Source organism: Kitasatospora sp. cg17-2 (assembly GCF_054031055.1).
In genome coordinates this window covers 1-55,098 of sequence record NZ_JBSSXW010000004.1, presented here as the reverse complement: position 1 = coordinate 55,098, position 55,098 = coordinate 1, and the positions used below count along the sequence as shown (strand labels likewise).

Genomic DNA, 55,098 nt, shown 5'->3' with positions numbered 1-55,098 from the left:
AGGTCTCCAGCATCTCGGCGGCCTCGCGCAGCGCGGCGGCCAGGCCCAGGCGGCCCAGGCGGCCGTAGACGCTGATCCGCAGGCCTCGGACACCGTCCAGGTCGGCGTCGCGGACCTCCGTGAGCGGGTACTCGTCGCTCTCGTGGACCCAGGTGTCCACGCAGTGGCGGGCCCGCACGCGCATGCTGCACCCGAGCCGCGGGTCCAGGAGCAGCTGGACGTCGCACTGCTCGTCGCGGTCCTCGCTGTGGGCGACGAGGACGTCGGCGATCGGGCCGGGCCGCAGGTCGGACATGGCGGCGAAGTGCCAGTCCGCGTCGGTGTAGTCGGGGGTGGCGAAGACCTCCGGGTCGGTCGGGCCGACCGGCAGGTAGCGGGTGCTCAACAGGGTCTCCTCGGGTGCCGAAGTGTCGTTCGGGGTACCGGGCCGCAGTGGCCCGCTGCCGGGGCGGCCCGGGGCCGTCGCCCCGGGCGGGCGGTCTACAGCTCGATGTCCATCCAGGCGATGTCGTTCAGCTCGACGTCCAGGCGCCGGGCGCGGCCGCCCTGACGGAAGTAATACTCACCGAGGGCGTCGGCCAGGATCTGCTCCTGCTCGGCCCGGCCGGCTCCGGCGTCCCGGGCGGCATACAGCTGCTGAGCGACGGAACCGGGCATCTTCTGGGTGATCGGGCGCTGGCGGGGGTCGTCGGTGGAGCCTGCCGCCGCGCTGAAACCGAAGGCCGCCTGCAGGTGGAGCACGAAGCCGTTCTTCTCGGCGTCGCGGCGCACCCGCGCCTTCACCCGCGGCTGCCAGGCGGCGCGCACCGCCTGCTCGACCTTCACCGCGTTCGCCCTGGCCATCGGGATGTCGCCCTTCAACCCGCCCTCGTCGGCGGCCCGCAGGGCATGCACCCAGCGCTGCGCGGTGCGCACCGAGACGCCGGCCGCCCGGGCGAGCTGGGCCGTGTCCTCCTTGGCGACCTTCTCCCACAGGAACTTCACCCTGGTGTTCAGGTGCACCGGGATGGGGCGGGTGCGCTCGGCGCGCTCCAGGCCCTCATCGATCTCCCCCACGGGGCATCAGGTCCTTCCTGCCGCCCCGGCCGGGGCGGCTCGTGTTCGTGTGGTGGTGGAGCGGGCGGCCCGCCGGTCGGGTGCCGGCGGGCCACCCGGGAGGCCAGCTACTCGTCGGTGGAGACGGCCCCGCCGGTCTTGATGTGCCGGGCCGGGTTGACGTCGTCGGCGAGCATCTCGGCGATCTCCGGCATCGGCCTGCTGCCCTCGAACTTCACCAGCCCGGGCGACACCCCGAGACGGAGCGAGGTGGTGAGGGTGCCGTCCGGCCGGGTGAGGATGTCCAGGGCCCCCGGCCCTGGGGCGGCGAAGACGGCACAGTCGGACAGGATGGCGAAGGCGTGCAGGCCGGTCTGGGCGGCCATGCGGCGCAACTTGCGATGGAGGTTGACGGTGGCGGTGTCGATGACCAGGGCCCGCATCAGCGGGTCCCAGGTCGGGCGGTCCAGGGCGGCCCAGCGCTCGCCGGGCTTGTAGCCGTACCCGCGCGGGCGCTCGCGCATCTTGCCGATGGCACCCTTCGCGCTCTGCTTGATCGCGGTGAGCACCGCCAGCTCCGCCGGGTCACCGGTCTTGAGGCCGGCCATCGCGTCGAGGAAGGCGACCGGGTCGGTGTCGGCCAGCTTCAGCGGCACGCCCAGGGCCGCCATCGTGTCCAGGTAGGCCTGGCGCAGGCGCTTGTGCCACGGGTCCAGGTACGGACCGTGCTCGTGGCGCAGCCAGCCCTCCAGCGGCTGCGGGCGGGCGCCGAGCTCGACGGCGTAGGCGACCTTCACCGTCGAGTACCAGGCCGGCCCGGTCGGACGCTCGCCGTCCGCGCTGAACGGGCTCGGGAGCAGCGGGTCGGTGTCGACGCCGGACAGGTCGACCAGCCACGATCCGGGGGTCTTCGGGTCGAAGAGCGGGTTCAGCTCGTGGACCGGGCCGGACAGCGGCAGTGTCAACCTGCCCGCCGCCGCGAGGAACGCCATGTTCACGTCGAGGCCGACCGCGAACGGCGCCGCCGCCTCCTCGTCGGTGAGGTCGCGGTGCCAGTCCCATGCTTCGGTCACCAGCTCGCCGAACGCGTCGCGGTCCTGGGCGAGCGGGTGCACGTCCGGGACCTCCGGCGGCGCCGCATCGAACGCCTCCTTCGGCCGGGAGCCCTCCACCGGACCCGACGTCCAGCCGGCGTCGGTGCGCACCGCGCGGGTCGGCGGGCGCAGCGCGGTGACGAGCTCGAGGCCGGAGACGGCGGTGGAGCCGCGGGGGGTGAGGACGCGGGTGGCGTAGGTGCCGAGGAGGCGGGCCAGGCCGGGGGCGTCGAGGCTGTCCGGGACGGCGGACCAGTCTCGGGTGGGCAGCGCTCCCCAGGCCGGGATGCACAGCTGCACGCACTGGCGGCGGCCGTCCTCGGGGGTTCGGTAGATCCGCGCCCACGGGCCCAGGCCGCGCTGGGTGAGCTGCCAGCCGGCCTTCTCCAGCGCCTTGACCGCCCTGTGGGTCTTCGGCAGCTGACCCAGGCGCTGGACGAAGTCCTTCTTCTCGTCCCGGCCCATGGCGGGCAGGCCCAGCTCGGCGAGCGCGGCGTCGGTAATAACGACCAGGGCGTCGCCGTCCTTGCCGTGCCGGTGCAGACGCGGCGAGCCCAGCCGGCTCTCCAGCGCCCAGTCCACGATGTCGGCGAGCGTACGGCCGACCGGCGCGGTCGGCGCCTGGGTGCCGTCGGCGAGGTAGGCCACCAGGGCCTTGCCGTCCGGGGCGACGTCCAGCACCGCGAGCGGGCCGGCCGGGAACCGGGCGGCCGCGGCCTGCTCCCAATCGGCCGGGCCCTCCGCCGCGGCGGCTTTCTTCGCCGGTGCCTTGCGCGCCCGCGACAAGCCGGCGGCCGGACGCGACGCCACGGAGCGGCTCGGCGCGGCCGCCGAACCTGACGCGGCGACGGCTGCGGCCGGGGCCCGGCGGGACGCGGCGACCGGGGCGTCCGAGGCAGCCGGTTCCGGCGACACCGCGGCGGGAGCGGGCTTCGGGGCAGCCGTGAGGGCTGTCGGCGAGGCGGTGGCGGCGGCGATGTTCGGGTGGTGGGCGAGCGCCTCCAGAGCGGCCCGCGAAGGCCCCGCCGCCGTCACCTCGGTGTGCCGCTCCACCACCAGGTCGGCAGCCGCGGCCTGCGGAACCGGAGCGGCATCGGCCGGCGCCCCGGCCGGAGCCGGCGCGCACCAGCCGCCGAGATGGAGCGGGCGCCCACCGACCCGGTACGCCACCGCACGCCCGCACCGCTCGCACGGCACCGGCGGATGGAGAACGGGGTCGCCACCCGGCCCGCGGTCGTAATCGGCCCCGGCAACGACCACAGCGCCGGACGGCGCCGCAGCAGCAGCCCGGGCGGGCTCGGGCGGGGTCAGCGGCACGGCGGGCGAAGCAGCGGGGACAACCGGAGCCGGGACCGGCTGCGGGACCACTGCGGGCGCGGGTACAACGGCGGCGGCCTCCGGAGCCGGGGCCGGGTCGAGGGGCCGCACGAGACCGGCGGCCTGCGCGCGGCGCAGCCACTCGGCCGGTTCGACCGTGCCGTGCTGCAGCGCCAGCGTCGCCAGGAACGCGATGTACACCTCGCGCTTGGGCGGGCGGGGCTCCGTCGTCCCGGCCTCCCACCGCACGATCGTCTCCCGCCGGGTCTTCAGCGCCGCCGCCAGCTCCTCCTGGGTGTAGTCACCGGCCTTGCGCAGCCGCTCCCGCTCCGCCGGCACGGGCAGGTCCTCCACCGGCTTCGGCCGCGCCAGCAGCGCGTCGATCGACGCGAACAGGTCCTCACTCATCGACACCTCACCTCCACCACACACTCTAGCGTGAAAGTAACTTGCGGATCGCACATTTCAAACGAACATCACCGGTTCGGGGCATGCCGAGGGCACGCTGCTGACAGCAGGGGTCTGTACATCAGGCGGACGGGGGGTCTACCCACCACGCGGACGGGGGTCTACCCACCAGCCGGACACCTTTAAGAGAAGTAGTTAGAGAAGTCGCGGCGAGCCCCTCCCGGACGCCGAAGGCCACCTACAGGTGGCTACGCGCGCGACGCGCGAGCCCGGCCGGCCTTCCGCCGAACCACGGCGCCCCGGGCCCCCTCTCGAACCGCTCCGGCAGGCCCGGGGGTGGCGTCGTGGGTGACGCCAGGGGTGGCGTCACCCACGACGCCCAATATCTAGAACCCGTACTCCAGAACCGTCGCTGCACTCGTCCTTCCGGACCGCCGCAGGCCCCTGACGGGTGGCTGCGCGCGGGCACGCGCAGCCACCCGGGGACGGTTGCCCTGCGGCGCCGGGTCACATCCAGATGTCGCTCTCGTCGTCGCCCGGGCCGCCGCCGTGGAAGCAGTGCGGGCAGTCGCAGTAGTGGTGGGCGTACTCGGCGGCGAGCTGGTCGTGCTCGGCGCCCGGGTGCCCCCGCAGTACGGGCCACCCGCCGCCGGCGCGCTCGGCCTGCACGGCGGCCTGGACCGCGGCGAACATCTCCAGCACCAGGCCGAGGCGGTGGTCGACCAGGTCCGGGTGCTCGGCGAGGCGGCCACTGGTAGCGATGTCCGAGTAGTCGGTGATCAGGGCGCTCGCAGCGACCTGCAGCGAGTCCATCTTCGAGTTGATGTCGGTGGCGTTGGTGCTGGTCATAGCAGTTTCCTTTCAACACGAGAGGAACGCCTCGAGCCCACGGGCGGGACTCCGAGGGATTGCACGCGCGCGCAAGACGCGCGCAGGCCACCTGCGGCAGCACTCGGGGGTGGCCTACGTCCGCGAGGCCGTCGGTTCGCCGTCGGCAAGGAAGGCAGCGACGAGCTCGGCCACCGCAGCCCGGTCCGCACCGGGCCGTCGGGAAGGCCGCTGCCGTCGGCCACGGCGATGCCGGCTTCGAGGTCGGCGGCGCCGTCGGCGGTCGCCGTGCCCCTTCCGGACGGCCGCAGGCCAACGCTGCCCGGACCGGCCGTTCTCGAACGCACGTCGCACCGGAAGCCCTAGATCGTCTTCTGGCGGCCGATCTCGACCTTGGGCGGACCAGCGGAGCCTGGAAGGGGGTTTGGGCCGCCAGAGGGGCCGCCAGGCCCCTTCCCGGGGCCGTCTGGTGCTCAGGTCATGTCGGGGGTCATGTCGACGAAGCGGCTGTAGTGGAGCTGCGCGGCCAGGGTGATTGTCGCGGTCGGGCCGTTGCGGTGCTTGCCGACGATCAGGTCGACCTCGCCCGCACGGGGGTGTTCCTTCTCGTAGGCGTCGGGGCGGTGGAGCAGGATGACGATGTCGGCGTCCTGCTCCAGCGAGCCGGATTCGCGCAGGTCGGCGACCATCGGGGTCTTGTCGGTACGCATCTCGGGGCCGCGGTTGAGCTGGGCCAGGATGATGATCGGGATGCCGAGCTCCTTGGCCAGCAGCTTGACGTTGCGGCTGATGTCGGAGACCTCCTGCTGGCGGTTGTCGTCGCCGCGCCGCTTGGTGCCGGCGGTGATGAGCTGGACGTAGTCGACGATGATCAGCCCCAGCTCCGGAACGCGGTGCTTTAGCCGGCGGCACTTGGCCTGGATCTCGGGCAGCGACCGGGCGGACTCGTTGATGTAGAGCGGGGCCTCGCTGTAGCGCGGGGCCGCGACGGCCAGGCGCTGCCAGGCGGCGTCGTCCAGGGTTCCGGCCCGCAGATGGTGCAGCCCGACCTTGCCCTCCGCCGACAGGGCCCGCATGTTCAGCTCGTCGACCGACATCTCCAGCGTGATGAACGCGGCCGGGCGCCCGGCGCCCTCGATCAGCTGGTCCGCGGCGTTGCGCGGCATGGTGCAGGCCCGCGCGAAGTCCATGGCCACCGTCGACTTCCCGTGGCCCGGCCGTCCCGCCACGATGATCACCTGGCCGGGCTGCCAGCCCTGGGTGAGCGCGTTCAGGTCGGCGAAGCCGGTCGGCACGCCGGTGATGCCCTCGCGGGTGCCGGCTGCCTCGATGTTGTCGAGGGTGGTGCCGACGGTGTCGCGCGGCATCACGAAGTCGTCCTCGCGGCCGCGCGTCTCCACCACGGCCGCGATCTCGGCGGCGGCGGCGGCGGCGATCTCGTCGATCTCGCCCTCACCGGCGTAGCCCATGCCGACGATCCGGGTGCCGGCCTCCACCAAGCGGCGCAGCACAGCCTGCTCGCGCACGCCCTCGGCGTAGTACTCGGCGTTCGCCGCGGTGGGCACCGAGTTGACCAGGGTGTGCAGGTAGCCGGCGCCACCCACGCGCTCCAGCTCACCGAGTTTGCCGAGCTCGCGGGCGACGGTGATCGGGTCGGCCGGCTCCTTGCGCTTGTGCAGGTCGAGAATCGCGCGGTGGATCGTCTGGTGCGCCGGGCGGTAGTAGTCGTCCGGGCTGAGCATGTTGGAGACGTCGATGATCGCCGACGCCGCCAGCAGCATGCCGCCGAGGACGGACTGCTCGGCCGCCAGGTCCTTCTCCCGGCCGCCGGGCGGCACCCGCTCGAAGCCGCTGTCGGCCTGCTCCGGCGTCGCCCTGCGCCGCCGGGCCTTCGGCGACGTCTCCTCGGTCGGCGGCTCGGTGTCGGCCCAGTCGATCTCGTCCGGGGTGTGCTGGGTGGGTACGCTCGCGGTGGATTCCACGGTTCACTCCTGGGGTCCGGACACGGCCGCCGGGGCCTGGCGAGGTTCTTCCGGTGGCCGTGTCGTGCTGTTGCGGGTCGGGCAGGGTCAGATGTTCGGCTTGCGCAGCCCGGCCAGCAGGTTGGCCACCTCGGCCGGAGCCGGGACCGGCTTGAAGCTCGGATCCTCCTGCGGCGGCTGCGGCGGCCGGGACTGCCCGTTCTGAGACGGGATGCTGCTCACACCGGCCACGGCCTCGAACAGCGGCAGGTCGGCAATGCGGTACTTCTCCAGCACCGAGGGGTAGTTGTTGACCTTCTCGGGGTTCTTGACCAGCTGGCCCACGAGCAGCCGTCGGGACCGGTCGTCCAGTTCGGTGATCCTCGGCCAGCCCTGGTCAGCCATCGCGTCCAGCAGGGCCCAGGCGAGGGCCTTCGCCTTCGCCCGTCCAACCGACCACGGCTGCGGAAGCAGCTGAAGCAACCGAACGGCGGCCGCAGTTTCCTTCGGGTCGAAGACCCTCCCCTCCTCCTCCCCCGGCGCAGCCGGCACTCCACCGGAGGTGTCCATGAGGGGGATGGGGGAGGAGGTAGTTACCTCCTCCTGGAGGTGTGGAACCAATTCGCCATTGCCGGAAGCAGATCTGACCTGCGGAAATGTCCGTCGGCGGCCTCTGCTTTCGGCGTTGCTGCTTCCGGCATCGCCGGAAGCAGACCTGACCTGCGGAGATTGCTTTTTTGTACCGGTTTGCTCTCTGCTTTCGGCGTTGCTGCTTCCGGCGATGCCGGAAGCAGACCTGACCTGCGAAGATGCGTCATCAGCCGGATCGGCATCGGGCCGGTAGTCCGGGTTGTACGCGGGCCACTCGTAGTACTCGTAGGCCACGCCTGCGGACCGCCGGCCGTCCTCAGACCGGAGGTTGATCCGGCGGATGTACCCCTTCTCGATGAGGCGCTTGAACGACTCGTACACCGAGTTCCGGGAGACCAAACCGGAGCCGTTGGCGCTGACGACGCCCTGGCCCTGGAGGCGCTCGACCAGTGTGGGAGGGGTGACGATCAGGGGGGCCGCGTCCTGCGGCTGGCGGGCCTGCTCCCCGAACATGAAGCCGAGCTCCACCAGGATCAGCAGGTCCAGCGGGTACACGACTCGCGTCGGGCCGATGCGCATGTGAGCGAATACCGATACGGAGGGGACCGGGCCGCGCTGGCTGATGGAGTTGCTCTCGAGCTGGCTCTGGGCGGTCTGAGAACTCACTTGGACACCTCCGATCCGGTGTTGGTGGTCAGCCCGGCCTGGGCGGCCGGGCAGGGGCGAGAGAGATTTCGGGTCACGCGCATAGAGGCCGAAGGATCGGACTCGGTGTGACGCAGGACCGAGTGGTCTGCATCACTCGACCGGGGGGACTGGGTGGACATGCAGCCAGTCATGACAGGGCGAGCCTGTGGACAGAGTCCGCCGACTGTGGGCGGCATCCAGTGGACGGCAGAGCGGCCGAGCGACTGGGAGGGGCGGGCGGGGGAGACACGGTTCCGCCGAAGGATGACGGGGTGGAGCAACGGGGGCGCTACCTCTCTGAGGGGCGCCGCCACCGATTGGACTACAGGGATAGCCCGAGCGGGCGAGAGACGGGTGTCTCTCGCCCGAACCCGGGTACACCTGGTACCGTCGGCGACGACTGAGTAGACAGCTGAGCAGCCCCGAAGACGCCAATCTTGGGCTGCTTTTGCTGTTTCTGGACCTTGGTGGTACCCGCAGCGCGGGCACCGGGCAGAGCCTAGTCCTGCAGAGCTGAGGTTCCCCCCTGTCAAGCGCTGCTGGGCGTGTCCGGCAGCGGAGGACGTTCTCAGCCGCGCTTGACCACTTCCGTGAGCTGTCTGGCTATCAGGCAGTGGCTGGTGTGCTTCGGCGCCTCAGCGCCTCAGCGTGCTTGCGGATGGCGCCCATTCGTGCTGCCCACTCAGGTCCGCCGGTGTGGTCGACGTGGGCGGTGGTTTGCCCCGGGTGCTTGCGGTAGTGCAGGCCGGTCTCCTCAATGAACCAACCGTCCGCGAGAACATCCAGCGCCATCAGGAGTGCCGTGTCCTCGGAGGCCGGTAGTGCCATCCACCCACCAGCCACTGCCAAAAGGTCCTGTCGAACGCACAGCGTGGCGGGATGCACCTGCGGGCGGTGAGAGGTGGACCAGTAGTCGAAGAGCGCTCCGCGGGGCATCCGGCCGGGCTCAGGGTCGCCGAGAGTGTAGTGAACTAGGGTGCCGTCCGGCATGAGGTCGAGCACGCGGGAGACTGTCCAGCCGACGTCGGCCTGTTGCTCGAGGGTTTGGATATCACGGGCGAGTGCTCCTGCGGGAAGGATGTCGTCGGCGTCGAGGACCTTCACGAGGCTGCCGCTACTGCGGCCCCAGGCCATGGTTCGGCTGACTCCAGGGCCGCCCTTCCTGTTACCGCCGGCCTTTACCCGGAGGTCGCTGACGATGCCAGCAGGGACCTCGGAGCCGTCTCCGCCATCAACCTGGATCAGCCACTCCCAATCCCAGCCGTCCGGAAGCCTTTGTGAGGCCAGTGACTCGTAGGCGGTCGAGAGGAACGGGATGGCGGCGTCGTGCACGGGGGTGACGATCGAGAGGAGCCCACTCACGCGGTGGCCCACCTTTCCAGAGGGACGGTGTACTGGAGTTCGGTGCGCTCCGCCGGCAAAACGACGTGGGAGTATTCCACGACGTTGCCGTCGGTGGAGGTGCTGGTCTTGTCAAGGAGCAGGACCGCTGTGCCGGACGGGATTCCCAGCTTTTTGGCTTCGGTCGCCGTGGCGGTTCGCGCGCGGACCGCGTCGTGGATGCGGTCGATTTCAATGCCCACAGTGCTGAGCTGGTGGTGGGTGCCGCCCGGCCACGGCTCGCGCGCGCTGTCCAGGAGCTCAGGATTCTGCGCGGCGACCGCGTGGACCATGTAAGAGTCGATCAACGATAGCGCCACGGAGTCGCCCGGAGTGCTGTGCCAGTAGCTTCGGTGCAGCATCAGGGTGCCCACCTCGATGCCGAAGCGTGCCGCCATCTCGGCGGTCGCGGGCTCGGCATTGAATACGGCGTGACACTCGACCTGGTCGTGATCGAGTCCAGTGTCACGCTCGATGACGCCGTTGTTGCTGCGCTCACTGATGGGCGACTGCGCGAGTTTCTTCTCCCAGTTGTAGCGCTCCTGGTGGCGCCGGATGTTCTGGGGCGGGCGGCATCGCACGGTCGTGCCGTGTCCGCGCGAGGTAGTGACCAGCCCCTCCGTCTCCAGCGCGGAGTACGCGGTATTGATCGTCGTTTTTGACCCGTACCCCTCGGCTACCAGGGTCCGGATGTGTGGCAGAGGGTCTCCAGGCTGATACACGCCCGACGCGATCTTGGCAGCGATGTCGTCTGCAATTTCGCGCCATTTCGGTGTCTTCGGTGACATGGGACCACCTCCTTTCGTGACGCCAGTGAATCACAGTCCCAGGACTGCGACAAGGGCGACAGTCCCAGGACTCGCAGCAGTCCCAGGACTCACTGTCCTAGGACTGTTGACAGTCCTGGGATTCGGGTGTCATTGTTTCATCACACACCGCAGTCCTAGGACTACGAGCCTGGGGGTGTGGCGAAACAGCGGGTGTCAGCCGTCTTCGGGCGGTGGCGGGTCCAGGGGTCGATGCTCTAGCTCCCCCAGCGCCGGACGGTCGTACCTCATATCGGGCAACACCAGAACCACTTTTGAGCAGCGTGCTGCGCTGCCTGTCCGCCAGGACACCGGCCCTCGGGTCGGGCCTGGCGGGCGGAGAGAGCAGCAGCCTCTCGCCCTCTCCCCCTCGACCCTCCCGGGAGGACCCGATGTCGACCCGTACCCGCTCCCGCCGCACCTACGGCCGCGAGCCCCTCCAGCTCAGCAAGCTCAACCCGAGCGACATCGACATGCTGCCCGGCATCCAGCTCTCCATCGTCTGCCGGGACTGCCACTGCTGGCACCGCGTCGTCGGTAGGACCGACCTGAGGGTGGTCCAGCACGGCCGCGACTCCGGGGAGCGCTGCCCCGGCGGCAACCAGCAGGTGACGGCCGACATCACCCCGGAGCGGTGGCTGGCCCGCCGCCGGCGCCAGCAGCTCGAGGCCCTGTCGGCCGAGACGCGTCGCGCGGCCACCCAGCACTACAAGCCGCTGCCGGCCGAGCCCGGCCCGGTGCACCTGATGGCCGCCCCCCGGCCGGTCGTCGAGCGCACCGCGGCCGAGCGCACCAAGGAATGGAGCGGCGTGATCGAGGCCGTCAGGGACGCGGACAGCCAGCGGGCGGAGCCGCTCGTCGGTGCCGTCGGCCCGCTTCGCGGCATCGAGGCTCCGAAGAAGACGCTGCACCCCGCCGCCTGATCCACCACCAGCACGAGCAGCCACAGCGGCCCCCGACCCGCGCACATGGGTCGGGGGCCACTGTGGCTGCTCGACGCGGCACTGAGCAGCAGGACGGCCCCGGGGATTGCAGCCCCGAGGCCGTGGTCGGTCGCACCACCCCAACCCGTAGAAGACCGAGAGGAACACGACCGTGGAGACCATGATGGCACCCGCCGCCCACTCGAGCGTCACCGATCTCGACGACCTCTACACCCGGTACGCCGGCCAGCTGCTCGCGGCGGCCGCCGAGGAGCTCGCCGACCTCGGCCCGGGCACGGCCGACCTGGACGAGGACCTGGCCGACGCCGTGTGGGACGACGTCGCCGCCGGCCGCTACCCCGAGGGCGCCCGCGGCCTGGACGGCCTGCTCGTCCTGCTGCGCGACAAGGTCGGCCGGGTCCGCGCCCGAGCGTTGGCCGCCAGCGAGGCGGTCCGCGAGGTCGTCATCGACCTGGACGACCTCGCCGACACCGAGCCCGCCCCCGCCGGCGTCGTGCGACCGCTCCCGGTCACCGTCTCCGCCGCCGTCGCCGCCCTCCGCTCCCTCCCCCTGGCCGGCTGACCGCGATGAGCAGCCAGCACCTGGGCGACGCCGAAGTCGCCCGCCGCATGGAGGCCGCCCGGCAGGCCGCCGAGGCCGCCGAGCGCGCCCGCCAGCAGGCCGACCAGCTCCGCCAGCAGCAGGCCGCCGGCCAGGGAGGCACCAAGTGACGACCACCGACCCCGCGCTGTGCCGCTCCTACGGCGGCGGCAATGGCAAGGGCAGCAAGCCGACCCCGACCCCGCCGATCACCTCGAAGAAGGGCGGCAGCCGGTGAGCAGCCAGCGAGTCCCCAGCTCCACCTACGACCTCGACCTGATGCTGCGGATCTCGGCACAGGCCACCGCCCGCACGGTGCACCGCCGGCCGGACCAGGCCGCCCCGGCCCGGCCCTCCCACACGGAGCAGCCGGCGGAGCCCGAGCCGTCGGCCTCGAAGTAGCCCCGCCCCCACCCGCACCATCGCGCCGCCGGCCGGTCCGGCGGCGCCGACCAGAAAGGACCACGTGATGACGTCCGAGGAGTACGACGCCCGGCAGGCCGAGCTGGCCGCGATGAACGCCGCGTACGAGGAGGCCGACCACGCCGAGTACGTCGCCTACATGGACGCGCTCGACGCCCGCGACGTCGCGCGCTGGGCCGACCCGCTCCTGGAGCAGCCGTCCACCAGCGGCGCGCTCCTGGAGCAGCGGCACGTCCTGCACGAGGCCGCCCACCCGGAGACCGTCGCCGGCCTCCGGCGCCTGGCCCTCCTGGCCCCGTCGGCCTGAGCGGTTGCCGTCGTTCGCCGCCGCGCCCCGCCCCCAGCAGTACGGGGTGCGGGGTGCGGCGGTGTTCGTCGGTGCCCGCCGGCGCCGTGCCACGGACACCGGGACCGTCCCGGTCACCACGAGGAGGCAGAACACCATGACCCGGCACGAGACCCGCAACACCGTCACCGAGGCCACCACGAACGGGCCGCTCGTGCAGATCGGTACCTCGTCCGGCCCGATCAACATCGGGCCCGGCCCGCAGTGCAACGACCTGCGCACCGGCAGGGGCGTGCACTTCCACGGCGACGGCGCCACGTACGTCGAGAGCGTCGCCGCCACGACTGCGGACGGGGTCACCAGCCTGCCCCTCGACCTGATCTGACCCAGCCCCGCACCCGGGCGCGCGGGCCGAGAAGGCCGGCGCCCGAAAACGGAGCCCGACTGCCGGCCCCTCCGGTCGGCGCCACCCCACCGGAAGGAACCCGCGTGCGCTGGACCCGCGAAGCCCGCACCACCCTGGTCACCGCCCTCGACCGCGACGCCGCCGCCGCGGACAACGGCGCCGCCGTCCGCGACGGCGTCGACCCCACCGAAATCGGCTACCTGCCCTGACCGCCCCGGTTGCCGCCGTTCGCCGCCGCGCCCGGCCCCCCGCACAGCAGGGGCTGCGCGGCGGCGTTCGACGGTGCCCGACGCACCCACCCCACCGGTCCCAGCATCTCGACGGAGGACACCATGTTCGTGATCGGCTTCGACGACTACACCAAGATCGCCCAGCAGCTCGAGGGCCGTCACCACCAGAACTACCGGGGCACCGAGAGGGCCGGGGGCAACGACCTCGTCTTCACCTTCAAGCCGTTCACGGGCGTCGAGAAGGAACCGGCCATGCCGGCCGAGGCGTGGCGCGACGAGTCCCTCGCCCGCGTCGCCCGCGAGGCCCTGGCCGCCGAGTACGAGGACGCCCGCAGGCTGTGGCTCGACGCCCGGTACGTCCGCGAGCTGAAGATCGTGAGCACCGGCGCCCCCGAGCTGTGGACCGCCCACACCCGGGCCGAGCAGGAGATGGACCTGATCTTCGCCTCCCTGCACTCCACCGCCGACACCCACTGGCGGTCGACCGTCTCCCGGCTGGTCGCCGCCCAGGAGGCGGCCCTGACGGCGTCCGCGGCCTGGGACCGCAAGGCCCGGACCGTCGTCGACGTCCACGCCGCCCACAACCACAGCAACCTGTCCCGGCGCGAGGCCTCCGAACTGGCCGGCCTCGACAGCGACTGGGAGTTCGGCGCCCACGGCGACTACGACGGCTGGGGCCGTACCCCGCTCAACCAGCAGGTCTTCAACGCGGTCGAGCGCCAGCGCGACCACCTGCGCCAGGTCGCGGACCTGACCGGCGACCACCAGGCCTGACCACCACGCCGGTCGGCTGTCGTTTCACCGCCGCCCCGCCCCGGACCACCGGGCGCGGGGCGGCGGCGCACGACGCTGCGCCTATAGAAGAGGAGGAGCCCGCTGTGGCTGCCCGCACCCGCACCCCCGCCCGCCGGACCACCCCCGCCAAGCCCGCCGCCCCGACGAAGACCACCGCCGCCCCGGCGACCGACACCGTTCCCGCCCCCCGCACCGACGCCGACCCGGCCCTCGACCAGGCCACGATCGACGCCCTGCTGGAGAGCGCCCGCACCGACGCCGACCAGCTGCGCACCGCAGCCCGCGCCGATGCCGACCAGCTGCTCGCCCAGGCCCGCCAGGCGGTGGCCGACGCCGAGGAGCACGCCGAGCAGATCCGGGCCGAGGCCGGCACCGTCCTGGCCCAGGCCGAGCAGCAGGCGAAGACGTCGGCCGCCGACCTGGACAGCCGGCTGACCGCCGCCCGCGACGAGCTGGCCGACGCGATCCGCCGGCGCACCGCCGCCGAGCAGCACGTCGCCCGCCTGGCGGCGCTGACCGAGCAGCAGATCGCGGCGGCCGAGGACACGGTGGCCCGGCTGCGCACCATCGCCGACGGCGACCTCGCCGCGGCCGAGCAGACGGTGGCCCGCCGACGCCGGGCCGCCGAGAAGCTGCAGTCCGAGGCGGAGGCCGAGGGCGAGCGGATCGTCGGTGCGGCCCGCGAGCGGGCGCAGCAGACCATCGCCGACGCCGAGCAGGTCACGGAGCAGGCCAGGGCGGAGGCCGAACAGGTCGCCGCGCACGCCGAGCACCTGGTCGCCGAGGCCAAGCGGCAGGCGGCCGACCTGGTGGCCGTTGCCGAGCAGGACGCCGAGGCCCGCCGGACATCGGCTGCCAAGGCGCGCGAGGAGTCCGAGACGGACGCGCAGCGGCTGCGGGTCCAGGCCCGGGCGGCGGTCGAGGCCGCCGAGGAGGAGGCGGCGCAGATGCTGGACCGGGCGAGGGAGCAGGCCGGCGAGCTGCTGACGAGCGCCGGGACGCAGGCCGAACAGTTGGAGCGGGAGGCGGCCGAGGTGCTGGCCGCCGCCGAGGGCCAGGCCGAGGAGGCGGTGGCCGAGGTGACGGCGCGGGCCGAGGCCATGGCGTCCGGGGTGGTCCGCAAGGCCGAGGCCGACGCGGCCCAGCTCCGGGCCGAGGCCGGGGAGCAGGCCGGGCGCCTGGTCGGCGACGCCGAGGACCGGGTGCGCGAGGTGCTCGGCGCCGGCGCCCGTCAGCAGATGGACGCGCAGGCCCGCCTCGCGGCGATCCGGGAGGAGGCCGAGCAGGCCGAGGCCCTGGTCGCCAGGACGAGGGTCCGCAAGAAGTTCGTCGACACCTGGGGGCCGCGGGTCGCGCTCGCCGCGACGATCGTCCTGACCGCGTCGGGTGAGTTCGCGCTGGCCCGCCTGTCCGGCTGGCCCTGGCAGGTCGCCTGGGCGCTGCCGCTGGCGATCGACGTCTACGTCGTCCAGTCCTTCCGGCGGCACCGGGACGTGCTCGGCGCGATCGTCCTGATGGTCCTCTCCAACGCCGGCTACCACCTCGCGGCCGCCGGACTGCTCGGCGTCCACACCGAGGGACCCGACAAGGGCAAGCCGCTGTGGTGGCTCATCGTGACGGTCGCGGCCATCGCGCCGTGGGTGATGTGGCGCCTGCACCACATCACCGCCGACGGTGAGAACGGCCACGGCGACAGCGGCACCGGGCCCGGTGAGACCGAGAGCGACCCGGACGACGGTGAGACCACTGACGGCATCTACGTCGATCTCACCGACGACCTCGCGGCACTCTCGCCCGAGACCGACCCCGACACCGGCGGTACGCGAGACCGCCGTGAGATCGGGACCGGACACGGTGAGACCGGCGCGCGTGAGACCGCACGGCCGATGCGACTGGTTGAGACCGGCACCGGCGAGCGTGAGACCGGCAGGTCGGAGCGCGAGAGCGAGCGTGAGACCGGACCGGGCAGCGCGCTCGCCAAGCGCGGCGGTGAGACCAGGAGGCGCTCTTCCGCCCAGGACGCCGAGATCGAGGGCGAAATCACCGGGCTGCTCAGTCTCATGCACCGCCGGGGCGGCGCGGACCAGGTCTCACTGGACGACGCGGAGGAGGTCACCGGCAAGTCCCGGGCGACGGCCGCCCGGCGTCTTGAGGCCGCACGGGGCCGCTTCCGCAAGACCAGCTGAGACCGGCCCGCCCGCCACGCCCCGACAGGGCGCCCGGCGGCGGCTCGGTCCCGCCGCAGAAGTCACAGAGAGCAACCAGATCGGCTGTCGGTCTCTCCGGTGGCCACCAGAGCACGCCTAATGCCCTGGTGACCGCCGAAGGCGCCGAAGCGCCGAGCACCACCGTACCGAGCGCAACCCCGGTTGAAGGAGCTCACCTGATGAACGCCCTGCTCTACCTGGCCGGCCTCGCGCTGGTCGCCCTGGTCGTCGTCCTGACCGTGGTCACCCCGCTGTTCCTGGTCCACGCCCGCGGGAGCGACCACGGCCCCGACTGTCGGTGGTGCCACCCCCGGCCGCGCCGCCTCTGACCGACCGTCCCACTCACCGAGATCCGGGCATCTCGGCTGGTCGCCGGGCCCTCGACAGGGCTTCCGGCGGCTGGCGAAGGCGCCCGGCACGGCGCCGAGCACCACCGCAGCGACCCGTGCATCCGGCCGGAGCCCGGGTCGACCCACTTCCCCACTGGAGGACCCGCATGTCCCAGATCAACAAGACCGGGTGGACGTCGGAGCACCTGCTCAAGCCGCAGGGCACCGGCCTGTACGCCGCCCAGCAGCGCGAGCGGCTGCGGCAGATGGCCAACGAGGTCCAGGGCCTGCTGAGCGAGTACCGCTCGGCCCTGGAGGGCATCCACATCGACGGCGACAAGCCGCTGGAGGCGAAGGTCCGCGCATTTCGCGCGACTCGGCCGATGGCCGCCCTGGAGAAGCACCTGCGGGCGGCCGTGAACGAGGCCGGAAAGATCGACACCAGCTTCAACCGGCTTTACGTAGAACTTCCCGTCAAGCGCGAGAAGCGCGCGACCGCCAAGGCGCTCCAGAAGGCACACAAGGCCGAAGTCAAGAACGGGCAGGGAATGCAGGAGGTGAACACGGCGGCGAGCCTGCACGGAATCGCCGCCGGATTCTCCGAGAACCAGAACGGCAGCGGTGAAGGGAATTCCCAGGAAAAGCCCGCGGCGACTTTCCTGGATTTCCTGAAGGAGGCGTGAATCCGTGCCGCTCACGCCCGGGCAGGCTGCCCATTGGAATCAGCGCATCGCGGCGACCGCGACGAATTCCGACCGCGCGCAGGCGCTGTGGGACCTGGCCCGCACGATGGCCGGCCGGGACGAGACGGCCTGGGCGGACCTGGTGCGGATGCTCACCGCGTGGACCCAGGCCCGGGCCGGCTCCTGACGGGCCGAGCGACGGGGTGACTCTTCGCGCTCACCGAATCCGCCGCGATGCCGTCGTCCGGGGTCTCCACGTGCGCGCACTGTGCGCGCACGCGAGAGGCCCCGGATCGGTAACGCACAGTGACGAACGATTGGAGGCGGCCGGATGGCCGACGACACCACGGGGACCGTGCTCGGCTTCCCCGGCCTGACCCTGCCCGGGGTCGTGGGCGAGGACGGCTCCGGCGACGGCCTGCCGACCCTCGCGCCACTGACCACCGAATTCGCCCCGCCCGCGTCCCTTTCCGTTCCCGAGGGACCCGAACTCGGCAGGAGTTCGGAAATCACCGCCCACGGAACGGGGGCCGCCCCGGCCGCCGGGTCCGGCTCCTTGGCCGGGGTCGCCTCGATGTCCGCCGTGATGATGGCCGGGATCACGGTCGCCGCCCTGCGCGGCGCCTATCACGCGGTCGGCTACCTGAAGGCCCGCGCGGAGCACCTCAAAGCCGTGAGGGACCAGCAGGGCGCGGTCACGGGAAAGGCCGCTTCCGAACTCGAAAAGGCCAGGTCGGCCGCCCTGGCGGCGCAGCAGCGCGGCCGCGTGCAGTCCGGTCCGGAATTCGGCCGGGCCTCCCGCGGCTCCGGCCCGAATTCCTCCCCGAATTCGGGCCGGCCGAATAGCCAGGTGCCCTCGACGTTCCGTTCCACCGGGCAGACGGGGCCTGGCGGCCCGCAGCCGAGGAAGCCCGAGACGGGCCGTGGCGGCGGGCAGGACGGCCGCTCGGGTGCGCCGGGCAGCGCCGGGCCCGGGCGGGTGCAGGAGGCGCGCAGGAAGGCCCTGGAGGACTCCGGCCGCAAGGGCCGCCAGGAGGGGAATTCCGGGGCCCGGAAAGGCTCTCGGAACGGACCTCCGAACGACGGTCAGCAGCGTCCGGGACGGACCCCGGCGGGGCCGGACACGATCCGCGGAGCGGCCCGCCAGCGCGCCGCCGACCGGATCCTGAACGGCCCGAAGGACAAGCAGCCGGGCGCCGACCGCAAGGGACCGGGCGGCCGGCCGGGCAAGCCCGAGCGGACCCCGGCCGGGCCGGACACGATCCGCGGAGCGGCCCGCCAGCGCGCCGCCGACCGGATCCTGAACGGTCCCAGGGACAAGCAGCCGGGCGCCGACCGCAAGGGACCGGGCGGCCGACCGGGCAAGCCCGAGCGGACCCCGGCCGGGCCGGACACCGTGCGCGGTGCGGCGCGGCGCCGGGTCGCCGACCGGATCACCACCGGCAACTGGAAGCCCACCGGCTCCCCCACCGGTGGCGGCGCCACCCCGACCACCGTCCGCGGCGCGGTCCGCAAGCGGGCGGTGGACCGGATCCTGAACGGCAAGAAGCCCAAGGACACGGCGAAGGACGGCACGACGGACACGCCGAAGCCGACGACGCCGAGCACCGCGCTCGCCGTGCGGCCCGGACCGACCGGTACCGCGCCCGGGACGGCGGGCACCGGACCGACGGCCGGCACCCGGTCCGGCCGCCGCACCCGGCGGACGTTCACCCCGGGCGGGGAGAGCGGGGCGCGGCCCTGGCGCCTGCGCAGGCCCGGCACCACTGCCCCCGGCAGCCCGCAGGACCTCCGGGCGCGAAAGCGCCGGGAACAGCAGGAACGCAAGGCCCGCAAGCGCCAGGAGCACCGCGAGCGCAAGGCACGGCAGGCCCGTGAGCGTGCGGAACGGGCGAACGCCCGCCGCTCGCGGCGGGCCGACCGAACCGGCAGCCGCGGCACCGGCCCCACGGGCCGCACCGCAGGGGCCGGCACGGACGGATTCGGTCCGCCGCCCGGCTGGGTCCACAGCCCGGACATCAAGGTGCGCCGCTACGACCGGCCCGACCCCGACAGGGCCGCTCCCGCGATCGGCCGGGGCCGGGCCGCGCTGCCGCGCGCCCCGCACCGGTCCCCGCACACGCGGCCCGGAACCACCCGCCCGAACCCGATGCCGCCGGCACCACCCGTTGGAGGACGACCCGTGACCATCCCCGTGCCCAGAACGGGCTCCGGCACGCAGTACGCCGGTGACTCGGACCTGACGATCCACGACGTCATCGAGGCGGACGCCGACATGGCGGAGGAGATCCTGCAGGGCGCCGACGACGCGCGCGAGGCGGCCGAGGGCTGCGAGAAGCTGCTCGGCCGCCTGGAGGCCCTGCACGCCAAGGTGCTGGACCTGAAGGTGCCCGGCGTCCTGGAAGCCATGGTCGCCTCCCTCGTCGAGAAGGCCGAGGAGGTCAAGGCGAAGGCCGACGCGGTCGCCGAGAAGATCCCGGCCGCCGCCGAGGCCATCGCGGTCGCCGGGACCAACGCGGCCCGCCGCGACCAGCAGGTCGCCGACACCACGCGCGACCTGGGCCACGCCGCGCCCGCCGAGCGCGACTACCACGACCAGTAAGGAGGACCCGCCCGATGTCCGACACCGACCTCGCGCCGGTCACCACCAGCGCGCCGGCCGCCGTCCACGACGCCCCCACCGACCGGCCCGCCCCCGGCGGCGAGGTCGCCTCCACCGGCGGGGCGCTCGCTGCGGCCGGCGAGATGGTCCACGACGCCGTCAGCTACGGCGTCGTCGTCACCCAGCTCGCCATCGCCGCGGTGCGCCTGGCCCACCTGTCCGAGAAGGTCACCGGCACCTACCAGTACGTCGAGGACTGCGCGAAGTCGGTGCAGCGCCTCGCGGACCAGGCCGCCGGGATGAACGTCGACCGGGACACCGTCGGCGAGCACCGCGACGCCGCCGCCGTGATGCTCTCCGTCCTGGAGGAGGCCGAGGCCATGGCCACCGCCACCGCCGAGCTCTCCACCCTGTTCCAGGCCACCGCGGACGCGCACGAGGCCGACTACGGGCCGGTCGACGACGCCATCGCCAACAAGGAGGGCGAGATGGCCGACCGCGAGTTCTACGCCAACCGCTGACCCACCCCGGGGGCGGCCGGTGCCGCCCCCTGACGGGCCCGCCCGGCCGCCCCTTCGCACCCCGAACCCCCGCCGCTTGTCCGGCGGCACCCGCGAAGGAGCCCCTCCGATGATGTCCCTCGGCCCGCTGCGCGGGCGCATCGCCGTCGCCCGCGGCTACGTCGGCCGCACCGCCACCCTCGCCACCGCGGCGGGACTTGGCGCCGGCGCGCTCACCACCGACCCCCTGCCCTTCGCCGTCACCCTCACCGGCGCCGGGGCCGCCACCGCCTGGGGCCTGGTCTGGTCGGGAACCCTCCCGAGCGGCCGCATCCGCGACGCCGCCACCGCCCTCTACCTCGCGGCGCCCGTCGGCGCGGCCGCACTGCTCGTCACCGAGCGCCTGGTCCACGGCCTGCACTGGTGGGAACTCGCACTCGACGCCGCGTGGGCACTCGCCACCTGGAAGCTCCGCCCGGCCCGCACGGCCCGCGTCCTGGCCGGCCGCGAGCGCTCCCTCACCCCCGACGCCGTCCAGCAGGTCCAGGAGCAGCAGGCCGCAGCCCTCGCCCCGGCCGGCTCCAACCACCCCATGTCGACCTGGTGGGCGCAGCGGGTCGCCGTCGAGGGCGGGGTCGCCCCGGGCACCGTGCTGACCGACGTCGAGCGCACCGGCGAGAAGGCGCTGACCGCGCTGATCCGCGCCGCCGTTCCCGGCACGCCGGTGCCCACCGTCTCCATCACCGCGCTCTCCGCGCTCCTGGACTGGGACGAGGAGGAGATCCGCGTCGAGAAGGTGCCGGGCCGCGGCGCCGGGGTGCGGCGCCTGACGGTGGGCACCACCGAGCAGGCCGTGCTCGACCCCTACCAGCGGTGGGTGAAGGACATCGCCCCCAAGGGCATGCCCGGCACGGTCATCACCGGCGTGCGCATCATCGACACCGACACGAAGGAACTGCACTGACATGGGGCTCATCTACGAGCTGACCGTCCAGGCCCCGCCCGGCGATGTCATCGGCTACGACATGGCCCGCCTCGCCGACGCGATGGACATCAAGGACCCCGCCCGCCTCGCCGTCGAGACCCACGGCAGTCGGGGCCTGGTCACCATCTACCCCGAGGACCCGCTCGCCGACGTGGTCCTGCCCGGCCCCGAGTACCTGGTCATGGACTCCACCGGCCGCATCTGGGTCGGCCTGCACCACAACGGGCGCCGCACCCGACTGCGCCTGTACGACCCGAAGGCCGGCTCGGCGCAGCGCATGCTGCTGTTCGGGACGACCGGCGCCGGCAAGTCCACCGGCGGCCAGATCATCCTCGCAGGGATGAAGCGCTCCGGGGTCGGCGTGTTCTACGCCGACCTCAAGGGCGGCCAGTCCGCCCCCGAGGCGCGCGGCAACTGCGACTGGTGCGTCTACACGCAGGAGGGCTCCATCGCCCAGCTGCGGACCTTCTGGAACGTCATGAGGGCCCGCGAGGTCCGCTACGCGGCGGCCGGGCGCTCGAAGTTCCTGATGAACCGCCCGGACCCGCTGATGTACATGGTGGTGGACGAGGCGAACCGGCTGCTGGAGAAGGGCGCCCCGTACCGGGACGAGGCGACGTTCTACATCAAGGACATCGGCCGCACCGGCCGCTCCCTGGGCATGGGCATCGCGCTGTTCGCGCAGGCCGGCCACCTCGAGGAGCTCGGCGGCTCCGACACCCTGCGCTCCATGCTCAAGGAGGGCGAGGTCATCCTGCTGCGCTGGACGTCGAACCTGATGCGCCAGCTGGTGTCCGACGGCCTGCTCCCGGCCGGGCAGAAGCTCGCCTCGATCCCGAAGTACGCGGGCGCCGTCGAACTCGTCTCGCAGTTCGACGACACCGAGGCGGACGAGGACCGGCCCGGCACCCAGGGCAGCGGCTACCACCTCTCCGGCCTGCACCCCACCGCCCGCATGCGGTTCTTCAAGGTCGGCTCCCAGATGCCGACCGAGGGCCTGGACCCCGAGATGCTCGCCCTGTACGGCGACGGTCCGCACGCCGTGCTGGAGAAGGACTCCTGGGAGGCCGCGGGCGAGGCCTACGTCGGGAAGCTCGACGGCATGGAGGCATACCGGGCCGCCTGCCCCGAGAAGTTCGAGGAACCCGAAGCCGGCGGCGGGGGCGGCCGGGGCCGCGGTGGCAGTGGCGGGAACCGGGGCGGCGCGCGCAGCGCGCCGGTGCCTGCCATCGCCGCCGCCCCCGAGCCGCGGACCGCCTCCCGCCTCAACCTCACCGACCGCGTGCTGGCCGTCCTGGAGAACACCGACGGCGAGGACCTGGACGACCTGGAGATCCTCGCCGCCGTCAACGCCGACGGCGGCCGCAAGGTCAGCCTCGGCGGCCTCCGCAACGCGCTCACCGGCCTGCGCGGCTGACCCCGCAAGGGCGCACCGGTCAGTCCTCGCAGAAGTTCTCCGCCTCGCAGTCCCAGCAGATCCACGACTCGGGGACCTCCACGACGTCGCAGCAGTCGCAGCCCTCGCCGTACACACGGTTGTTCGCACCGCAGTTCCAACAGCTGTAGTGCACGTGCGCCACCACGACCCCCCTCGCTTCCGGGCCCCGCACCGAGCAGTGCGGGGCGCAGTACGAACCTGACGTACCACCAGGCCAGGCCGACAAACACCCCGTCCGGCCCGCTCGTCCGCCCAACCACCAACGACCCGCCAGGAGCCCCCGTGGCCGTCACCGTCTCCCTCGCCGTCCTCTTCGGCGTCATCACCACCGTCCTCTACCGGGGCCGCGCCGTCGGCTTCTGGCCCGCCCTGGTCCTCGTGCTGTTCGGCTTCACCCTCGCCTCCACAGGCGCGGGCCCCGCCATCAACCAGCTCCTCACCAACCTGGTCACCGCGCTCAGCAACGCCGCCTCCTGACCCACCACCCGCGCCTGGCACTGCGCCACCGCGCCGCGACCACTACCTGGACCCCGGCACCGCCGAGCACCTGCCCCGCCGCCACCGCGGCGACGAGGACTGACCCGCACCCCCGGCCTTTCCGGGGCCGTGCCATCGCCCGGGCCGAGTACCGCGGCCCGACACCAGAAGGAGAAAACGATGGGCAACGACACCGCCACCAACCCGCCGAAGAACCAGTGCAGGCAGTGCTGGTACCACGCCTACGCCAAGGACGCGCACGCGCACCTCGGCTGGCGCGAGGACTGTCCGCAGTGCGTGGACCACATGGACAACGGCCACCCCGAGAACCTGATCGTGAAGTGAGCCGACACCGCTCCCGGCCTCTCCGGGGGCCGCCGGACCCGCCCCGCCACCCGGCGTGGGCGGGCCCGGCGGTCCCGGAAGGCGCCCGGCGCCCCCGAACCCCGGCAAGCCCCCGCCACCTCTTGGAGCACCCCGTGGACAGCATCTACACCGCCACCCCCGCCGCCGCCGACACGGCGGTCGACCTCAACGCCTTTCTCCTCCAGGACGGCTATGTCCCGGCCTCCCTCGACGGCCGGGTCGTCGCCGTCCCCCTGCAGCCCTCCTCCACCACCCCGGCACTGATCCCCGCCCTGGTCGACGGCAAGGTGATCGCCGTCCCCGTGCACAACCCCCTCGCCGCCGCCGCGGAGACCGCCGCGCAGCAGCAGCCCGTCCCCGCCGCGCCGGCGCCGGTCCCGGTGGTCGACCCGGGCCTGTCACTGGCGGTGCGCCAGTACGTCCTCTACGGATCCATCGCCTCCCTCGCCGCCGGCGGAGCGGTGTGGATGCTCGGCGCCGCCGTCGCGCAGGTCGCCCCGCACACCGACGCACTCGGCGACCTCCTCAAGTGGGCCGCCGTCCTCGTCGCCGCCGTCGTCCTCGGCGTCGCCGGCCTGCTCGGCAAACTCCGCTCCGCCGCCACCGGCACCGGCGCGGGTACGTCCGCGTCGGCGGGCGGCGACGGTGCCAGCACCGGTCCCGTCCTCGCGATGTTCCACCGGCACACCGAGGTCACCATCGGCCGGCAGTCCGCCGGGTGGAAGGGCACGGTCACCAACAACGTCCGCTGACCGGCCGCCCGGCCTCGCCCCCGGCCCGCACACCGCCCGCCCCGCCGAACACCGGCCGGGCGGGCGGGCCGCTTTCCGGGGACGGGGCCGGCCGACCGGCCGACACCGCGACCTGCCTGGAGGACGTCGTGAGCAGCACCGTCACCGTCACCGCCGACCCGGCCAGCCCCGAGGAGATGGGCGCCGCCGCGGTCACCACCATCACCGAGGCCTTCGAGGTCGCCGCCGCGAAGCGCCCCCCGGTCGACCGCCGGGCGCCGTGGCGGATCGAGGGCACCCCCTACAGCGCCGCCCGCCTCACCACCGGTGACCTCACCGCCGTACTGGCCGCCCTGCCCGACCACCTGCCGGTCGTCTGCGGCGTCCCGCAGTGGGACCGCCGCGCCGCCTGGCCGGTGCGCGCCACCACCTGGGACGGCGCCCTGGTCCTGCACACCACCGCACCCGACCCCGACCCGAACGCCCTGGTCCTCGACCTCCACCTGCCCGCCCCCGTCCCCGGCGGCGACGCACGGCCTGCCGCGGCCCGCCGTACCGGCCTGGCCGCAGTGCTGACGGTCGGCGACCTCGCCGCCGTCCTGGCCGCCCTGCCCGACCACGCCCCGGTGACGGCCGTCGTCCCCGGGTGGGCCGGCACCGCCGAACTCGTCCTGGAGCACGCCGACGACTACGGCGACTGCCTCCTGCTGGACACCGGCTACTCCACCTGCGAGGAGCTCTCCGGCGCCGACGACGCCGACGCATAGCCCCGGCCCCGCCCCGCCCACCGCACCCCGGCCTTTCCGAGAGGACCCCCGATGAAGCTGCGCCTGTTCGCCGGCCCGTTCGCCGACGCCGTCGCCCACGCCGCCCGCGCCCTGCCCACCCGCCCCCCGGTGCCCGTCCTCGCCGGCATCCTGCTGCGCACCGGCGAGGACGGGCTGCACCTGGCCGCGTTCGACTACGAGGTGTGCTCGACCACCCGCGTCGACGCCGAGATCGCCGACGACGGCACCGCGCTGGTCTCCGGACGGCTGCTGTCCGACATCGCGAAGACGCTCCCGAAGTCGGCCGAGGTCGACCTCGAGCTCTCCGGAGCCCGCCTGATCCTCACCGCGGGCAGCGCCCGGTTCACCCTGCCGACCCTTCCCGTCGAGGAGTACCCGGCCCTCCCGGCCGCCCCGGACAGCGTCCTCACGGTGGAGGGCGACGCGCTCGCCGACGCCGTCGCCCAGGCCGTCGTCGCGGCCGGCACCGACCACTCGCTGCCCGCGCTCACCGGCGTGCAGATGATGCTGGAGGGCAGCCGGCTCACCCTGGCCGCCACCGACCGCTACCGCTTCGCGGTCCGCGAACTCACCGTCAGGCCCACCGGCACCCTGCCGGCCGCCGAGCCGGTGAGGAAGGCCCGGAAGAAGGGCGAGGAGGACGCCGGGCCGACGGCCCAGGAGCTCGACGCGGCGGCCCGCACCGTCCTGGTGCCCGCGAAATTCCTCGCCGAGGCGGCCCGCGCCCTGGCCGGCGAACACCCCGTCAGCATCGGCTGGTCGGACGGGCAGATCACCCTCTCCACCCCGGGCCGCACCACCGGAACCCGTCTCCTGGAGGCCGAGTTCCCCAAGTTCCGCAACCTCTTCCCCACGGCCGAGGACGCGGAGCTGACCATCACCGTCCCCGTCGAGGAGGCGCTGGCCGCCGTCAAGCGCGTCGCCCTGGTCGCCTCCGACAAGCGCCCGATCCGCCTGGCCGTCGACGGCGACCAGCTGCTCGTCGAGGCCGGCGACGGCGACGACGCCCGCGCCACCGACCGCATCCCCTGCAACTCCGTCGGCTCGCTCACCGACCGGGTCCAGGGCTGCGACGCGGCGTTCAACCCCGGCTACCTCGCCGACTGCCTCAAGGCCGTGACCACCCCCGAGGCCCGCTTCCACCTCACCTCCTCCACCAAGCCCGTCCTGATTCTTGGTCACAGCGGCGAGGACACCGGCGGCGACTACCAGCACCTGCTGATGCCCATCCGCCTCCAGGGCTGACCCCGTACGACCCCGCCCGCCCCGGCACCCGCCGGGGCGGGCCACGAACCCGCGCACACCCCACCGACCTCACCAAGGAGCAGCACCCCGTGAACCAGCACACCGAGCCGACCACCGACTCCGAGGAGCAGCCGAGCGTCAGCGTCCGTGAGGCGGCCGGCCGCCGGGTCCGCGCCCTGAGCGCCCCGGGCGGCTGGCTCGACGAGCGCCGCCGCGAGCTGGCCGCCGGCCTGGACGACTTCGCCGGCGCCGAGCCGTGGGTGCGCGGCCTCGCCTACCTGATCACGATCACCCTCGCCGTCCTGGTGCTCGGCACCGTCGGCGGCATCCTGCTGAACGGCGCCGGCGCGCTGGTCGGCGCGATCCACCTGCCGCAGGACCTGCCCGCCGACGGCGACGGCCTGCGCACCGCCGTCACCGGCCCGATCCACACCTACCTCATCGCCCACCAGACCTACCCGCTCACCGCCGCCACCGCGTACGGCGCCTGGAAGACGGTCGGCCTGGTGGCCGCGCTGCTCGCGTTCCTCACCCAGGGCGCCGTCGCACGCCTTGCCTGGACGGCCTGGTCCTGCGCGACGCTCGCCATGGTCTGGCAGGCCACCCCGGACACCGGCCGCCCCGTCGCCACCGGCCTCACCGCCGCGGGCATCGCCGCCGTCAGCCTGTTCGCCCTGCGCGGCATCAGCTTCTCGCTGCGCCCGACCGTCATCAACCGCACCGACGTCGCCCCGCAGATCACCGTCCACACCCCCGAGCCCCAGCCGACCCCGACCCCGGCCCGGCTCGCCGCGCTGCCCAACCCCGCAGCCCCCTTCGACCACCGCCACTGAGCCGACCACGACGACCGGGAGCAGCCCGCCCGTGCCCGAACCCCTCCTTCCCCACCCCGTCCGGCTGACCGCCGTCATCGCCCAGCGCGGCCAGGCCCTGGCCGCCGACGTCGCCCAGCTGCGCGCTGACGCCGACCGACTCGCCGCCGGCCTCGCCCGAGGGGTCAGCACCACCGACACCGAGCGGCTCACCGTCCTGGCCCAGCGCATCCACGCCCAGGCGTCCCGGATCGAGGGCCTGATCGACGCCCGCAGCCTCACCTGACCACCCGCACCGCCGGGGCCGGCACCCACCGCGCCGGCCCCGGCCGCTCCCCCCCTGGCTGGCCGTGATCCTGCTGATCGTCTGGAGCGCCGTCCGCTGACGCCCGGGCACTGACGCTGCCCACCACCGCGCCCGCCGCCCCCGCCAGCCCGGCGGGGGCGGCGGGCGTCGTGGTGCGCGGCGCGGCCGCCCGGCCGACACCCGCCCACCCCTTGGAGAACGAATCCATGACCGACACCACCAGCACCGATGTGCCCACCGAGTCCGGACATCAGAGGGCCGAGACGATCCGCTACACCGCGGACGTCGTCGCGGTGCGCGCCGACGGCCGCGTTCTGCTGATCCAGCGCGGCTGGCCGCCGCACCAGGGCCTGCTGGCCCTGCCGGGCGGCCACGTCGACATCGGCGAGACCTCACGGGCCGCCGCCGTGCGCGAACTGCACGAAGAGACCGGCGTCCTGGTCGACGCCGCCGATCTGACGCCCATCGGGGTGTACGACGAGCCCGACCGCGACCCGCGCGGCCGGTACGTCAGCGTCGCCTACCTCGTCAGCGTGCCCGCGGGAACCGAGGCCCGCGCCGGGGACGACGCCGCGTCCGTCCAGTGGATCCGGCTCGACTGCCTGCCGAGCCCGCAGCATCTCGCCTTCGACCACCACCAGATCCTGGCCGCCGTCCGCACCGCCACCGGGCGCTGACGCTGCCCACCACCGCGCCCGCCGCCCCCGCCCGCCCGGCCGGGGAGGCGGGCGTCGTGGTGAGCGGCGCGGCCGCCCGGCCGCACCGAACACCGGAGGGAAACCATGACCACCCAGACCGCCGAGGAGTACTACGCCAGCCACATCCAGGACCTGCGCGACTACGGCGCCCGGCTCGTCACCACCGGACCGCGCCCCGACCACGCCCTGGTGTTCACCCTCAGGGACGGCCACCACTTCCTGCCCTTCCCCAACCAGGCCCGCACCGCCACCGTGAACGCCGCCGTCCGCCGCGCCCGCAAGCACCACACGGTCCACGAGTACGACACCACCGACCGCAGCGGCGCCCAGGAGCGCGTCGTCTACATCCGCCACGCCGCTGGCACCTGGAGCAACGTCCAGGACGTCGTGGACATCTACGTCATCCCCCTGGAGACGCCCCGAGCTGTGGGCCCGACCGCCGTCCTCACCCGCTGACACCCGCCCACCCGAAGGGACCGCCCATGACCTCCACCCAGCCCTCCACCCTCGACCACGCCCTCACACCGGCCGAACCCGGCGACCTGGTCGTCATGATCGGGGCCAGCGGCTCGGGCAAGTCGACCCTGCTGCGCCACCTCCCGCCCACCCAGGTCGTCAGCCTCGACAACCTGCGCGCCGCCGTCGCGGACTCGGCCGGCCAGCAGGAGGCGACCGCCGACGCCGTCCTGCTGCAGAACCAGATCCTGGCCATGAGGCTGCGACGTGGCCTGACGACCTGGGTGGACAACACGTCGGCCGAGGCACACCACAGGGCGCAGCTGGTCGAGCTCGGCCACCAGCACGGCCGCCGTGTCGTGGCGACGTGGGTGGACGCGCCCCTGCCGGTATGTCTGGCGAGGAACGCGCAGCGGCCGACCGAGCGCCGGGTGCCGGAGGACGTCGTGCGCCGGCAGCACCGCATGGTCCGCTCCGCCCGCGAGCTGCTCGCCGGTGAAGGGTTCGACGAGATCCGCCACCACCGCACCGGACACTGACGCTGCCCACCACCACGCCCGCCGCCCCCGAGCCGTCCAGGCCGGGACGGCGGGCGCCGTGGTGCGCGGCGCGGCCGCCCGGCCGGCACCCGACCCGCTCCCCCTCGGAGGCACCCGTGACCGACACCCTGCGCACCCGCCTGGCCCGCACCGCCCTCGACACCGCCGACAGCGTCGCCGTCGTCACCGCCGGCGCCGCCGCCGCCCTCACCACCTACCGCACCCTCACCACCCACCCCGCCGACATCCGCATCACCCTCGCCCTCGCCACCGGCGCCCTCGCCGCCGCCCTCACCGACCACCACGCCTACCAGGCCCTCGCCCCCCTGCGCCGCCGCCTCGGCGCCGAGCACCACAGCCCGGTCGGCGTGACGCCCCCGCCGGCGACCCCCGAGCAGCTGGCCGCCGACGTCCGCGCCGACGCCGCGCAGCGCGCCGCCTCCGGCGCCGCCCGCCTCGACTACAGCCACGGCGCCCTCACCAAGGCGGAGAACTGGACCGGCACGGACGACGGCAGCGCGACGTGCGAGATCACCTCCACCGCGCGCCTGCTCGCCGTCCCGCGCCCGACCGACCGCGACGGCTACAACAGCCGCACCTACTTCCTCAGCCGGGACGGCGAGGGGCCGGTGCAGATCCACACCGTCGCCGAGCTGGCCGCGCTCCTGGACGGTCCCGCCCCGGCCGCGGCACAGCCCGCCGACGCCGACAACGAGGACGGCGACGGCTACCCGTGGGCCGCCCTCGGCCAGGACCTCGCCATCGCCGAACTCCTCCCCGCCGACGCCGACGCCGACGCCGACTTCGACACCGAGGGTGGAGCCGACGAGGACGAGGACGTCGACCAGGAAGCGGAGGCCCACGCCGCCGGCCTCCTGTAGCCGACCGCCCCCTGCCGCCGCACCACCCCACCCGACCACCAGCCACCACCCCGGCCCCGGCCCGCACCCCAGCAGGCCGGGGCCGACCCGCCGAAGGAGACACCGCAGATGACCACCACCCCCGCCATCACCCCCGTCGGCCGCCGCGGCCTCTTCACCACCGACCCCGACCAGCGGCTGCGCCCCGGCACCCCGGACAAGGCCTGGGAGCTGTGGCTCACCGGCCCGAACACCCTGCTGCCGATGCCCGACCTCGCCACCGCGCTGATGGCCGCCGCCGAACACAACGCCCTGGCCGCCGACCTCGACGACGGCTCCCCGCTCCAGCCCGCCACCCACGCCGTCGTCCTCCGGAACGGCTACGCCTGGCGCCGCGAGGGCGCGGCCCGCTCGGGCGCCGGCGTCGCCGTCCCGACGCTCTGCTGGACCGCGTGCTGCTCGGTGTGCGGCGCCGCCGTCGAGGACGAGTTCCTCCCCCACTACGACTCCGCCGACACCGCAGTTGCCGACGCCATCGACCGGGACTGGCACGAGCTGCCCGACGGCCGGCTGATCTGCGACCAGGACGACGCGGCCCACGACGACGCCCGCGCCCAGGCCCACACCGAGGACGCCCCCGCGCAGCCGGACGAGAACCAGCTCGCCCTCCTGTAGACCCGTCCGGCATCTGATGGAGGACCGCATGCACCGCACCGTCATCGCCCCTCGCCCGGACAGCCCCGCCTCGCAGGCCGTCGGGTTCGACACCGTCAGCCACGCGATCGGCCTCGACCGCACGGGCGTTCTCGCCTCTGCCTGACCTCAGTACATTGAGGGCCCGCTTCCTCCGGCGCCGAAGCCGGAAGAAGCGGGCCCTTTTGTATTTCCGGGGAGCCCGACCAAGATCATTCTTGCCCAATTGTGCAAAAATGATCTTGGTCGGGCGGAGTGCCCGCGGCGAAGGGGCGTTCGTCGGAGGAATGTCTGGAGGGGGTGCGCCGTGGCTGCGGCGCCAGTGGCTATCGTCCCTGCATGACCGAAATCGCAACAGCGCCCTTCGCCGGCGCCCCGGCCTTGCCCGGGCCGCGCCCGGGTGAGGCGTACATCATCGTCATGTGCAACCAGAAGGGCGGCGTCGGCAAGACGACCACCACCATCAACCTGGCCGGCTCCCTGGCCGAGTACGGCAAGCGCGTCCTGGTGGTCGACTGCGACCCGCAGGGCAACGCCACCATGGCGTGCAAGGTGCCGCTGCTCGACGAGGACAAGGGCCCCACTCAAGCCACCGTGCTGCTGGAGATGGGTGACCCGCGGCCCCTCATCTCCGAGACCAAGGTGCCCGGCATCCACATCCTGCCCGCCTCGATGGACATGTGCTTCCTGCCGTCCCGGATGCGCGAGTCGGGCGCCGCCATCACCCTCTACCGCCGGCTGCTCTCCCACGTCCTGCACCTCTACGACGTCATCCTCCTCGACCTGCGCCCGGCGCTGGACACCGACACCGATGCGCAGACCGCCGCCGCGAACGCAGCGATCATCCTGGTGGACGTCGACGAATGGGCGATGAAGGCCGTCAAGATGCAGCAGGCACAGCACATCGCCGTGATGCGCAGGGCCGAGCGCCCGGACGGCGACCTCGCCATCCTCGGCCTGGTCATCGGGCGTGTCGTCAAGCCGATGGGCGACATCGACACGAAGATCTACCGCCAGCTCCAGAACCACCCGCGGATCCGCTGCATCGGCGAGGTGCCCATCCGGTCGACCGACCTCAAGGAGTCCCGCGCGGTCGGCCTGCCGGTCGTCCAGCACCGGCCCCGCACCGACACCGCCGGCTTCTTCCGGCAGATCGCCGTCAACGCCGGGCTGGTGAAGGCGGCATGAGCGGCGAGTACGAGATCGACGGCTGGGACGACGACGACGCCACCGAGGCCGCCGTCAAGACGCTGGTCCACACCTCCGAGCGCGCCGCCGAGGAACGCCGCTCCGCAGCCGACCAGCAGATGGCCGAGGAGATCAGGGCAGCGGTCGACGCCGCCCGCCCCGGCCTCGACAAGATCCCCGACCCGGTCGAGCCTTCCGGCGACGGAGACCTGACCCCGGAGGAGCAGGAGCGTCTGGCCGCCTGTGTCGAAGGGGTCGAGCTGCTGTCCACCGCCTACTGGGTGGCGGGCAAGTCACTGGACACCATGGCGGTCGGTCGGCTCTTCCGGCGTCTTCCCCACAAGCTGGAGCCGTCCCGCTGCTACACCACGATCGAGGAGTGGGCGAGTATCGAGCACGGCATCAAGCAGTCGCGGTGCAGCAAGCTGCGCGCCGGGTGGGAACTCGGGGAGGTCCTCAACGCCCGCGGCCACAAGGCACCCGAAGGTCAGGTCCGCGAGCTGGTCCCGCTCAAGAACCGGCACGGCCTCAAGGCTGCGGTCGGTGTCTACCAGCTGGTGGTCAACGCCGCCGGCGCCGACAAGGTCACCGCCGAGCGCATCCGCGAGACCGTACGCCTGCTGCCGGGCGACCTGACCCTCAGTGACGAGGACGACCCGCAGGTCATCGCCCACGCGCTGCACGACGCGATCGAGACGGCGGAGCCACCGCAGCCGAAGCCGTCCGCAGCCCTGCCGGCCGAACTCAGGCGGAACGTCGATCGCCGGGCCGTGGCCCTCGCCGACCGGCTCGACCGCAAACGGATCGAGCGCCAGGAGGTCCTCGGGCACCTGCTCGCCGCGTTCGCGGACGAGGGCGACAGCAGGGTGTTCGACGCGGTACTCGACCGCATGAAGAAGGCCGACAGCTGAGCACAGCAACAGAGGGCGCCCGGCCAATTGTGGTGGCCGGGCGCCCTCTTGCCTGCTGGACGGCACCCTACCCGAGCACGCCGACGGTCACGCCTCATCCCGCCGACCGTACCCAGCTCTCGCAAACCCCCGGCACCATCGATGCCGTGGATCCGTCCTCTGGCGAGTCGAAGCCAGCCCTGCATCGACACCCGGCGGAACAGCGGCGTCGAACCCGATCGGTAGCTCGCCGCTCACGTCCGGCAGCGCAGTCAGGACGTCAGGAGCCGGCCGAAGGGGTGCCCTCGGCCAGGATGGCGGCGATGCGGCGGGCCCGGTCGGCCACGGCCGGCTGCAGGTCCTCGAACCACTCCTCGGCGTCTTCGGAACGCGCGAACCGGAACGCGTACAGGAGCGCCTCGACGTCCCCGTACTTGTCGGGAGCGGTCGGATCGTCGTCGTCGACACAGGCCCTGACGATTTCGGCGACCGCTCGCATCGACGTTCCCTCGCCGCCGGGCCGGTCGAGGAACCCGTCCAGGAAGTCACGCCCCGCCGGCGAGTCCACGGCCCTCGGACGCTGCTGGCCCACCTGCAGGTAGGAAGCGATGTCGTGGTCGTCGACGCCGATCTCCCGCAGGTAGGCGCCGAAGCCGGTCGCCGCCAGGTTGAGGGTGTCGGCCGCGTCGGTGAGTCGGTAGGACGGCATCCGCATCCAGTCGGTGGAGTCCTCCAGCGTGTGGGTGACGACCTCCGTCAGGTGGTTCAGCACCTCCATGGTGAAGTGGCGCAGCATCCGCCGCAGCGCGTCGGGCATGGTCGCGGGCACGGTGTGCACATCGATGCTCATGCCTGCTCAACCTGCATCCGAACTTCCTGGTTACGGCCCGGCGAGACGCCCGGGTCCGGCAGAGCGGGGCCTCGACGGTGGCGTGGGTCTGGGACAGCACCGGGGGCGAAAGGGCGCCCGGTCAAATGCCGAAGTGATGACATGCCTGGTCACGGCGCCTACAGTGGGGCGCCTGATCACGGAACGGGGAGGACAGCATGAACACTCGTGTACCCAAGGACACGATCTGGGGCCTCGGCTCGCCGGACTCGACGTGGGGCACCGCCGACTCCTCGTGGGGCGTGGACAGCGGCTGGAACCTCCACGCCACATGATGCGCACGGAAAACTGGGAGGCCGTCACCTTCAGGTGACGGCCTCCCAGTGCCTTCTCGGGGCGTCGGCAGCCTACCGCCGGCCAACGCACCGCCCCGCTCGGACCGACCGCTTGCCCGCTCCGCCCCGCCTCCGCAGGCCTGCATACCGGCCTGTCGTCAGGGGCACGATCCCCGCAGGCCCAGCAGCAGGAGGAGGAGCCGGTGGGGGCGAAGGAAGCGGCGCAGCAGGTGCTGAGGGTCCTGCTCGGCCAGGATGCCCACCATGACCCGTATCTGGAGCTGCTGCGTCTGGGGGCCGCGAGCGAGCACATCGAGTCCGAGGTGGTGGTGACCCTGATCGTGCCCGGCGGTCTCGTCACCGGCACCATAGTCCCGGCTGCGGCCTGGGAGGAGAAGTTCGTCCGGGAGCTGGACGACCACGACCTGCGCCGGGCTGTCGGGGTCGCCCGCGACCGGATCGAGGAGAACCGGGACAAGGGCCGGCGGCTGGAGCCCGACTCCCGCTTCCTTCACCTGCGGGACGTCACCTACCGCGACGGCCGGGCCAGCCACCTCCTGCCCTTCTGGCGGGGCCCGGTTGCCGCGGTCAGCGGTTGGATGCTGGGCGAGCCGAGCAGGGACTGACCACGGCGAGATCAGGGGCGGTCGAGGAGCCGCCGCAGCCACCCTCGATTGTTCTTGGGCGGAGAGTCGGTCCTGTGCGGTCCGACGGTCGGCGGGTGTAGGGGAAGCGGCGGAGCCTTCGGTGGAACCGCCGGCCGGGGTGGTGCCGGCGGCAGGGTGGGGACAGTGAGCGGTTCGACCGGAGCGGCCAGGTACACGGAATCGTCCGTCGGCAGACCGGCACCGGGAGCGCAGTCCGCCTCGGCCGTCACCTCCGGTTCCGGCGCCCGGGGGGTGGTGCCGTCCGGAACAGTCGCCTCGGGATGCCGGACGGCCTCGAGAGGTCGGGCGGGAGCGGCAGTGGCCACCGGCTCCACCGGTGCGGCTGCGGCCGGCGGTGCCGGTTCGGCCCCGGCGGCGGGAAGGGGCGTCGGTGCCGGATCGGCCTGCGGTGCCGTCGAACGCCGGGGCTCGGCGGGCAGCGGCGGTCGGCGGCGTTCCCGGTACAGCCGGGCCGCCTCGTTGCGGCGGTACCGCCACCTGCCTCCCTGGGCCTGCTCCAGAGCGAGCAGCAGATCGTTCGCGGCGGAGAGGGCGAACACCCCGCGGGTGCTGGTGAGCTCCTCGAAGGCGACCGGGGCCAGGCCCCACCGGGAAGCGTCCGCGGCCGGCACGGGCCGGCTGATGCGCCAGTCCCGACGGAAACCGTGCCGCCAGTCGGGGAAGTCCCAGTCCTCGGCGGCCCGCCACTCGTGCTCGAAGTCGTGCACGCCGTAGGGGACCAGGACCTCGGCGCCGTCCAGGAAGTAGACCCGGCCGCCGCCGGCGGCGACGGCCAGCTGCTGCGCGGTCGGCGCGATGGTCGCGTGCCGGGTCTTCGGCCGCCCCCGTGGTGCCACGCGCAGTTCGGCGAGCCGGGCCGACTGGAGCACGTCGCCGGCCCAGAACCACACATGCCGGACCCCGGCGCCGTACCGGGCCCGTACCGCGCGGATCCGCTCCTGGACCTCGCGGATGTCGAGCGGACGGCGAGGCCGCTCCACCACCGACACGTCCCGGCCGCCCGGGCCGCCGCGGACCACGACCGCCGGCGGCAGCACCCCCGTAGGCCCCTCGGCGCCGCCCTCGTCCAGGCCGCCCGGGAACTCCAGCACGCAGTGCGCGCCGGGCCACGCCCGGGTGATCCGCCGCTGGAACTCGATGACGATCCGGTCGTCCAGCTCCAGCTGCTCGCGCACCGCCGGGACGGCGGAGCATTCCGTGCCGCGCTGGTGGGAGAAGTGCGGCCTGTTCACGGTGCCGGGATTGACGCTGCGCAGCATCAGGTTCTCCCGGCACGCCCGGCACACGTACCGGCCGCCCGCCTCGCCGGACTGCAGGCCGGCAACGCCCCGGGAGAGGTCGACCCACCGGTTCGTCGCCCGGTCGTACACCCACGGGGCTGATGTCTGCTCACCCATGCCAGGGATCATGCCGTGCGCGGGGTACGGGTGTCCGGCGCTTTCGTGCACAGCCCACCGCGGGGGCCGGATCTTCGGCCGGGAGCAGTACGAGGCCCCCACCGCCGGGGTGGGAGCCTCGTGGCGTTCCCGTTCCTGTGCGTGAGCGGGGCCGGGTGTTCAGGGGGTGAGGTCGATGACCCGGACGGGCTGGCCCTTCCAGCGGGTGGGGTCGGTGGTGGCGACGACGGCGCCTTCGGGGCGTTCGGGGGTGGGGGCGGCCGCGTAGCGGGTGTGGGCCTGGGCCCAGGTGGTGTCGGCGGCGAGGGCGAGTGCTGCGGGCAGGTCGAGGTCGAGGACGGTGACGGCGGGCAGGGCCGCGAGGTGTTCGGCGGTGCCGGGGCGTTCGCGGTCGGCCTCGACGAGCGCGCAGGCGGGGGCGTAGAGGTGCCAGCCCGGCTCGCTGTGGGCGCGGTGGATGAGGCGGGAGGCGAGGAGGTTCCCGCGGCCGGCGGCGACCATGGCGGTGTCGTCGAGGACGACGTGGAGGTCGGTCACCGGCCGCTCGCCCGGGCCAGGCGGCGGTCGAGCTCGGCGTCGAGGTCCTCGGTGTGCGCGGCGTCGGGGTTGTAGCCGTTCCAGGCCTGGAGTTCCTGGCGGGCGGTCTCGGCGCGCTCGGCCCGCTCGGCGGGGGTGAGCAGGGAGTCGGCGAGGCGGGCGAGGTAGGCGCGCAGCGAGAGGTGCTCGGCGGCGGCGACCTCGGCGAGGCGGTCGCGTGTCTCGGCGGGGATGCGGACGTTGGCGTCGGCCATGGTGCTCTCCTTCCAGTGGTTCTCGGGAATTCGCGCAATGGGTACGGGTACGTACCCGCTCCCGCTACAGTAGCAGCGGGCCCGGGAGCCGTCCCGAGCCCGATCGCCGTGCGCAGAACCCCCCTTCTCTTCTTTCGGGAGTGCTGGTGAGCGAACGGGACATCGTCCCGGTGGTCCTGCCGACGGGCGAGCGGGACCGGATCCTGGCCGAGGCGATCCTCCCCGCCTCGACGACCGGGGCGGTGGCCCAGGACCGCCCCGTCGTGCTGTTCGTCGCCGGCCAGCCCGGCAGCGGGAAGTCGGTCCTCGCGGACCTGCTGCACGCCGTGCTCGACCTGCGCGGCGGCGCGGTGCGCATCTGCGCGGACCTGTACAAGGAGCAGCACCGCCACTACCCGGATCTGCTGGTGCAGGACGTGCGCACGGCCGGGGTGAAGGTGCGCCCGGACACCCGCGGCTGGCAGGACGACGTCGAGGCCGACACCCGCGCCCGGCGCCTGGACGCCCTGGTGGAGACCGCGCTCGCCGACCCCGCGGCCTTCCGCGCCCAGGCGCTCGACTGGCGCCGGGCCGGCTACCGGATCGAGGTGGTGGCGCTGGCGACCGCGCCCGCGTGGAGCCAGCTCGGGGTCCTGAGCCGGTTCGCCGCGCAGGTGCACGCCACCGGCGCGCCGGGCCGGTTCGTGTCCTGGGAGAACCACGACCGGTGCGCGAAGGCGCTGCTGGAGACCCTGACCGTGGTCGAGGCGGAGCGGCTCGCGGACCGGGTCACCGTCGTGCGCCGGGGCCTGGAGCTGCTCTACTCCAACGAACTGCTGGCCACCGGCTGGCAGCGTCCGCCCGGCGCGGCCCGCGCCGTGGCCGCCGAGCACACCCGGCGCTGGGACGCCGCCGAGACCGAGCGCTTCCGCCGCCGGCACGCCGAAGCGGCCCGGCAGGTGCACACCGAACCCCTCGCGGGAGACCTGCGCCTGGCGGTGGCCCGCGACGCCGAGCGCGCCTTCGCGCTCTCCGAACCGCTACGCCGCACCGCCCAGGCCCTCGCCACCCCGCCGGGCGTCGCCTACCACCGGCTGTCGGCCGCCGAGCACCGCGAGATCTTCGACGACGAGATCGTCCCGCTCCTCCTGGACGGCATCGTCCCCCGCGAGAAGCCGGTCGTGGTCTACGTGGTGGCCCAGCCCGGCGCCGGGAAGAGCGGGGCGGCGCTGCTGGTCAAACGCGCCATGGGCCCCGGGGCGGTCCGTCTGGTCGGCGACGACCTCAAGATGTTCCACCCCGACTACTTCGAGCTGCTGCGCCGTGATCCGCGCGGTGCGGGCGAGGCGATCCGCGCCGACTACAAGGCCTGGTTCGCGTGGGCCGAGGCCTATGTGCGCGAGCGGCGCGGCGACCTGGTCGTCGAGACCGCCCCCGGCAGCGCGCACGATGTGCTGGCCGGCGCCGAGGCCTTCCGCCGTGCCGGGTACCGCGTGAAGGTCCTGGTCCTGGCGGTGAGGGCCGCCGACAGCCTCCAGGGCACCGCCCAGCGCTACGCGGCCGCGCAGCGGGACGGTATCCCGGCGCGGTTCACCGCCGCCGCCGGGCACGACCGCTGCTTCACGGCGGTGGCCGATGTGGTCCGGGCGGCCACCGCGAGCCCGGCCGTCGAGGAGGTGCTGGTGGTGGACCGCGACGGGCGGGCGCTGGCGCTCCAGCAGCACGGGATGCCCGTCGTCGGCGGCGCGATGGCGGCGCTGGCCGCAGAGCGGGCCCGCCCCTTCACCGAGCAGGAGGCCCGGCGCTTCCTGGAGCGGCACGCCGCACTGCGCAGGGCGCTGCCGCAGCACCGGGCCGAGCTGGCGCGCATCGCCGCCCTGGCCCGCCCACTGCTGCCCGCCTTTCTCCAGCCGGCCCGCCTCGGCCCACCTCGCCCCGGACCGCTCCCGAGCCCGCTCTACGCGCCGCCCTCCAGCTCGTGCAGCAGAGCGGCATAGCGGGCGGTGATGCGTTCCACCTCGGCCGCGCCGAGGCCGGCCTCCAGGCGCCGGAGGTCCGCGTACGCCGCCTTGCGGCCCTGCGCCGCCTGAAGCGCGAACGCGTCCTCGTCGGCGGTTGCCGGCGGTGCGCCGTGCCGGCCGTGCAGGTAGGCGCTGTACCAGGAGACGACGGCGCGCACGGTCTGCACCGCCTGCTGCCGGTCGCCGCCGGCGCCCTCCAGGGGGCCGGGGTCGGGGGAGTCGGCCGGACGGCCGGGGTCGGACATGGTTCAACCGCCTTGGTGTGGAGACAATCCCGACATTGTCCGGCGCGCGGTGCGCGCGCGGCAACGCGCGCACTGCGCGCGCAGCGGCAGCGTCGCCGCCCCGAGTACGGGCCGGGACCGCGATGATGGTTCCCGGGGATGCTTCGTCAGGGCGCGGCCGCCGTCGGGGCCGTGGGAATCAGGGGAGGGGCCGGACATGGCAGGACGGGATCTGAGGGCGCTGTTCAGTACGAACAGCGACGAGATCGGCACCAGCGAGGCGTTCACCGATCGCGGAGCCCAGTGGCGGGCGGTGGCGGCAGCGCTCGGCGAGCACCTCGCCCGCATCACCGGCTACGGTTTCGACGTGCAGGACCTCGAGGCCCCGCGCCGCAACGTCATGGTCTTCCACGGCCTGGGCGGCATCGGCAAGAGCACGCTGTCCCGCAAGATCGAAGCGGCCCTCACCGACCCCGCCCGCCGGCCCGCCCAGTGGGGCGAGCCCGCCTGGCCCGCCGCACCGCGCCTGCTGCCCGTGCGCATCGACCTCGCCCGCTCCGCCGGCACCGACTTCGAACACCTCGTCCTGTCCCTGCGCCTGGCCCTCGCCCGCACCCCCGGCCTGCCCCTGCCCGCCTTCGACCTCGCCCTGCGCCGCTACTGGGACGCCGTCCACCCCGGCGAGCCGCTGGAGGAGTACGTGCGCCGCCGGGGACTGGCCGCCCGCTTCGGCGAGGCCCTGCCCGGCCAGGCCCGCACCGCCGTCAGCGACATTGCCCAGCAGCTCGCCCTACCCGGCGTCGTCGCCTCCACCGCCGGCCAGGTCGCCGCCACCCTGGTGCGCTCCCTGCGCGAGCGGCGCGAGAACACCCGCGCCCTGGCCGGCTGCGCCCGCCTGGCCGACCTCCTGGACGCCGACACCGATCTGGAGAGCCTGTCCTTCTACCCGTACCTGCTCGCCTGGGAGCTGGCCCGCCTGCCCGCCAGGAAGGCGGTGGTGCCGGTGGTGCTCCTCGACGGGTTCGAGGACGTCGGCGACCGCACCCACCGCGACCTGGAGCGCCTGGTCCAGCGGGTCGTGTGGCTGATGCCGAACGCGTTCTTCGTCGTCACCGGCCGCTCCCGGCTCCAGTGGGCCGACCCCGCCCTGCAGGGCCAGCTCGACTGGACCGGCCCCGCCGCCTGGCCCCACCTCACGCTCCCGGCGAGCCCGCCGGTGCCCGGCGCCCGCACCGCCCCGGACAGCAACGGCGACGGCGATGACGGCGGCGTCGGCACCGGCGGGCGGCAGATCCTCATCGGCGACTTCAGCCCCGAGGACTGCGACGACCACCTCGCCCGCCGCCTCACCGCCGCCGACGGCCGGCCCCTCATCGGCGACAGCATCCGCGCCGTCATCACCGTCCGCTCCCACGGCCTGCCGCTCCACCTCGACCTCGCCGTGCTGCGCTTCCTGGAGATCCGCCGCACCCGCGCCCCCGAGCCGGCCGACTTCGACCACGACTTCCCCGCCCTCGTCGCCCGCTCCCTCCAGGACCTCACCGCGGACGAGCGCCACGTCCTGCGCGCCGTCGCGCTCCTGGACGCCTTCGACGTCCCGCTCGCCACCGCCGCCGCCGGCATGAGCCACGACGCCCCCGCCCTGCGCCTGGCCGAGCGCCCGCTCGTGCGGGAGAACCCCCAGGGCCTGTGGCCCTACCACCTGCACGCCCTGGTCCGCTCCACCCTGCGCGGAGCCGACGACCTCACCGACGACCGCTGGTCCGAACAGGACTGGCAGCGCGCCGCCGACCGCGCCCACACCGCCCTGGGCGGGCAGTGGGCCGCAGCCGCGGGCGGGCGGAGCATGCTGGTCGGGTGCCTGCGCCAGGGCCTGCGCCTGGCCCGCGACCACCGCCTCGACCTCGGCTGGCTCGCGGACGCGGCCTGGGCGTACGTCTCGGACTCCGTGTGGGAGCCGCTCGCCCCGCCCGCCGCCGACACCGCGCCCGGCAGCGGGCTGGACACGCCGGCCGAGGCCCTCGTCGAGACCCTCGCCGCGCTCGCCGCCCGCCAGCGCGAACACCGCACCCACACCGCCGACCGCCTCACCCGAGTCATCGACAGCCGGCTGCTGCCCGCCGACCTGACGGACCTCGCCCTCTACTACCGGGCCAAGGCCCACCGCGACCTCGGCCGCACCATCGCCTCCCGCGAGGGCATGCAGAAGGTCGCCGCCGGCACCACCCGCCTCGCCCCCGCCGCCCGCCGGGGCCTGGCCCACCTCGCCCGCCTCGACGGCGACTTCCCCACCGCACTCGCCGCCGCCCAGACCCTCGGCTGGGCCGGGCGCCAGCACCGCGTCCTGGGCGACCTGTGGTGGGTCCACGCCGAGATGGACCAGGCCGCCGCCGCCTACGAAGCCGCCCGTACCGACGCCGAGGAACACGCCGTCGCCGGCGAGCGCGCCACCGCCCAGGCCCAGCTCGCCTTCGTGCGCGCCTTCACCGACCCGGCCCGCGCAGCCGACGACCTCGACCTCGCCGACCGGCTCCTGACCGGACTCGACCTGCGCGCCACCACCCTCACCACCCGCATCGCCGCCCTGGTCCGCGACGCCGGCACCCCCGGCGACAGCATCCCCGAACACGCCGCCGCCCTCGACGCCGAGGTCCGCGCCTCCGGCGTGCGCGCCGCCCACACCACCCTCGCTCTCGCCGTCTGCTTCCACCACGCCGTCCTCGACGACCAGACCGCGTTCACCGCGGCCGTTCGCGACCTCGACCAGCTCACCCGCGACCGCGACTACGCCTACTACACCGACATCGCCCACTTCATGGCCGACCTGCCCCTCGAGTACCCCTCCCCCGCCCGCTGGTTCGACAGCCCCGATCTCGTCCGCGCCCGCTGGCGCACCCTGGTCACCACCCGCCGAACGCACCACGGGCTCTGACACGGCAGCCCAGGCTCCACGGCGCGTGCCGCCCGATTGCTTCCGCGCGCTCTTGACGGTGTGCTAGGCGGGCGGAACGGTGGAGGTGCAAGGACTCGCAACCGGCTTGGCAGAGGGAGTGGTCATGGCACTACGGTTCAGGGGTATCGACCCGGACACGCCCAACGGCGGCTCTCCGACCGTCTGGTTGGAGGACGAGAAGGCGGAGATCGTCATCCAGGGCTGGCTGCCCGACATGGAGATGTACCGCGTGATCAGCGAGACCGAGTGGGTCCAGGGCCACGCCACCGGCGTCCCGGACCACGAGGGCGTGGTCCGGATCCCGGTGCGGATGATCCCGTTCCTGCGGAAGGTGTGCGATGAAGCCGAGCGTGCCGGACTTTGGCGCCCTGCTGAGGAGCGCTGAGCGCTCCGCCTGCCACCTGGAGATGCGCGACTCCTACATGGACGACCCCGTCTTCGCCGACTGGCGCGCCGGCCTCCCGGTGGATCGGCCCGACGCGTACGACCTGCCGGAGGAGTACACGGCCTGGGCCGGCCTGGTGCGGGAGACGGTCGGCCGCGGGGTGGTGATGCGCCGCGCGAGGATCGTCTCGGAGCCGGCGACCGCCTACATCCGGTGGGAGCACGCGATCACCGAGCGGCACAACGTCGCACTCGGCGAGCAGGTCCGCTGGCTTCCCCGCTCGAAGGCCTCCGACCTCGCCCTGCCGGGCAACGACCTGTGGCTCATCGACGAGCGCCTGGTGCTGTTCCACTGGTTCACCGGCGACGGCGAGTGGGCCGGGTACGAGACCACCGAGGACCCGGCGGTCGTGAAGAGGGTTACCGGAGCATTCGAATCGGTCTGGGACCGGGCGATTCCCCACGCCCGGTACGCCGTCTGACCGACCCCGTCCACCACCACCCGCCGGGCAGAACAGCACCATGTCGTCGTCCCCCTCCTCCAGCGTCGTCGAGGCGCGCAAGGCGCTCGCCGCCCGCCTGGTCGCCCTGCGCAAGGACGCGGGCCTGACCGGCGACGAACTGTCCGCCCGCTGCGGCTGGCACCCGGCGAAGACCTCCCGGATCCAGAGCGGCAAGTCCGCCCCCTCCGAGGACGACCTGCGCGCATGGTGCACCGCCTGCACCGCCGACGACCAGGTCCCCGATCTGATCGCCGCCGCCCGCACGGTCGACTCCATGTACACCGAGTGGCGCCGCATGGAGCGCGGCGGACTGCGCGCCGCCCAGGAGTCCGTGGCCGCCCTCTACCGCCGCACCCACCTGTTCCGGGTCTACGCCAGCCGCGTCCTGCCCGGCATGGTGCAGACCCCCGAGTACACCACCGCCGTCCTGCGCTCGATCCAACGCGCCCGCGTTGAGGTCGACGACGTCGCCGACGCCGTCGAGGCCCGCCTCGAACGCCAGCGCATGCTGTTCTCCGGCCGCCACCGCTTCGGCCTGCTCATCGAGGAGTGGGTACTGCGCGCGGCGGTGTGCGACCCGGAGACGATGGCCGCCCAGCTCGGCCACCTGCTCGCCGTCTCCTCCAGCCCGTTCGTCAGCGTCGGCGTCGTCCCGACCGGACCCGACCGCCCGCACCTGCCGGTCGAGGACTTCTACATGTTCGACGAGACCGAGGTCGCCGTCGAGCTGACCTCCGGCTACCTGCGCATCACCCAGCCACGCGAGATCGCCGACTACCTGCGCACCTTCACCGACCTGGCATCCATGGCCGTCCACGGGTCCGCGGCCCGTCAGCTGATCACCGCGGCCATAGCCACTCTCGGGTGACTTCCCGCAAGATGGCGCAACCTCGTAGAGGGCTCGCGCAGCCACTCCCTACCGTCGACCCTGCTGCCCACGACGACGGACCGGACACCCGGTCCCCGGCGGGCGGACCGGGGCCGCTGCGCCCGCCTGCCCCCGTCGGGTGGGCGCGGCAGTCACCGCCGACGAAGAGAGCGGAGTACTGCCGTGGCCACGCGCCCCATAGCCCGCCCACCGGCCGCACTCCGGCAGCGCCGGAACGCACGGGTGGGGGATGCCCGGTGACCGCGGCCGCCGAGGCCGCGACCCTACCCTCCGGTGCCGCCGACCGCGTGGACGCGCTGCTGCCCTACGAGCCGCGGTCCGCCGCCGCGGCACGCCGCCTGGTGCGCACCGCCCTGCGGGGCTGGGAGCTGGAGGACCTGGTCGAGGCTGCGGAGCTCGTCGTGAGCGAGCTGGTCGGAAACGCCGCGAAGACCGGCTGCCGGCTGGAGATGACGGTCACCGTCGCGCGCATCACCGACCGGTGCGTGCGGATCAGTGTCCGCGACGGCTCACGCGTCCTGCCGTGCCTGATCGACGCCGGCCCCGGCGCCGAGTGCGGCCGCGGCATGGCCCTGGTCCACCACCTCACCGGCGGCCACTGGGGCGCCAGCCCGGAGCCCTACGGCAAGACCGTCCACGCCGATCTGCGAACCCGTTCTTCGGCAGCCGACTGACGTCCGGAGCCCGGCGTTCGACTCCGTCCCGCCCCGCTGTGCCCGGTGGACCTGGTCTCCGTAGGCGCCGGACGACGTCTGCCCGGGCGCTGCGGGACCGTCGCGTCGAGGCCGACGGCCGGTGGGGCGGGCCGGGTGGAGCAGACGTCGGCGGAGGCGGTCTCGTCGCCGGGGCGCCGGAGGACCGCCTGGCTGTCGTTGTCCTCGTGCCCCCGGTTGGGGCCGGTCGTTGAACCCGGTGGGTGCCCGTCCGGGTGCGGGGCAACGTGCGCGCTTCCTCGCCATGTGCATCCCAGTGGCGTGGCCGTGCGGGCGGTACCGCCCGGGTGGCCGGTAGCCGTTGCTGGCGGCCCGGGGGCCGAGCGGCGTTGTCGTCGTGGTCGGTGGTCGCCGGTTCCCGTCGGCGAGGAACACCGTCGGGTTTGAGCCATGTCCGGCGGGGCACCGGGCGGGCGGCGGCGTCGTGCCGGGAGGCGGGCGGCAGTAGAGGGTGGTCGCACCCTGGCGGGTGCGCCACCCTCGCGGGCGCCGCGCTGGAAGTCGCGGTGATGCCCAGTCCCTGTTCGTGGTGCAGCCACTGCGCCAGGGAAACGATCTCCGACCTTTGGCCGGAAATTAGCGCCGACGACAGGGTGTCATCCCAGTGGTCCGGTCGGCAATGCGGGATGGTCAAAAATGAATTGAACTAAGGCGTTTGCAGCGCTCTGACCTGTGTCAATGGCTTGTGGCAAATCTCGGTCAACAACGATTTGACGGCTCTCCGGGGTAATTTCCTGGTGGTTTGTGAATCAATCGGACCGGTAGCGATGGATACGGATTGTGATCGTCGGGTGACCGGTGAGAGGATCACACCGGTTCGGCGCTCCGGGGGTCTGGAAGCCCCCGCCGGACCGTAGTAGGTGCAGCCATGTCGGTCGCGTCCGTTCGCCGGACGCGACTGATACTGAACAGAGGACACGCACATGCGCCCGATCCACGTGCCCGCCGAGCCGGCTCCCGATCGCCCCGGACGTTCCCTGACCGGGGCCGAGGCCGTCGTCGTCATCGTCATCCTGCTCCTGGCCGGAGCCCTGGCCGTCGCCGGACTGCCCGCCTTCGGCTTCATGGAACTTGTCGGCGCCGCCGTCTTCCTTGCCTGTCGGACCGTCAAGGGCCTGCGCGAGCGCCCCACGGCCGGCCCGGCCACCGCGCCCGACATCGCCTGACCGCCCGTGGGACGGCGCGAGAACGCCGTTGCCGACGTCACGAAACAGCTGACGGAGCTGGTGCTGTGGCTGCGTGCCCAGCGCCGGCTCCGCGGCCTGACCTACGCGGCAATGGCGCAGAAGACCGACTACACCGCCTCCATGCTCTCCCGCGCGGCCAGCGGCAGGACCGTTCCCTCCTGGAAGGTCGTCGAGGCCTACACCCGCGCATGCCGGGCCGACCTGCGCACCGCCAAACGACTGTGGAGGACGGCCCGCTGGGCAGACCAGCAACAGCGCGGCCGCGACCGCACCGAGGAGTTCCTCAACGCCGCGATCGCCGCGAAGTTCTACAACATCCTCGCCGCCAAGCCCCAGCTGATCGACACCTTCGCCAAGCTGCGCCTGGGCATGATCGGACTGCGGGCCAAGAACGGCCACCCCTCCCTAGTGGAACTGCAGGAGAGGGCCGGCCGGACACCGAACGGCCGCCGCCGGCTGCCCGCCAGCAGCCTGGGCGCGGTCCTGCGCTCCGAAGCGTCGCCGCGCCGCGGCCACGTGACCGCGTTCGTCGCCGCGATGGGCGCCCCGCCCGACACGGTCATGGCCTGGGCGGAGGCGTGGGAGCGGGCCGCGGGCAAGACGCGAGTGCGCCTCGCGCTCCGCCCGGACGCCGGCGCCCCCTACAAGCCGGTGCCGATGCGGGACTTCCTGGTGGACGACCCGGAGACGCGCGTCCGGCAGGACCCCGCGGCCCCGGCCGCGGCACCCGGGACCGAGTGCGCCTTCCAGGCCGGCATCGGGCTCAGGCCGGAGGACGTGGCGTTCCTGCGGACCCACGGCCTGTCCATCGGACGTCCCCGCACCGGCGACCAGCTCCCCTCCGTCCTCGGCCCCGTCCCGCCACTGCCGCCGGCCGGCTACACCGCGGCAGGACTTCCGATCCGGGTCCCCCGCCGCCGCCAGCGGCGCCCACGAGCCCCCGGCGGATCGGGCTTCCCCGGCCTGTTCATGCAGATGTGGCTCCACTCCTCCTGACTCCGCTCCTCGCGGCACCCCGCACCTCCGCGCACCCCGACACCCCCGGGGGGACCAATGACGCCCGCACCCGCGCGCCCCGGCGGCCGCCCCCGGCCGCCGGTCCCGGTCATCGCCCTGGCCGCCCTGCACGACCTCCACCACGACCACTACCTGCGCTACGCCAGGCTCCTCCTCCCCACCGCTCTCGCCCCACTGGCCATCCACGACGCGTTCGACGACCTGGACCGGTACCGGTCCGACGTCCTGAGCGCGACCAGCCCGGCCGCCTGTGCCTGGCAGGCCGTTCGACACCGCGTCCGCGCCCTGGCCGGCCCCCGCCTCCTCGACCCCGTCGCCCACCTCACCGCACCCGAACAGGACGTCCTGCTGCTCCACCTGGTACTCGGACTTCCACCCGTCGAGGTGGCCGCGCTCACCGGCACCGACCCGGCCACCGTCCACGTCCAACTGCGCTCGCTCACCCGCAGCGCCCACTGACCGCAGGCCCGCCCGCCGCCCGGCCCCGGACCGCCGGTTCCCGTTGATCCGCGGCTGACGTTTGATCACCTCCATTTTTTGTCGAACACTTGTTCCCATGACTTCCGCCGTCCCCTTCTCCCGCCCCGAGCGCCCCGCCCCCGCGCCGGGCGACGCGGAGCGGGCACTGCGGGAGCTGATGACCCTGCCCGGCGCCACGCGGGATGTCCGCAGATGGCGGCTGGTGGAGCTCCGCCTCGGCGGCGACTGGCGGGCGGGCATGCTCACGGTGTGGCGGCGCCCGCCCGGCGCCGCGGTGTGGGTGGTGCACGTGCGCTGGGCCGAGGACAGCACGGCAGACCAGGGGTGGGGCTGGTTCGTGTTCGATCCAGCACGGATCCGCCCACTGCCCGAACCCGCCGGCCCGCCCCCGACCGCGCCCCCGCACTTCGGCCACTGGCACGACGCCGTCCTGGTACCGGGCGAGCTGGCCGGCGCCCCGGACCCGGACGGCGCGGATCGGTGCTGGCGCCTGGCCTGGCTGCGCGCGGCAGGCGAGTGGCGCTCGGCCCTGGTGACCGCCCGGCGCCGCCCGGGCCCGGGAATGCCGTGGATCGCGCACGCCCGCTGGGGCGAGGACAAGGCCGCAGCCTGGGTGATCGCCGACCCCACCACCCTCCAGCCCCTCACCCCGGCCGACCACCCCGCCACACCGCCGAGCGGCCCCACGCCCGACAGCCCTACAACCGGCACCGCGGCACCTACCGAGCGGGCCGACGCGTGACGACCACCGCGGCGGACCGGCTCGGCACCGACCGTCGGGAGCGCCTGGCCGGCCTGCTCGAAGCGACGTCCCCCGCCACCCGCGCCCGCGAAGCCCAGGCCGCCGTCCTGCCCGTCCTCGCCCCGCTCGCCGGCCTGCTGCCGCAGGGCGGCCTCGCCAAGGGCACGATCACCGAGGCCGCCGACACCTCCCTGCTCCTCGCCCTCGCCGCCGGACCCGCCACCGCCGACCCGTATGCCTGGACCGCTGCGGTCGGCCTGCCCGACCTCGGCCTGGCCGCAGCCGCCGCCTACGGCCTCGACCTGCGCCGCCTGCTGGTCGTCGACCACCCCGGCGAGCACGCCGTCGAGGTGATCACCGCGCTCGCCGCCGCCTGCCCCGTCGTCCTCGCCGCCACCCCCACCGGCCTGCCCCCGCGCACCCTCGACCGCCTCGCCGCCCACCTGCGCCGCACCGGCACCGTGCTCATCACCCCCGGCCCCTGGCCCGGCGCCCACCTGCGCCTGGACGTCACCACGAGCAGGTGGTCCGGCCTCGGCGACGGATGGGGCCAGCTCACCGGCCGCCGGGCCGAGGTCCGCGTCACCGGTCGGGGTGCCGCGCGCCGGCCGCGCACCGCCGAACTCTGGCTCCCCGCCGGCGACGGCTCTGTCGCTACCGCGCTCCCCGGCACCGCCGTCGGCGCGGGAGAGGCGGCGGCGGTCGCCGCTCCGGCGTAGCCGCAGATGCAGGCAGGCCCGCCCGCCCGCTGAAGGCGGCCGACCCCGCTGCCCGAACCCCCGAGCGGGCTCCCCTGCCAGTCGCTGAGCTCGACCACCGCAGCGACTGGCCGCAGGCGGCCCGACGCCGGGGCGCCCGCCCGAACACGCGGAAGGTCGCCACCCCGTACGCAGGGTGACAGCCTTCCGCGCCGCTCAGAACCCGGGGTACTGGGGACCGTCCGGAGCGATGAAGCGGGCGCCCAGGTTGTCGTTCGGGTTGAGGTAGACCAGCGCCGTGAACCACACCGCCGCCGCCTTCGGGTCGCGGCGGCGCAGCAGGTCGGCGTAGGTGAACAGGATGCGGTGGGCGGGCCGGTTGTCGAGCTCGCTGTAGAGCAGGACGTCGGTGAACGGCCAGGGCAGGGACTGCTGTAGGACGCACACCCCGGCGCGGGCCCACTCCAGCGCGGCGTCCAGCTCGCCGGGCACCTCGCCCTGGTCGTCCTCGTCGTCGAAGCCGTCCTCGTCCTCCTGGCGGAGGCCCGCCACCTCGTAGGCGATGGAGGCGTAGGCGTCCAGGTCCCTGGGGTGCAGCCGGCGGTCGCCGATCGTCACCGACGCCTTCTCGTACGCCGCCTCGTACGCCTCGCTGCTCTCCTCGTCCGGAGTCCAGACCCGTTCCATCCGCCAGGACTGGCGTACCGGCAGCTTGGCGATCCGTCGCTCCAGCTTCGACAGCTTGTCGCCGGCCTCGCGGTGCTCGGCGTAGAAGTCGGCGGAGTCGAACTCGTTGTACTCCGGGTCCTGGATCCAGGCCAGCAGCGGCCGGTCCAACGCCGCCAGCGCCTCGACGGCCAGGCCGGCCGGAGCCAGCCACGGCAGCGTGCCCTCCAGGCTCTTCGCCACGGTCTTCGGGTCCTGGCCCACGGTCGCCTCATCCATACCAGGGAGTCTCCACGCCCACCCCGGGCGGCGTAGCCGAAGCCGCAGAACCCACCCCACCGAGGCACCCACTGCGGTAAGGCTGCGAGGCTGCGGTTCCGGCCTATGCGGCGCCCGCTGGGGATAGGGTCGACGCACTGTCACAGGCGCGGAAAGGGGTCGGACATGACGCTGCCGAGCGAGTACGGGCCGGATCCGGTGGCGCAGTGGATCATCGACGAGTGCGGCTGGCAGGACCACGCGCGCATACTCCGCGGGCACCTGAACTCCCAGGTCCGCGTGGTAACCGACGGCTGGTGGATCGGCATCGACACGCACTACCCGTACGCGCGTACCCGGCTGTACGCCGGTCGAGTCGAGGAGGCCGGCACCTTCGCCGACGTCTCCGCACTCCTCGACCGCCCGGTCGACGCCAACGACCGCACCGCCCTCGCCCAGGCCGTCCAGGAACTGCGCAAGCGGCTGGACACGCCCCCGCCCCCGACCCAGCGGGCGACCCGCCACTAAAGACCTCCCCAGAGGGTGGTAGAGGCGTGGAGCGGTCGTTCAAGGGGGTCCCGGCAGAAGGTTCACCGCGATGACGCCGTGGGGGAGAATGCCGAACCGGCACACCCACCCTTTTCGTCAAGGTGACGTAAACTAGTGGTGGATGGTCAGCTCTGGCCACCCTGCTCTCGCGTGCCCAGGAGGCGTGCCGTGGTCGACCAGTCGATGGAACCCCATGTGAATCTCGCGTTCGGTCTCCGAGCCGTACCCAGCGGGTACGCGGTGCTGCTCGGCGCCGGCGCCTCGGTGTCCTCCGGGATGCTCTCGGCCTGGGGCGTCCAGTGCGACCTGATCAGCAAGATCGCCACTGCCGAAGGCGCGGAGATACCCGACACCGACACGGGGCCGTACGACTGGTACCTGAACCGCTTCGACCGCGAGCCCGCCTACGACACCCTCCTGGCCGACTTGGCCAAGACCCCCAGCGAGCGCCAGGCTCTGCTGCGCAGCTACTTCGAGCCGAACGAGACCGAGCGGGAGCAGGGCCTCAAGCGCCCGACGGACGCTCACCGGGCCCTGGCCAAGCTGGTCGCCTCCGGGCACATCAGGGTGATCATCACCCTGAACTTCGACCACCTCGTCGAGAGCGCGCTGCGCGATGAAGGCCTCAACCCGGCCGTCATCAGGAACCCGTCCGACCTGAACGGGATGCTTCCGCTGCACGCCCAGCGCCAGGGCGTCGTCGTCCACCTCCACGGCGACTACCTCGACCCGGCCAGCATGCGCAACACCCCCGAGGAGCTGGCCGAGTACGAGCCGGTGGTCGACCGCTTCCTCGACCAGGTCTTCGACGAGTACGGCCTCATCATCGCCGGCTGGTCCGCCACCTACGACCCGGCCCTGGGCACCGCCCTCAAGCGCTGCCCCACCCGCCGCTTCGCCACCTACTGGGCCGACCCCTACCACCTGTCCGCCGCCGCCTCCGAACTCCTGGAACACCGCCAGGGCACCTACGTCGAAGCCAACGCCGACAGCTTCCTCAGCCGGACCGCCGACGCCGTAACCGCCCTCGCCGAGAGCAACCGCGACAACCCCAATAACATCGCCATCGCCATCGCCACCGCCAAGCGCGAACTCCGGGGCCAGGGCCCCGCCATCAACCTCCACGACGCCCTACGCCGCGAAGCCGCCCGAATCGCCGACCACCCGCTGCGCACCGAGACCCCGAACATCCCGCGGTCCGATCTGGATGCCGAGCACGACCGGCGGCTCAGCGTCTGGGAGGCCGAGACCGAGAAGTTCGCCGCCCTGGTCGCGGTCACCGCCTACTGGGGCGACGACGCCACCGACCGGTACTGGTTCCCCGACATCGAGCGCCTGGCCGACACCACCTGGGACAATGGAGAGCCGGCACTTAACGACCTCCGCCGTACGCCAGCCACCGTGCTTCTCCACAGCGCCGGCGTCGGAGCCATCGGGAACGACCGATGGTCGGTGGTGGCCAGCCTGCTCACCGACCCCCGCGCCCAAGACCTTCGACACAGGGTCGAGAGGCCGGCCGCAGCTCTGCTCGGACCGAAGACCGTCATGGGCCTGCACGACTCGGCGCCGCGGCTCCACGAGTACCTCAAGGCCATCTTCACCGGGCACGTGATGGCCAACGCCACCGCCTACACCGAGATGTGGGAGAGGTTCGAGTACCTTCGCCTGCTTGTCCAACAGGACGCCGAGCAGTTCATCGACACGCCCTACCTGCGGGTCGCCGGGACGCGCGGCGACTACCGCCCGCTGGCCTCGAACTGGCTCGACCGCGAACTCGGCACCCGGTACGGCCAACACCCCCTGCTGCTCTCCGGGTACCTCGGCGGCGACCCCGACCGGGTCGCCAACGCTCAGAAGGCGGTCGACGCCGCCATCACCCAGTGGGTCGAAAAGATCGACATGACCACCGGCCACATCATCCGCTCCGGGCCGTTCTACCCCAACGACCTGCGCTGACTGGGCCCGAACGCCGGAAGGCCGTCACCCGCAGGTGACGGCCTTCCAGTACTTCCTCAGAGCCCGCAGCAGCCTACCGCCGAGCAACGGACACCAGCCCTGCCGGGACAGCCCGCTACGCCCACTCCACCCCGTGCTCGGCGAGTTGGGCGAGCTGGCCCGGCGTGAGCTTCGCTCGGCGGGCTTTCTGGTTGTTGAGCCAGGTGCCCAGGGCGAAGTGCGACACGACCGCCTGCTCCTCGCCGCCGGGGCAGGCCTCCACGGTCTCGACCGGTTCCTTGTGCGGGCGCGGCACCTTCGCGTGCCTCTCGCGCTCGGCGAACTGGGCGAGCGCGGCCAGGCCCTGCTGGAAGCGGTCCGTGCGGGACACGGTCGGCTTCGCCTCGGCGGCGGCCTTCGCGGCCACCAGCTCGAGGTCGGCCTCGATGCCGATCGCCGACAGCAGGTCCCGCTGGTCCTCCTCCAAGTCCGGCCAGCCGGCCCGCTGCGCCTGCACCCAGCGGCCGAGCTGCTCGCCTTCGAACACCGTGTCCGCGGGCAGCCGGGTCCAGTCGACGAGGCCGTCGGTGTCCAGCCACCACATCCGGGCGGTCGCGTAGGCGCGCTGCCAGGTCACCGGCCACACCGGGCACCACCACGGGTCGATCTCCTCCAGCGCGCGCCGCCGCTCCGGCGCCAGCGCCCCCTGCTCGCCCGCCGGCACCTGCGCCGCGGCCCGCAGCTCCGACAACCAGGTCCCGATCGCGTAGCCACCGACCGAGGCCCGCGCCGGCGCCGCCAACGACCCGCCGTGGCCCTTCGCCCAGACCCGCGCCCAGTCGAGGCCGGCCTCGAAGCGGGCATCGCTCACGGACCAGATCATGCCGAGCGCGTCGAGCATCTCCACCCGGTATGACGCCAGCTCACCATTCGCATTCTCACCCCGCCGGTCCGACAGCCACTTTCCCAACGGGTAATTCCCGTTCTCTCCGACCAGCGCGGAATAGGGGACGTCGAGGCCGCCGGTCTCCTCGAACCATTTCCGCGCGTGACCGATCCCCTCACGCCACAACTGCGTCTCACCGACCAGCACCCGCGAGGCGATGAAAAGCGCGAGCACGTTCTCGTCCACCGGAGCCTGGAACCGCACCGGCAGCGTGAACGCCCCTCCACCACCCGCACCAACCATGCTCTCACCAGGCCCGACAGCAGCCTCAGCGCTACGCCCCTTGGTCCGCTTGCCGGACTTCTGCGGCACCGCGAGAGCCTCCACCACCCTGGCGTCGTGGCTGCGCAAAGCGGTCAGGATCTTCACCAACGGACCGTAGGAATCGGACTCCAGAATGTCCCCGGGCTCCTCTCCGGGCTTGAGGAAGACCGGCACGATCAGGCTGGCCGTCTTTCCTTCGCCCGGCTGCATGCGCAGGGCCCGGCCGATGGCCTGGACGATATCCACCATGCTGCCCCGGCCCTGCAAAAGAACCGAATCTGCATTCGGCATATCGACGCCCTCACCCAGGACTTTGCAGTTGCTGAAAATCCGGTACCTGAGCCCGTCGTCCTCCTCGCCCTTTCCGAAGTCGCCGATCAGCTCTTTCCGGTAGTCGACATCATGCTCACCGGAAAGCCACTGTGCCCAGACCTCGGGCGGGTATTTCTGCGGGTTCTCGAAGTGCAGCTTCTCGACCGTCTGATTCAGCGTCTCCGAGAAATACCGTACCTCGATCGTTCGGCTGTGGAACGTGATGCACCGCCGGAGGTCGCGCTCCACCACGGTCTTGAGCAGCCCGGCCTGGATCGCGGCGATCCGCGCGGCCGGCACCTCGTCCTCGCTGCCGTCCTCCGCCTCGCCGACACCGGGGCCCCATGGCACGCCCTGCGCCTCGGCCGCGGCCCGGTCGCCGAGCGGGTCGCGCAGCTCCAGGACCACGATCTCGAACGGCGCCAGGAGCTTCCTGTCGATGGCCTCCGCGAGGCCCAGGGAGTAGACGTGCGGGCCGTAGATCCGCTGGTCGTCCATGGACACCGCCAGCTCCTCCGGCAGCGGCTGGTAGGCGCCCTCGCGGCCCTTCACGGGGCGCTTGGGCGGCGCCCAGATCCGCGGAGTCGCCGTCATGTAGAGCCGGCGGTCCGAGGGGATGGCGGCCTGGTCGTGCACCACCGTCCAGGTCTTCTCGACGCTGCCGGAGGACCGGTGCGCCTCGTCACAGACCATCAGGCCCAGCGGGGGCAGCAGCTCGCCCTGGCGCTCGGCCCAGTACTCGTAGGCGTCGGCGACTGCGCCCACCGACGTGTAGGTGGCGAACAGGGTGGTAGGCCGGCGGTGCTTCGCGGCGTTCGCCAGCCACATGCCGATCATCAGCGGGCTGGTGCTCGCCATCACCCCGAACGGCAGCTCTGAGTCGACCAGCGAGCAGACGGCGTGCATGTCCCCGGAGCGCCCGGCCGCCCGCCAGGCGCCGACCATCTGCACCAGCAGGTCCAGCGTGGGCACGACCACCAGCACCGTCCCGCGCGGGACGAGCTTTTGGCCGGCCGCCGCCCCGACGTACGACTTCCCCGACCCGGTGGCCATCTGCACCGTCACCCGCAGCCCGTTCGGAGCCGGGTGCCCCGGACGGGGCGTCAGGCCCCGCACGATGGCCTCCAGCGCCTCCTCCTGGTGCCCGCGCAGCGAGATGCCGGTAGCGGACTGAGCGGCCTTCAAGCCAGGCTTTACGACGTTCACGAAGACGTGTCTCCCCTCACCCATTCCCGGACCCACACCAGGGATCACACGGGAAATGCTGACAGTACCCTACTGATACATTCGATGGACCGGCCCGAGAATCGAGGCGACCGGAAATAGCGCGCGATAGAAGCGACTATCCGGCAGGATATCAGTCCCCGGCCGAGAATTCCGGTGAACGCCCGAAAAGCGCGGGTCCGGACCCCGCCCCCGGCGGGATCACCTGACGTCCGAAGACTGATACACTGGAGACCGTTGCTCACCCTCCGAGGGTAGCGCACTCCGACCCGTCGTGAGGCCGAAACATTGGTCTGGGCCACGGTCTAGACCAATCTGGCGGGAGTGAAGCCGACCCGCACGCGCCCCCCAGTGCACCCCCTTCCCCCTAGTCAGCCTGTCGTGAGGTCAGCCAAAATCCCAGTTCAGCGATATAATGGGGGCTCAGCCACGGGAGGGAGTGGAGCGAAGCGGAGTGACTGACAGGCCCGAGCGGAGCCGGGCCGGCCTGACCGAAGGTCAGGCGACGGACACGCGGAGCGGGTCCGCCCACCGCCCGGAGGGCGGTGGCGAAACGAAGGGCCGAAGGC

The 55,098-nt window shown here is 73.3% G+C and carries 60 protein-coding genes (1 of these 60 only partly in view); 44 read left to right on the top strand and 16 right to left on the bottom strand.

The features are described 5' to 3' along the window. The 8 genes from ACW14Y_RS42415 to ACW14Y_RS42380 form a co-directional block, all read right to left on the bottom strand. Positions 1 to 385, bottom strand: partial view of a hypothetical protein gene (locus ACW14Y_RS42415; protein ID WP_456989003.1) — the 5' portion only. Its footprint begins 29 nt before the window's first position; the window shows 385 of its 414 coding nt (coding positions 1-385); its start codon is at positions 383 to 385; its stop codon lies off the left edge, out of view. Between the two features lie 95 nt (positions 386 to 480). Further along, positions 481 to 1,056, bottom strand: coding sequence for a telomere-protecting terminal protein Tpg (gene tpg, locus ACW14Y_RS42410; protein ID WP_380311802.1), 576 nt, complete (start codon positions 1,054 to 1,056; stop codon positions 481 to 483). 107 nt (positions 1,057 to 1,163) lie between these two features. Next, the gene (gene tap, locus ACW14Y_RS42405; RefSeq protein WP_456989001.1) at positions 1,164 to 3,854 is read right to left on the bottom strand and encodes a telomere-associated protein Tap; all 2,691 of its coding nucleotides are present in this window, start codon (positions 3,852 to 3,854) and stop codon (positions 1,164 to 1,166) included. A gap of 507 nt (positions 3,855 to 4,361) precedes the next feature. Next, the gene (locus tag ACW14Y_RS42400; RefSeq protein WP_456988999.1) at positions 4,362 to 4,703 is read right to left on the bottom strand and encodes a hypothetical protein; all 342 of its coding nucleotides are present in this window, start codon (positions 4,701 to 4,703) and stop codon (positions 4,362 to 4,364) included. Between the two features lie 452 nt (positions 4,704 to 5,155). Beyond that, positions 5,156 to 6,664: a replicative DNA helicase gene (gene dnaB, locus ACW14Y_RS42395; protein ID WP_456988997.1), complete on the bottom strand. Its 1,509-nt coding sequence runs from the start codon at positions 6,662 to 6,664 to the stop codon at positions 5,156 to 5,158. An 87-nt stretch (positions 6,665 to 6,751) separates the two neighbouring features. Further along, positions 6,752 to 7,900 (bottom strand): hypothetical protein, encoded by a 1,149-nt coding sequence (locus ACW14Y_RS42390; RefSeq protein ID WP_456988995.1) that lies wholly within the window; start codon positions 7,898 to 7,900, stop codon positions 6,752 to 6,754. Between the two features lie 627 nt (positions 7,901 to 8,527). Next, positions 8,528 to 9,283 (bottom strand): glycosyltransferase, encoded by a 756-nt coding sequence (locus ACW14Y_RS42385; RefSeq protein WP_456988993.1) that lies wholly within the window; start codon positions 9,281 to 9,283, stop codon positions 8,528 to 8,530. Continuing rightward, positions 9,280 to 10,089: a GntR family transcriptional regulator gene (locus ACW14Y_RS42380; protein ID WP_456988991.1), complete on the bottom strand. Its 810-nt coding sequence runs from the start codon at positions 10,087 to 10,089 to the stop codon at positions 9,280 to 9,282. Before ACW14Y_RS42380 ends, ACW14Y_RS42385 begins: the two co-directional genes overlap by 4 nt. Before the next feature lie 410 nt (positions 10,090 to 10,499). On the opposite strand from ACW14Y_RS42380, the gene ACW14Y_RS42375 reads away from it, so the two are divergent. From ACW14Y_RS42375 to ACW14Y_RS42300, 16 genes are all read left to right on the top strand, one after another. Then, positions 10,500 to 11,030 carry a hypothetical protein gene (locus tag ACW14Y_RS42375; RefSeq protein ID WP_456988989.1) on the top strand — a complete coding sequence of 177 codons (531 nt, stop codon included), beginning with the start codon at positions 10,500 to 10,502 and terminating at the stop codon, positions 11,028 to 11,030. Positions 11,031 to 11,202: 172 nt separating this feature from the next. Then, positions 11,203 to 11,613, top strand: a complete 411-nt coding sequence (locus tag ACW14Y_RS42370; protein ID WP_456988987.1) for a hypothetical protein — start codon at positions 11,203 to 11,205, stop codon at positions 11,611 to 11,613. 5 nt (positions 11,614 to 11,618) lie between these two features. Further along, a complete protein-coding gene (locus ACW14Y_RS42365) occupies positions 11,619 to 11,762 on the top strand; it encodes a hypothetical protein (RefSeq protein WP_456988985.1) in 144 nt (47 codons plus the stop codon). Between the two features lie 103 nt (positions 11,763 to 11,865). Further along, positions 11,866 to 12,033 carry a hypothetical protein gene (locus ACW14Y_RS42360; RefSeq protein ID WP_456988983.1) on the top strand — a complete coding sequence of 56 codons (168 nt, stop codon included), beginning with the start codon at positions 11,866 to 11,868 and terminating at the stop codon, positions 12,031 to 12,033. Positions 12,034 to 12,100: 67 nt separating this feature from the next. Further along, on the top strand, positions 12,101 to 12,361 hold the full coding sequence (locus ACW14Y_RS42355; RefSeq protein WP_456988981.1) for a hypothetical protein: 261 nt from the start codon (positions 12,101 to 12,103) through the stop codon (positions 12,359 to 12,361). A 136-nt stretch (positions 12,362 to 12,497) separates the two neighbouring features. Further along, the gene (locus tag ACW14Y_RS42350) at positions 12,498 to 12,725 is read left to right on the top strand and encodes a hypothetical protein (RefSeq protein WP_456988979.1); all 228 of its coding nucleotides are present in this window, start codon (positions 12,498 to 12,500) and stop codon (positions 12,723 to 12,725) included. Between the two features lie 104 nt (positions 12,726 to 12,829). Then, positions 12,830 to 12,955 carry a hypothetical protein gene (locus tag ACW14Y_RS42345; RefSeq protein WP_456988977.1) on the top strand — a complete coding sequence of 42 codons (126 nt, stop codon included), beginning with the start codon at positions 12,830 to 12,832 and terminating at the stop codon, positions 12,953 to 12,955. A 123-nt stretch (positions 12,956 to 13,078) separates the two neighbouring features. Then, positions 13,079 to 13,750 (top strand): hypothetical protein, encoded by a 672-nt coding sequence (locus tag ACW14Y_RS42340; protein ID WP_456988975.1) that lies wholly within the window; start codon positions 13,079 to 13,081, stop codon positions 13,748 to 13,750. A gap of 104 nt (positions 13,751 to 13,854) precedes the next feature. Next, positions 13,855 to 15,957, top strand: coding sequence for a hypothetical protein (locus tag ACW14Y_RS42335; RefSeq protein ID WP_456988973.1), 2,103 nt, complete (start codon positions 13,855 to 13,857; stop codon positions 15,955 to 15,957). Between the two features lie 200 nt (positions 15,958 to 16,157). Continuing rightward, positions 16,158 to 16,307 (top strand): hypothetical protein, encoded by a 150-nt coding sequence (locus tag ACW14Y_RS42330; protein WP_456988971.1) that lies wholly within the window; start codon positions 16,158 to 16,160, stop codon positions 16,305 to 16,307. A gap of 167 nt (positions 16,308 to 16,474) precedes the next feature. Further along, positions 16,475 to 16,990: a hypothetical protein gene (locus ACW14Y_RS42325; protein WP_456988969.1), complete on the top strand. Its 516-nt coding sequence runs from the start codon at positions 16,475 to 16,477 to the stop codon at positions 16,988 to 16,990. 4 nt (positions 16,991 to 16,994) lie between these two features. Beyond that, complete coding sequence (locus tag ACW14Y_RS42320; RefSeq protein ID WP_375915649.1) at positions 16,995 to 17,177, top strand: hypothetical protein; 183 nt, start codon at positions 16,995 to 16,997, stop codon at positions 17,175 to 17,177. Positions 17,178 to 17,321: 144 nt separating this feature from the next. Beyond that, complete coding sequence (locus ACW14Y_RS42315) at positions 17,322 to 19,592, top strand: hypothetical protein (RefSeq protein WP_456988967.1); 2,271 nt, start codon at positions 17,322 to 17,324, stop codon at positions 19,590 to 19,592. A 14-nt stretch (positions 19,593 to 19,606) separates the two neighbouring features. Then, positions 19,607 to 20,113, top strand: a complete 507-nt coding sequence (locus tag ACW14Y_RS42310; RefSeq protein WP_456988965.1) for a hypothetical protein — start codon at positions 19,607 to 19,609, stop codon at positions 20,111 to 20,113. A 109-nt stretch (positions 20,114 to 20,222) separates the two neighbouring features. Next, complete coding sequence (locus ACW14Y_RS42305) at positions 20,223 to 21,056, top strand: hypothetical protein (protein WP_456988963.1); 834 nt, start codon at positions 20,223 to 20,225, stop codon at positions 21,054 to 21,056. A gap of 1 nt (position 21,057) precedes the next feature. After that, on the top strand, positions 21,058 to 22,494 hold the full coding sequence (locus ACW14Y_RS42300) for a DNA/RNA helicase domain-containing protein (protein ID WP_456988961.1): 1,437 nt from the start codon (positions 21,058 to 21,060) through the stop codon (positions 22,492 to 22,494). A 19-nt stretch (positions 22,495 to 22,513) separates the two neighbouring features. On the opposite strand, the gene ACW14Y_RS42295 is transcribed toward ACW14Y_RS42300, so the two are convergent. Continuing rightward, positions 22,514 to 22,657, bottom strand: coding sequence for a hypothetical protein (locus tag ACW14Y_RS42295; protein WP_456988959.1), 144 nt, complete (start codon positions 22,655 to 22,657; stop codon positions 22,514 to 22,516). Positions 22,658 to 22,797: 140 nt separating this feature from the next. Between ACW14Y_RS42295 and ACW14Y_RS42290 the strand changes: the two genes are divergently transcribed. The 14 genes from ACW14Y_RS42290 to ACW14Y_RS42225 all read left to right on the top strand — a co-directional run bounded on the left by ACW14Y_RS42290 (position 22,798) and on the right by ACW14Y_RS42225 (position 32,586). Continuing rightward, complete coding sequence (locus ACW14Y_RS42290; protein WP_456988957.1) at positions 22,798 to 22,992, top strand: hypothetical protein; 195 nt, start codon at positions 22,798 to 22,800, stop codon at positions 22,990 to 22,992. A gap of 180 nt (positions 22,993 to 23,172) precedes the next feature. Further along, positions 23,173 to 23,337 carry a pRL2-8 gene (locus ACW14Y_RS42285; protein ID WP_456988955.1) on the top strand — a complete coding sequence of 55 codons (165 nt, stop codon included), beginning with the start codon at positions 23,173 to 23,175 and terminating at the stop codon, positions 23,335 to 23,337. A gap of 134 nt (positions 23,338 to 23,471) precedes the next feature. Then, positions 23,472 to 24,110, top strand: a complete 639-nt coding sequence (locus ACW14Y_RS42280) for a hypothetical protein (protein WP_456988953.1) — start codon at positions 23,472 to 23,474, stop codon at positions 24,108 to 24,110. Between the two features lie 128 nt (positions 24,111 to 24,238). After that, a complete protein-coding gene (locus ACW14Y_RS42275) occupies positions 24,239 to 24,856 on the top strand; it encodes a hypothetical protein (protein ID WP_456988951.1) in 618 nt (205 codons plus the stop codon). Positions 24,857 to 24,907: 51 nt separating this feature from the next. Continuing rightward, entirely contained in the window at positions 24,908 to 26,122 is a 1,215-nt protein-coding gene (gene dnaN, locus ACW14Y_RS42270) for a DNA polymerase III subunit beta (RefSeq protein ID WP_456988949.1), read from the top strand. 89 nt (positions 26,123 to 26,211) lie between these two features. Next, positions 26,212 to 26,955: a hypothetical protein gene (locus ACW14Y_RS42265; RefSeq protein WP_456988947.1), complete on the top strand. Its 744-nt coding sequence runs from the start codon at positions 26,212 to 26,214 to the stop codon at positions 26,953 to 26,955. Between the two features lie 31 nt (positions 26,956 to 26,986). After that, positions 26,987 to 27,220, top strand: coding sequence for a hypothetical protein (locus ACW14Y_RS42260; protein WP_456988945.1), 234 nt, complete (start codon positions 26,987 to 26,989; stop codon positions 27,218 to 27,220). 227 nt (positions 27,221 to 27,447) lie between these two features. Beyond that, positions 27,448 to 27,918: an NUDIX domain-containing protein gene (locus ACW14Y_RS42255; RefSeq protein WP_456988943.1), complete on the top strand. Its 471-nt coding sequence runs from the start codon at positions 27,448 to 27,450 to the stop codon at positions 27,916 to 27,918. Between the two features lie 105 nt (positions 27,919 to 28,023). After that, complete coding sequence (locus ACW14Y_RS42250; protein WP_456988941.1) at positions 28,024 to 28,395, top strand: hypothetical protein; 372 nt, start codon at positions 28,024 to 28,026, stop codon at positions 28,393 to 28,395. A gap of 26 nt (positions 28,396 to 28,421) precedes the next feature. Then, positions 28,422 to 28,934, top strand: coding sequence for an AAA family ATPase (locus tag ACW14Y_RS42245; protein ID WP_456988939.1), 513 nt, complete (start codon positions 28,422 to 28,424; stop codon positions 28,932 to 28,934). A 116-nt stretch (positions 28,935 to 29,050) separates the two neighbouring features. Continuing rightward, a complete protein-coding gene (locus ACW14Y_RS42240; RefSeq protein ID WP_456988937.1) occupies positions 29,051 to 29,815 on the top strand; it encodes a hypothetical protein in 765 nt (254 codons plus the stop codon). 108 nt (positions 29,816 to 29,923) lie between these two features. Then, positions 29,924 to 30,469: a hypothetical protein gene (locus ACW14Y_RS42235; RefSeq protein WP_456988935.1), complete on the top strand. Its 546-nt coding sequence runs from the start codon at positions 29,924 to 29,926 to the stop codon at positions 30,467 to 30,469. 357 nt (positions 30,470 to 30,826) lie between these two features. Further along, positions 30,827 to 31,675 carry a ParA family protein gene (locus ACW14Y_RS42230; RefSeq protein ID WP_456988933.1) on the top strand — a complete coding sequence of 283 codons (849 nt, stop codon included), beginning with the start codon at positions 30,827 to 30,829 and terminating at the stop codon, positions 31,673 to 31,675. Continuing rightward, positions 31,672 to 32,586 (top strand): hypothetical protein, encoded by a 915-nt coding sequence (locus ACW14Y_RS42225; protein WP_456988931.1) that lies wholly within the window; start codon positions 31,672 to 31,674, stop codon positions 32,584 to 32,586. Before ACW14Y_RS42230 ends, ACW14Y_RS42225 begins: the two co-directional genes overlap by 4 nt. Before the next feature lie 259 nt (positions 32,587 to 32,845). On the opposite strand, the gene ACW14Y_RS42220 is transcribed toward ACW14Y_RS42225, so the two are convergent. Further along, positions 32,846 to 33,415 carry a hypothetical protein gene (locus ACW14Y_RS42220; protein ID WP_456988929.1) on the bottom strand — a complete coding sequence of 190 codons (570 nt, stop codon included), beginning with the start codon at positions 33,413 to 33,415 and terminating at the stop codon, positions 32,846 to 32,848. A 517-nt stretch (positions 33,416 to 33,932) separates the two neighbouring features. Here ACW14Y_RS42220 and ACW14Y_RS42215 point away from each other — a divergent pair. After that, on the top strand, positions 33,933 to 34,355 hold the full coding sequence (locus tag ACW14Y_RS42215) for a hypothetical protein (protein WP_456988927.1): 423 nt from the start codon (positions 33,933 to 33,935) through the stop codon (positions 34,353 to 34,355). Positions 34,356 to 34,366: 11 nt separating this feature from the next. Here the strand turns inward: ACW14Y_RS42215 and ACW14Y_RS42210 are convergent, their stop codons facing one another. The 3 genes from ACW14Y_RS42210 to ACW14Y_RS42200 form a co-directional block, all read right to left on the bottom strand. Then, entirely contained in the window at positions 34,367 to 35,794 is a 1,428-nt protein-coding gene (locus tag ACW14Y_RS42210) for a competence protein CoiA family protein (protein ID WP_456988925.1), read from the bottom strand. A gap of 159 nt (positions 35,795 to 35,953) precedes the next feature. Continuing rightward, entirely contained in the window at positions 35,954 to 36,295 is a 342-nt protein-coding gene (locus tag ACW14Y_RS42205) for a hypothetical protein (protein WP_456989037.1), read from the bottom strand. Positions 36,296 to 36,327: 32 nt separating this feature from the next. Next, positions 36,328 to 36,585, bottom strand: a complete 258-nt coding sequence (locus tag ACW14Y_RS42200) for an Arc family DNA-binding protein (protein ID WP_266308756.1) — start codon at positions 36,583 to 36,585, stop codon at positions 36,328 to 36,330. A 146-nt stretch (positions 36,586 to 36,731) separates the two neighbouring features. On the opposite strand from ACW14Y_RS42200, the gene ACW14Y_RS42195 reads away from it, so the two are divergent. Next, entirely contained in the window at positions 36,732 to 38,561 is a 1,830-nt protein-coding gene (locus ACW14Y_RS42195; RefSeq protein ID WP_456988922.1) for a zeta toxin family protein, read from the top strand. Here ACW14Y_RS42195 and ACW14Y_RS42190 read toward each other — a convergent pair. After that, complete coding sequence (locus ACW14Y_RS42190) at positions 38,522 to 38,830, bottom strand: hypothetical protein (RefSeq protein ID WP_456988920.1); 309 nt, start codon at positions 38,828 to 38,830, stop codon at positions 38,522 to 38,524. The two genes, ACW14Y_RS42195 and ACW14Y_RS42190, sit on opposite strands and share 40 nt — an antisense overlap. 196 nt (positions 38,831 to 39,026) lie before the next feature. Here ACW14Y_RS42190 and ACW14Y_RS42185 point away from each other — a divergent pair, with 196 nt between their 5' ends. The 10 genes from ACW14Y_RS42185 to ACW14Y_RS42140 all read left to right on the top strand — a co-directional run bounded on the left by ACW14Y_RS42185 (position 39,027) and on the right by ACW14Y_RS42140 (position 48,396). After that, on the top strand, positions 39,027 to 41,741 hold the full coding sequence (locus ACW14Y_RS42185) for an ATP/GTP-binding protein (RefSeq protein ID WP_456988918.1): 2,715 nt from the start codon (positions 39,027 to 39,029) through the stop codon (positions 41,739 to 41,741). 124 nt (positions 41,742 to 41,865) lie between these two features. Beyond that, entirely contained in the window at positions 41,866 to 42,147 is a 282-nt protein-coding gene (locus ACW14Y_RS42180; RefSeq protein WP_456988916.1) for a hypothetical protein, read from the top strand. Then, complete coding sequence (locus ACW14Y_RS42175; protein ID WP_456988914.1) at positions 42,101 to 42,628, top strand: DUF6879 family protein; 528 nt, start codon at positions 42,101 to 42,103, stop codon at positions 42,626 to 42,628. The genes ACW14Y_RS42180 and ACW14Y_RS42175 overlap by 47 nt, the downstream gene beginning before the upstream one ends. A 40-nt stretch (positions 42,629 to 42,668) precedes the next feature. Beyond that, on the top strand, positions 42,669 to 43,517 hold the full coding sequence (locus tag ACW14Y_RS42170) for a helix-turn-helix domain-containing protein (RefSeq protein ID WP_456988912.1): 849 nt from the start codon (positions 42,669 to 42,671) through the stop codon (positions 43,515 to 43,517). 257 nt (positions 43,518 to 43,774) lie between these two features. Beyond that, positions 43,775 to 44,212, top strand: a complete 438-nt coding sequence (locus ACW14Y_RS42165; RefSeq protein ID WP_456988910.1) for an ATP-binding protein — start codon at positions 43,775 to 43,777, stop codon at positions 44,210 to 44,212. Positions 44,213 to 45,174: 962 nt separating this feature from the next. After that, positions 45,175 to 45,417: a hypothetical protein gene (locus ACW14Y_RS42160; protein ID WP_456988908.1), complete on the top strand. Its 243-nt coding sequence runs from the start codon at positions 45,175 to 45,177 to the stop codon at positions 45,415 to 45,417. A 6-nt stretch (positions 45,418 to 45,423) separates the two neighbouring features. Beyond that, positions 45,424 to 46,434: a helix-turn-helix domain-containing protein gene (locus tag ACW14Y_RS42155; RefSeq protein WP_456988906.1), complete on the top strand. Its 1,011-nt coding sequence runs from the start codon at positions 45,424 to 45,426 to the stop codon at positions 46,432 to 46,434. 57 nt (positions 46,435 to 46,491) lie between these two features. Then, entirely contained in the window at positions 46,492 to 46,914 is a 423-nt protein-coding gene (locus ACW14Y_RS42150; RefSeq protein ID WP_456988904.1) for a hypothetical protein, read from the top strand. Between the two features lie 97 nt (positions 46,915 to 47,011). Beyond that, on the top strand, positions 47,012 to 47,677 hold the full coding sequence (locus tag ACW14Y_RS42145) for a hypothetical protein (RefSeq protein ID WP_456988902.1): 666 nt from the start codon (positions 47,012 to 47,014) through the stop codon (positions 47,675 to 47,677). After that, positions 47,674 to 48,396: a hypothetical protein gene (locus ACW14Y_RS42140; RefSeq protein ID WP_456988900.1), complete on the top strand. Its 723-nt coding sequence runs from the start codon at positions 47,674 to 47,676 to the stop codon at positions 48,394 to 48,396. Before ACW14Y_RS42145 ends, ACW14Y_RS42140 begins: the two co-directional genes overlap by 4 nt. A gap of 195 nt (positions 48,397 to 48,591) precedes the next feature. Here the strand turns inward: ACW14Y_RS42140 and ACW14Y_RS42135 are convergent, their stop codons facing one another. Continuing rightward, positions 48,592 to 49,320: a hypothetical protein gene (locus ACW14Y_RS42135; RefSeq protein WP_456988898.1), complete on the bottom strand. Its 729-nt coding sequence runs from the start codon at positions 49,318 to 49,320 to the stop codon at positions 48,592 to 48,594. A 165-nt stretch (positions 49,321 to 49,485) separates the two neighbouring features. On the opposite strand from ACW14Y_RS42135, the gene ACW14Y_RS42130 reads away from it, so the two are divergent. Beyond that, positions 49,486 to 49,827: a hypothetical protein gene (locus ACW14Y_RS42130; RefSeq protein WP_456988896.1), complete on the top strand. Its 342-nt coding sequence runs from the start codon at positions 49,486 to 49,488 to the stop codon at positions 49,825 to 49,827. Between the two features lie 189 nt (positions 49,828 to 50,016). After that, complete coding sequence (locus tag ACW14Y_RS42125; RefSeq protein ID WP_456988894.1) at positions 50,017 to 51,804, top strand: SIR2 family protein; 1,788 nt, start codon at positions 50,017 to 50,019, stop codon at positions 51,802 to 51,804. Positions 51,805 to 51,919: 115 nt separating this feature from the next. Here ACW14Y_RS42125 and ACW14Y_RS42120 read toward each other — a convergent pair whose 3' ends face one another. Then, on the bottom strand, positions 51,920 to 54,511 hold the full coding sequence (locus tag ACW14Y_RS42120; protein WP_456988892.1) for a Helicase associated domain protein: 2,592 nt from the start codon (positions 54,509 to 54,511) through the stop codon (positions 51,920 to 51,922). Positions 54,512 to 55,098: the final 587 nt, after the last annotated feature.

What these genes read in the sequence shown, in the direction of transcription:
- tap (WP_456989001.1), bottom strand. Translation starts at nt 3,854, where the DNA reads ATGAGTGAGGACCTGTTCGCGTCGATCGACGCGCTGCTGGCGCGGCCG.
- ACW14Y_RS42400 (WP_456988999.1), bottom strand. Translation starts at nt 4,703, where the DNA reads ATGACCAGCACCAACGCCACCGACATCAACTCGAAGATGGACTCGCTG.
- ACW14Y_RS42380 (WP_456988991.1), bottom strand. Translation starts at nt 10,089, where the DNA reads ATGTCACCGAAGACACCGAAATGGCGCGAAATTGCAGACGACATCGCT.
- ACW14Y_RS42375 (WP_456988989.1), top strand. Translation starts at nt 10,500, where the DNA reads ATGTCGACCCGTACCCGCTCCCGCCGCACCTACGGCCGCGAGCCCCTC.
- ACW14Y_RS42365 (WP_456988985.1), top strand. Translation starts at nt 11,619, where the DNA reads ATGAGCAGCCAGCACCTGGGCGACGCCGAAGTCGCCCGCCGCATGGAG.
- ACW14Y_RS42355 (WP_456988981.1), top strand. Translation starts at nt 12,101, where the DNA reads ATGACGTCCGAGGAGTACGACGCCCGGCAGGCCGAGCTGGCCGCGATG.
- ACW14Y_RS42350 (WP_456988979.1), top strand. Translation starts at nt 12,498, where the DNA reads ATGACCCGGCACGAGACCCGCAACACCGTCACCGAGGCCACCACGAAC.
- ACW14Y_RS42340 (WP_456988975.1), top strand. Translation starts at nt 13,079, where the DNA reads ATGTTCGTGATCGGCTTCGACGACTACACCAAGATCGCCCAGCAGCTC.
- ACW14Y_RS42330 (WP_456988971.1), top strand. Translation starts at nt 16,158, where the DNA reads ATGAACGCCCTGCTCTACCTGGCCGGCCTCGCGCTGGTCGCCCTGGTC.
- ACW14Y_RS42325 (WP_456988969.1), top strand. Translation starts at nt 16,475, where the DNA reads ATGTCCCAGATCAACAAGACCGGGTGGACGTCGGAGCACCTGCTCAAG.
- ACW14Y_RS42315 (WP_456988967.1), top strand. Translation starts at nt 17,322, where the DNA reads ATGGCCGACGACACCACGGGGACCGTGCTCGGCTTCCCCGGCCTGACC.
- ACW14Y_RS42310 (WP_456988965.1), top strand. Translation starts at nt 19,607, where the DNA reads ATGTCCGACACCGACCTCGCGCCGGTCACCACCAGCGCGCCGGCCGCC.
- ACW14Y_RS42305 (WP_456988963.1), top strand. Translation starts at nt 20,223, where the DNA reads ATGATGTCCCTCGGCCCGCTGCGCGGGCGCATCGCCGTCGCCCGCGGC.
- ACW14Y_RS42300 (WP_456988961.1), top strand. Translation starts at nt 21,058, where the DNA reads ATGGGGCTCATCTACGAGCTGACCGTCCAGGCCCCGCCCGGCGATGTC.
- ACW14Y_RS42285 (WP_456988955.1), top strand. Translation starts at nt 23,173, where the DNA reads ATGGGCAACGACACCGCCACCAACCCGCCGAAGAACCAGTGCAGGCAG.
- dnaN (WP_456988949.1), top strand. Translation starts at nt 24,908, where the DNA reads ATGAAGCTGCGCCTGTTCGCCGGCCCGTTCGCCGACGCCGTCGCCCAC.
- ACW14Y_RS42255 (WP_456988943.1), top strand. Translation starts at nt 27,448, where the DNA reads ATGACCGACACCACCAGCACCGATGTGCCCACCGAGTCCGGACATCAG.
- ACW14Y_RS42250 (WP_456988941.1), top strand. Translation starts at nt 28,024, where the DNA reads ATGACCACCCAGACCGCCGAGGAGTACTACGCCAGCCACATCCAGGAC.
- ACW14Y_RS42245 (WP_456988939.1), top strand. Translation starts at nt 28,422, where the DNA reads ATGACCTCCACCCAGCCCTCCACCCTCGACCACGCCCTCACACCGGCC.
- ACW14Y_RS42235 (WP_456988935.1), top strand. Translation starts at nt 29,924, where the DNA reads ATGACCACCACCCCCGCCATCACCCCCGTCGGCCGCCGCGGCCTCTTC.
- ACW14Y_RS42230 (WP_456988933.1), top strand. Translation starts at nt 30,827, where the DNA reads ATGACCGAAATCGCAACAGCGCCCTTCGCCGGCGCCCCGGCCTTGCCC.
- ACW14Y_RS42225 (WP_456988931.1), top strand. Translation starts at nt 31,672, where the DNA reads ATGAGCGGCGAGTACGAGATCGACGGCTGGGACGACGACGACGCCACC.
- ACW14Y_RS42220 (WP_456988929.1), bottom strand. Translation starts at nt 33,415, where the DNA reads ATGAGCATCGATGTGCACACCGTGCCCGCGACCATGCCCGACGCGCTG.
- ACW14Y_RS42210 (WP_456988925.1), bottom strand. Translation starts at nt 35,794, where the DNA reads ATGGGTGAGCAGACATCAGCCCCGTGGGTGTACGACCGGGCGACGAAC.
- ACW14Y_RS42205 (WP_456989037.1), bottom strand. Translation starts at nt 36,295, where the DNA reads ATGGTCGCCGCCGGCCGCGGGAACCTCCTCGCCTCCCGCCTCATCCAC.
- ACW14Y_RS42200 (WP_266308756.1), bottom strand. Translation starts at nt 36,585, where the DNA reads ATGGCCGACGCCAACGTCCGCATCCCCGCCGAGACACGCGACCGCCTC.
- ACW14Y_RS42190 (WP_456988920.1), bottom strand. Translation starts at nt 38,830, where the DNA reads ATGTCCGACCCCGGCCGTCCGGCCGACTCCCCCGACCCCGGCCCCCTG.
- ACW14Y_RS42185 (WP_456988918.1), top strand. Translation starts at nt 39,027, where the DNA reads ATGGCAGGACGGGATCTGAGGGCGCTGTTCAGTACGAACAGCGACGAG.
- ACW14Y_RS42180 (WP_456988916.1), top strand. Translation starts at nt 41,866, where the DNA reads ATGGCACTACGGTTCAGGGGTATCGACCCGGACACGCCCAACGGCGGC.
- ACW14Y_RS42175 (WP_456988914.1), top strand. Translation starts at nt 42,101, where the DNA reads ATGAAGCCGAGCGTGCCGGACTTTGGCGCCCTGCTGAGGAGCGCTGAG.
- ACW14Y_RS42170 (WP_456988912.1), top strand. Translation starts at nt 42,669, where the DNA reads ATGTCGTCGTCCCCCTCCTCCAGCGTCGTCGAGGCGCGCAAGGCGCTC.
- ACW14Y_RS42160 (WP_456988908.1), top strand. Translation starts at nt 45,175, where the DNA reads ATGCGCCCGATCCACGTGCCCGCCGAGCCGGCTCCCGATCGCCCCGGA.
- ACW14Y_RS42150 (WP_456988904.1), top strand. Translation starts at nt 46,492, where the DNA reads ATGACGCCCGCACCCGCGCGCCCCGGCGGCCGCCCCCGGCCGCCGGTC.
- ACW14Y_RS42145 (WP_456988902.1), top strand. Translation starts at nt 47,012, where the DNA reads ATGACTTCCGCCGTCCCCTTCTCCCGCCCCGAGCGCCCCGCCCCCGCG.
- ACW14Y_RS42135 (WP_456988898.1), bottom strand. Translation starts at nt 49,320, where the DNA reads ATGGATGAGGCGACCGTGGGCCAGGACCCGAAGACCGTGGCGAAGAGC.
- ACW14Y_RS42130 (WP_456988896.1), top strand. Translation starts at nt 49,486, where the DNA reads ATGACGCTGCCGAGCGAGTACGGGCCGGATCCGGTGGCGCAGTGGATC.